The sequence below is a fragment of the Actinospica sp. genome (assembly GCF_035552695.1).
Lineage (GTDB): Bacteria > Actinomycetota > Actinomycetes > Streptomycetales > Catenulisporaceae > Actinospica.
The window spans coordinates 1-45,580 of sequence record NZ_DASZKT010000260.1 but is presented as its reverse complement, the minus strand read 5'-3'; the positions used below and the strand labels follow the sequence as shown (position 1 = coordinate 45,580).

The following is a 45,580-nucleotide window of genomic DNA, read 5'->3' as shown; positions in this document are numbered from 1 at the left end:
GACCCGGGCTTTCCACTGTCGGGCTGACAGGATTTGAACCTGCGACCCCCTGACCCCCAGTCAGGTGCGCTACCAAGCTGCGCTACAGCCCGCTACTGCTGTGGCCCGGTGGTTTGTGCTGCTTGGGCCAGGAAGAACCATACCGCATCCGCGCGGGGAATCTCACCTCGATACTGCGGTGCCGGACCGAGGCGGGGGACCGACGGGCGGCGTGCGGACGATCAAACCACCAGGCGGAGCGTGCGGCGGGCGGGGGTGACGGTGACGGTCTGGCCCCAGGCGAGCTGGATCCGGTCCGCCTCCATGCCGTCGCCGAAGATGACCAGGGATTCGCTGCGGACCAGGATCTTGAGCACCTGGTCGCCCTCCAGCACGCCCTCGGTCAGGTCGGCGCCGGTCGTCGGGGACGGCCAGGCCTCGCGGACGAACCAGCCTAGGCCGCGGGCTTCGGGGGTGGGGAGGGCGAGGGGGCTGTGGCGCTCCTTGGCGACCGAGAGCAGCCAGCCGGTGGCGCCGGTGCCGGTGCCCGCGAGCAGGCCGGACGAGGACTGGGCCTCGGTGCGGCCGTCGGGGAGGGTCAGCTCGTAGCGCGCCGATTGGTGGGTCGGGCTGCCGAGGTAGATCTCGTTGAGGGCTGTGAGAGTGAGGCCGGTGGCGGCGGAGTCGACGACGGCCTCGACCATCGTGCGCCGCTGCTCTGGCGCGCGGCCGTCGGCCACGGACTGGAGCAGGCGGGCGCAGTCCCCGGCGTGGTGGCGCGTCAGCACGCCGAGGCCGCTGCCGGGGTTCGGGTCGATGCCGATGACGGGCTGGCCGTCGAGGTATTTGGCGACGTTGGCGACCAGGCCGTCCTGGCCGACGACGACCACGAGGTCTTCCGGCTCGAACAGGAAGCGGTCCAGGTCCTCGCGTTCGACGGCACCGCGGCGCCACGCGCCGGGAATCACCGCGGAAACCGTCTGGAGCGCGTGTTCTGAGGCGTCGTAACGGGCGGACACCGCGTCCAGGGCGACCGAGGATTTCCGCAGCTTGGCCTGGAACTTCGCCTGTTCCCAGGTGCCCTGCTCACGCACGATCTGCTCGCGCTCGGTGCGCCGGTGGACGACGACGACCCGCGGGGCGAGCGTCACGACCCGGCCCCGGCGGAAGACCCCGACGCCCCGGAAGACCCGGAGGACAGCGAGGAGAGGGCGGCGGTCAGGACGTCCGGCGTGAGGTTGAGGGTGCCGATGGACGGGAGCGAGCCGGCGAGGGACTGGGCGGCGATGGCGAGCAGGATGCGCGGGTCCTGGCCCTCGTACACGTGCATGCGCGCCGCGGCGGCCGACGCCTCGGCCTCGCCGAGTTCACGCAGCTGCTCGGCCTGGGCCGAGGCCGCGATGCGCACCCGTTCCGCGTCGGCCAACGCCTTGATCTTCGCCGCCTCGGCCGCCTCCTGGACCTTGCGCCGCTCGTTCGCACCCTGCCGCGCGACGAGCTGCTCCTCGCGGGTGGCCAGCTCGATGCGGTTCTGCAGTTCGTTCTCCGCGATCGCGCGCTCGCGGTTGACCGCCTCGGCGCGCCGCTCGAAGCCGGCCCGGTCCGCCTGTTGCTGGATCAGTTCCCTGGCCGGGGCACGCAGCGCGCGCTCGACGTCCGCTTCCGGGCGGATCGCGACGACGCGGGTGTCCACGATCTCCAGGCCGGTCTCGCCGAGGCGCGGGTCGCCGGACAGTCCCTCGACGATCCGGGCACGTACGGCGGCGGGGCCTTCGGACAGCGCCTCGGCCAGCGGGAGCGAGGCGAGCAGGGATAGCGCGTGCTCCTGGGCGAGTTCGGTCAGCAGGCCGGCGACCTGGTCCAACGGCGTGCCCTGGGCGACTCCGGTCGTCGGGTCGAGGCCGAAGTCGAGCCGGCGCGCGGCCTTGAGCGGGTCGGCGAATCGGTAGGTGACGGAGCCCTGCACGGCCGCCTCCTGGAAGTCCGCGGTCCGGCCGCGGAAGACCAGCGGCAGTTCACGGTCGTCCGCCGGCACCTCCGACAGGACCGTGCCGAGCGGGCGGAACCAGAACGCCTGGCCGACGCCCTGGTGCGCGACCTTTCCGTGCTTCAGGTGCACGACGTGCCCGGTGCCGGTGCCCCGGTAGTGGCTGAAGAAAGGGCGGCGGGTGATGTGTGCCATGCGGGTCCTCCCCTGCGAAAACACGGCCCGAACCTCGGATATGAGCCCCCTGAGGCCGGGTGGTCGGCAGCGACGATACGGCACGCCAGCCCTTATCGTCAATCTGACGAGAATGTGGCGCGGGCAGCGGGGTCCGCGGACCGCCCGGACATCCGGGGTCCGTAGACTGACCGCCATGACCGCTTCCCGGATCACCGCCGTCGGGCACTACCAGCCCGCCGAGATTCTGACGAACGCCGACCTCGAAAAGCTGGTCGAGACGAACGACGAGTGGATCCGCTCCCGGGTGGGCATCGTGGAACGCCGCATCGCCCGCACCGAGACGGTCGCCGACTTGGCGATCCAGGCCGCGGCCAAGGCGCTGGCCGCCTCCGGGCGCACGTCGGAGGAGATCGACCTGGTGGTCGTCGCCACCACGACCGCGATCGACCGCTGCCCGAGCACCGCGGCCCGGGTCGCCGCCGCGCTCGGACTGACCGCTCCCGGCGCGCTGGACGTGAACACGGCCTGCTCCGGCTTCAGCTACGCGCTCGCCGTCGCGGACCACGCGGTGCGATCCGGGGCGAGTAAGGCGGCGCTGGTGGTGGCCTCGGAGAAGATGAGCGATGTCACCGACTGGACCGACCGGTCGACCTGCGTGCTGATCGGCGACGGCGCGGGCGCGGCCGTCATCGAGGCCTGCGAGGACGAGGCGGCGGGCGTCGGACCGGTGTTCTGGGGTTCCGTGCCGGAGAAGAGTCGCATCGTGCTGATCGAGGGCGACACGCCGCGGTTCAGCCAGGAGGGCCAGTCGGTCTACCGCTGGGTCACCGGCGAGGTCGCCGACCTGGCCCGCCGCGCGTGCGCGGCCGCCGGGGTCAAGCCGGAGGAGCTGGCCGGCTTCGTGCCGCACCAGGCGAACCTGCGGATGATCGAGCCGTTGGCCCGTCAGCTCGGCATGCAGGACAAGGTCGTGGCGCGGGACGTCATCGTGTCCGGCAACACCTCGGCCGCGAGCGTCGGGATCGCGCTGTCCAAGCTGGTGGAGAGCGGCGAACTGCGCAGCGGCGACCAGGTGCTGCTGTTCGGCTTCGGCGGCGGGATCGCGTACGCCGGCCAGGTCGTGCGCTGCCCCTGAGGCCTCTGACGGCACGCGACCGACCGGGAGTAGATTCGGCCACATGACCATCACCGCTCTCGGCGCGGACGTGCATCTGATCGACACCGCGATGTCCGGCTACTCGGGCATCACCGCCGCCTACGCGATCCTCGGCTCGAGGCCCTGCCTGGTCGAGACCGGCACGGCGACCAGCGCGAAGACCGTGGTCGACGCGCTCGGCTCGCTCGGTGTGGGCCCGCAGGACCTGGCCACGATCGTGGTCACGCACATCCATCTGGACCATGCCGGCGGCGTCGGCGACCTGGCCGCCGCGTTCCCCGGGGCGCGGATCGTGGTGCAGGAGACCGGGGCCCGGCACCTGGCCGACCCCTCGCGGCTGATGGCCAGCGCGCGGCGGGTGTTCGGCTCGTCGATGGACGAGATCTTCGGCGAACTGCTGCCCACGGACGCGGCGCGGATCGACGCGATCGGCGCGCTGGGCCGGGTGGACCTCGGCGGCGGCCGGCACCTGGAGGGCCATCACACGCCGGGCCACGCGCGGCACCACCTGGGCCTGGTCGATTCGGCCACCGGGGACCTGTACGTGGGCGACGCGGCGGGCCTGTACATCCCGCCGGACGACGCCGATCCGCTGACCGGCCTGGCCGCTGCGGATCCGGATCTGGCCGGCACGATGCTGCCGGGCACTCCCCCGCCGGACTTCGACCTCGGACTCGCCCTCGCCTCGCTGGCCCGGATGCGCGCGCTCGGCTCGACCCGGCTGCTGTTCTCGCACTACGGGCCGATCACCCGGGTCGACGACGCGCTGGAGCGGGCCGAGGAGGAGCTGCGCCTCTGGGTCGGCGTGGTCCGCGAGGCCCGATCCGAGCAGCTGGACCTCGATCACACGCTCGCCCTGGTCCGCGAGCGCACCAAGGACCGGTACGCCGCGCTGCTGGCCCGGCCCGAAGTCGCCGCGAAGTTCGAGGCGCTCTCCTCGTCGGCGGCGAACGTCATGGGCATCAGCCGATGGCTGGAGAGCCTCGACGCCGCTCCCCAGCAATAGAGACACGGAAAGTCAGGGATCGAATCATGCTGGTCGCCTTCTCCGTCACGCCGATCGGCGCGGGCGAGGACGTCGCCGCGCCCGTCGCGAAGGCCGTCAAGGTGGTGCGCGACTCGGGGCTGCCCAACCGCACCGACGCGATGTTCACCACGCTCGAGGGCGAGTGGGACGAGGTGATGGACGTGGTCAAGCGGGCGTGCGAGGCCGTGCAGGAGGACAGCGGCCGGGTCAGCCTGGTGCTCAAGGCGGACATCCGGCCCGGGGTGACGGACGCGCTGAACGCGAAGGTCGCGAAGGTGGAGGAGCTGCTCGCCGAGTGACTGCGGGTGACCGGAACCGCGGCCGCCGCCGCATCGTCCAACGGACGATGATTTCCACGGGAGGGGAAGACGATGCGGCGGAAGACAATCCTCAGAACACTGCTCGCGGCGGCGTTGCCCGCGGGGCTGCTCGCCGGATGCTCATCGGGCGACGGTTCCGCACCGGTGGCCTATGTGACGGCGAAGAATGCCGCCGACATCACCGTAAGCAGTGCGGCGTTGCAGCAGGCGGAGACGGGTTCGGAGTCCTTCGGCCTGGCCCTGCTGCGCCAACTGGGTGACGGCACGAGCGGCAACATGGTCTTCTCGCCGCAGACGCTGGTGGACCTGCTCGCGATGATCCTGCCGGGTGCGAAGGGGCAGACGGCTTCGCAGCTGTCCGACGCGCTCGGGACGGCGGGTCTGGACGCGCGGACCGCCGCGGGGGCGCTCGGCAAGATCGACGCGAGCGCGCGGGCCGACGGGAACCAGAACTCGAACACTCTCGACGAGTCCAGCGACGTGTGGACGGACAAGACCGTCAAGCTCGCGCAGAGCTACCTGGCCGCGCTGGACGGGGCGTTCGGCGCCGGCGTGCACCAGACGGACTTCCAGACGAACGCGGACGGCGCGACCCAGGCGATCGACGACCTGGTCGCGCAGGAGACGCACGGCTACATCACGAATCTGTTCAGCAAGGGCTCGCTGGACGCCTCGACGCGGGTCGTGCTGACCGACGCGGTCTACCTGGACGCCTCGTGGGCGGACAAGTTCGACCCGAATAAGACCATGGATAACGACTTCTACTCGGAGTCCGGCGCGGCACGGCCGGTCCCGATGATGAGCTCGCAGGCCGGCTACGACTACGCCTCAGGAAAGGGCTGGCAGCTGGTCGAACTGCCGTACGCGGGCGGCAAGCTGGCGATGGACGTCGTGCTCCCGGCCAAGGGGACGGGGAATCTCAAGGCGTTCAGGGACAGCCTGTCAGCGGCGCAGCTGAACTCGATGCTGAGCTCGATGACCAAGCAGCCGGTGCAGCTGAGCCTGCCGAAGTTCACCACGAACTTCTCGCCCGAGAACCTGATCCAGTCGCTGAGCGCGCTCGGCCTCGGCGACCTCTTCAAGGACGCGGACCTGACCGGCGTGACCTCGGACGGCGAGCAACTGGCCGTGTCACAGATCGTGGAGAGGGCGCACATCGCGGTGGCGGAGAACGGCACGATCGCGGCTGCGGCGGCAGGCGGGGCCATGGTCACCTCCGCCGAGGCGCCCAAGGGCGTCGTGTTCGACGCCGACCACCCGTTCCTCTACCTGATCCGCGACCTGTCCACCGGCCAGCTGCTCTTCGCCGGGCAGCAGACCTCAGGTTCCTGAGGCGCTGCCCACGCCTACGCCGCGGCCGGGGCGAAGATCCCGAACTGCGCGCCCTGCGGGTCCTTCAGCACGCTGATCCGCAGGTCGCCGCCGGGCACCGCCGAGGGCGCGGTCACCACGCCGGCGCCCTCGCCGGCCGCCCGCGCCGTGACCGCGTCCACGTCCTGGACCCGGAAGTACGGCTTCCAGTGCGCGGGCACGTCGGCCGCCGGGGCGGGCGCGTGGTTGAGGTCCGCCAGGCCGCCGAAGTGGGTGCCGCCGATACTCCACTCGGTGTAGAAGTCACTCAGATGGGTGGTCCAGCCGAAGACCGCGGGGTAGAAGGACAGCGCCTGCTTCGGGTCCCGGGTGGACAGTTCGATCCAGCCCAGCGCGTTCGGGTCGCCGATGATCTCCGCGCCGCTGAACTTCCAGGCCTGCCAGATCGAGAAGGTGGCGCCGTCCGGGTCGGCCAGCACTCCGTACCGGCCGAGGTCGAACACGTCGACCGGCGTCATCAGGGTCCTGCCGCCCTGCTCGGCCGCCTTCACCGCGGTCCGCTCGGCGTCCTCGACGGACAGGCACACGCTCCAGGCGACCGGCTGCGAGTCGTCGAACCGCGGGGAGACCGCGGCGACCGGGGAGCTGTCCAGCCGGAACATCGCGTAGCCGCCCGCCTCGGGGCGCAGGTCGGTCTCGGCGTGCCAGCCGAAGACCGCGCCGTAGAAGGCCTTGGCGGCCTCCGGGTCCGGCACGCTCAGCTCCGTCCAACACGGGGTGTGCAAGGCCACGGTCCGCTGCTGCTGCTGGTGCTGCATCTTCCGGCCCTTCCGGTCATCAGGGGGTTTTCTGCACCGTAATCCGGGTGGAAGGGCCGGGCCTCGTTGAACTACGCCGTCGGGTTGACCGGCAGCAGCCGCATCAGCGCCGCGGAGACCAGGCTGATGGCGCTGAGCAGCAGCAGCGTGACGCCGAACGCCGAGGTGAACGCCGGGGCCGTCGGGTGCGCGCCGAGCGTGTCGAAGAAGATGATCCCGGCCAGCGCGATCCCGGTGGCACCGCCGACCTGCTGCACGGTGGACAGCAGCCCGGAGGCGGAGGAGGCGTGCTTCGGGGCCACGCCCGCCAGCACGACCCCGAACATCGGCGCGTATGCCAGCCCCATCGCGGCGCCGATCACCGCCATCGCCGGAATCAGCCAGGCCACGCTGTGGCCCTCGCCGCGCACGTGCACCGTGAGGGCGGCCAGCGCGTATCCGGCGGCCTGGGCGACGCAGCCGACGATCATCAGCTTCCTGCCGTAGCGCGCGGCGAGCTGCCCGGAGCGCATCGACGTGGCCAGGTACGGAACGCCGACCGCGATGAACAGCAGGCCCGAGCCGAGCGCCGACATGCCGCGGCCCTGCTGCAGGTAGAGCGCGAGCACGAAGAAGAACGAGGCGACCGCGCTGTTGTAGACCAGTGCGATGGGCATCCCGGCGGCGAAGGAGCGCTGGGTGAACAGCACCGGATTCAAAACCGGTTCGCCGTCGCGGGCGATCAGCCGCCGCTGGTGCGCGTAGAACAGGGCGAGCAGGACCGGCGAGGCGGCCAGGCAGGCCCAGGTCCAGGCGGGCCAGCCGTCCTGTCGGCCCTCGACCAGCGGGAGCACGAGGGCGAGCACGGCGAACGTGAGCAGCGTGCTGCCGACCGGGTCGAGCCGGGTGCGCCCGGTGCGCGGCACGCTCGGCAGCGCGCGCACCGCGAGCAGCGCGGCGGCCAGGCCGATCGGCACGTTGATCCAGTAGATCGAGCGCCAGCCGAGGCCGAAGAGGTTCGCCTGGATCAGCGCACCGCCGATGAGCTGGCCGAACACGGCGCCGAGCCCGGCGGTCAGGCCGTAGCCGGTGAACGCGCGGGCCCGCCAGGCGCCGGAGAAGGCCGCGCCGATCATGCCGAGGATCTGCGGCATGAACAGGGCCGCGCCGAGTCCCTGGGCGACGCGCGAGCCGATCAGCACGCCGGCGCTCGGGGCGAGGCCGCAGGCCGCGGAGGCGGCGGCGAAGACGACCAGGCCGGCGATGAACATGGTCTTGCGGCCGAACAGGTCGCCGAGCCGTCCGCCGGTGACCAGGGCGGCCGCCAGGGCGAGGCCGTAGCCCGCGACGACCCATTGGATGCCCGCGGAAGAGACGTGCAGGTCACGCTGGGTGTCGGGAAGCGCCACATTGACGATGAAGAAGTCGAGCAGGGCCATGAAGACCCCGGTGAGCAGGATGATCAGAGTGAAGGGGCTGTTGTGGCGGGCGGCGGGCAGGGGGTCCGCGGGGGCCGTCCGGCGTCGGTCCGTGGTCGTCGTCATGCCGGCGAAGCTACGGATCTTCGAGGCGGCCGGAATCAGTCACGGATAGGTAATCGGGGTAGGTAATCCGGACAGGCATCCGGCGCTGTCGGCCTGCGCGGTTAGACTCGAAATCATGTTGAGCGGGCGGGAAGCTGAGCTGAGGACTCTTCGGGGGCTGCTATCGGGGGCGAGGACCGGGAGCGGCGGGTCGCTCGTGCTCAGCGGCCAGCCGGGGATCGGCAAGTCCACGCTGCTCGACGCGGCGGCCGCGCGCGAGTCCGACGGCTTTCTCGTCCTCCGCGCGACCGGCTACGAAGCCGAGTCGCAACTCCCGTACGCGGGCCTGCATCTGCTGCTGCACCCGGTGCTCGACCGGCTCGACGTGCTGCCCGCGCCGCAGCGGGCCGCGCTGTCCACGGCGTTCGGCCTGGCCGTGCGGGATTCCGCAGAGGGCGTCGACCAACTGCTGATCAGCCTGGCTCTGCTCACGCTGCTGTCCGAGCTGGCCGAGGCGGACCGGCCGGTGCTGTGCCTGGTGGACGACGCGCACTGGTTCGACAGCCCGTCGCTCAACGCCCTGATCTTCGCGGCGCGCCGGCTCGGTGCGGAGAAGGTCGCGATCATGCTGGCCACGCGCGAGGGCAGCGCTTTGCTGGAGCGTTCCGGTCTGCCGGGGCTCGAAGTCAAAGGTCTGCCGGACGACGCCGCGCGCGAGGTGCTCACGCTTCGCTCCGACCGACCCTCGGATTCCGCACGCGTCCGAATCCTCGCTCAGGCTCACGGAAATCCGCTCGCGCTGCTCGAACTCCCCGCCGGATCAGGCCTCGAATCCCTCGGTGACGAGCCGCTGCCCGAGCTGCCCGAGCGGCTGATCGAGGCCTTCCGCGCGCAGGTGGAACGGCTGCCGCGAGACAGCCGGCACTTCCTGAAGCTGGCCGCGGCGGCGGACGGTCCGGAGCTGGACGTGCTGCTGCGCGCGGCGCCGCTGTTCGGTCTGCCGGTCGAGGCGATGGGTGCGGCCGAACGCGCCGGGATCCTGCAGGTGAATCAGGGCACGTTCTCGTTTCGGCACCCGCTGCTGCGTCCGGCGCTGATCTCCGCGACATCCGCGCCGAGCAGGCTGAACGCGCACCGGGCGCTCGCCGGGGCGCTGACCGGGCCGGAGCAGGCCGATCGGCGGATCTGGCACGAGGCCGCGGCGGCGACCGAGCCGGACGAGCACCTGGCCGCGGAGCTGGAGCGCACCGCCGAACGCGCCGGGCGGCGCAGCGGCCGGCCTGCGGCGATCGGCGCGTACGAGCGTGCGGCGCGGCTGAGTCCGTCGCCCGAGGACCGGCTGCGCCGCTGGATCCTCGCGGCCGAGGCGGCGATCGATCACGGCGACTGCGAACGTGCCGAGCAGGGTCTGCGCAACGCCGACGCAGTGCGCACCGAGCTCGAGTCGGCCGACGCGCCGCAGAGCATTGACGCGCAACTGCGCGCGAGGCTGGTGATGGCGCAAGCGTCCGCACGGTTCGAGCTCGGCGACCTGCGCGAGTCGTACCGCATCGCGTATGCGGGAGCTGCGGAGCTCGGCCGGACCGGCGGCGCGCGCGAGGCGGGGATCCTGCTGTGCCGCACGGTCGACCTGGCCTGGTTCCTGGGAGACCGCGAGGTCGCCGCGTACAGCGACCTGTTCATGCAGTTGGACGGCGTTCCGCCGGAGGACATCGCGTACGCGGTCTGCGTATTCGCCGAGTCGGCCATCATGCTCTCGCTGCGCCGGGACCTCGGCTTCATGCCGCTCCAGTTGGACGACGTCGTCGCGAAGGCGCGCAGCGTGGGCTTCAACAACCCGGCCGGATACCTCACGCTCGGCGCGCTCGCGCCGATCCTGGCACAGGACGAGGCGGCGCTCGAACTGTTCGCGGCCATGCTCGCCGACTGCCGGGAGCACGGCCGGATGGCGTGGTGCAGCCCAGCGCTCGGCGCCCTGGCCCGCGTCCAGGCGCACCTGGGCCGGCTCGCCGAGGCTCGAGCGTCGGCAGAAGAGGCGCTCGCGATCGCCGAGGCGGCCGGTCAGCCGCAATGGGAGAGCCAGGTCAGCGGCGTGCTGGCGTATCTGGCGGCGTCGGCGGGCGAGGAGGAGCGCTGCCGCGAACACGCGCGCCGGGCGCTCACGGACCTCGCGCCGACGGTCATGTCCCTCGGCGAGTCCTGGGGACGCTGGGCGCTCGGCCTGCTGGACCTCGGCCTCGGCCGTCCGGCATCAGCCCTCGAACATCTCCGAACGTTGGAGAACGGCCCCGCCGTGCATCAGCTCGCTGCGACGCGCGCACTGCCCGACCTGCTCGAGGCCGCGCTCCGGGCCGGCGACCGCGACCTCGCCGAGCACGCGTTGGGCCGCCTGACGCGCTGGGCCGGCGAGGTGAAGCAGAACGCCGCGGACGCCCTCGTCCTGCGCGGCGAAGCCCTGCTCGCCCCCGACGACGAGTCCGCCGCACGCAGCTTCACCGCCGCGCTGCGCCTGTACGAGAAGTCCGATCGCCCCTTCGACCGCGCCCGCACGCAGCTCCTCTGGGGCGAGCGCCTGCGCCGCGAGCGCCGCCGCACCGAGGCCCGCGGCCCGCTCTCCGCGGCCCTCGACACCTTCGAACGACTCGGCGCGACTCCGTGGGCCGACCGCGCCCGCCAAGAGCTCGCCGCCAGCGGCGCCGCCGGCAACTCCGTCGTCACCCGCACCAACAGCCCCGCCCAGGCCGCCCTGGCCGTACTCACCTCGCAAGAGGCCCAGATCGTCCGCCTCGCCGCCCAAGGCCTCTCGAACCGCGACATCGCCGCGCAGCTCGTTCTCAGCCCCCGAACAGTCGGCCACCACCTCTACAAGGCCTACCCGAAGCTCGGCATCGTCTCCCGCGGCGAACTCCCCGCCCTCCTCGACCGCCGCTGACCGCGACGTCAAGCATCGGCCGTAAGCGGACGGAGAGCATGGGGGCGTTGACCGGCGGGCCGGCATTCGGCGCGCTCTTCGCGCTGGCCGCGGTGATCGGGGGCCGCGGATGCTTGTGGCCGCTCTGGCGGTGACCGTGATCGGCGGCGTGAGCGGTGGCATGGTCGGCCTGGTCGCCGCGGTTCTTCCAGGACTGGCAGTGGCGTCGGCGCGCGATCATCTTCGCGGCCGCCCGCGTATCGCGCGCGCTTGCGCGGCGGCCGTGAGTGGCCTCGAAATCGACACGGTGTTCGTGGTCGGACACGGCGGCCTGGGTGCGGCGGCCGCCACGGGCTGCGGTGTCGCGTTCCTCGTCTTCGCCTTCGGCCTGTTCGCCGCCGTCGGCGCGTACGGCCTGAACTTCGGCGGCCTGAGCACACAAGCCCAAGCGATCGAACGAACGAAGCCGACCCTAAGCGATCGAGCGGGGCTCGAGGCGGACGCTCGTCGCGGCGAGGACGGCCTTGGCGGTGGCGGCGTCGGGGGCGACCACGAAGGGGAGGGCGTTGCCTCCGGCGAGGCGGAAGGGCATGCCGTCGGAGGTCATCGAGAAGCCGCCGGCCTCGGCGTGCAGGAGCAGGCCGGCGGCGTGGTCCCAGACGTTCTCCCACACCATCAGGGCGCAGGTCCGCCTGCCGTCGGCCATGGTCACGTATTCGAGGCCGGCGCCGTCGCTGTAGCAGAGCCACGCACCGTGGGTGCTCAGGGCGCTGATGGCCTCGCGGGCGCTCTCGTTCCAGAACTTCGGGCGGGAGGTGGACACGTCCACGTCCATCAGGCCGCTGGCGGAGTCCGGGGCGGGGGCGACGCGAAGCGGCTCGCCGTCCAGGTACGCGCCGCCGCCCTTGACCGCGTGGGCCATCCGGTCGAAGCAGGGCTCGTAGATCCACGAGGCCTGGAGCTCTCCGCCGCGGGCCAGGGCCACGAGCACGGTGAAGCGGGCGTTGGCGTTGGCGTAGTTCTCGGTGCCGTCGATCGGGTCGATGATCCACACCGGGTCCGGGCCGTCCAGCGCGTCGAGCACGCCGGGGTCCTCGAAGACCGCCTCCTCGCCGACGACGCGCGAGCCGGGCAGCAGGTCCCGCAGCCGCGCGGTGAGCTCCCGCTCGGAGGCCCGGTCGGCGACCGTGACCAGGTCACCCGGGCCCTTCTCGACGATCTCGCCGTCCTCGAGCCGCCCGAACCGGGGCAGGATCTCGGTGGCACTGACCTCGCGGATGATCTCCGCGACCCGGGAAACCGCAGCGTCGTCGAGCATGGTGATCACTCTGCCACAGCCGCCGCGCGGCCGGAATGAATATCCGGTGCCATCCTCGCGCACTGTCGGTAGCCTGCGCTCATGGACTCCGCCTCGGTGCTCGCGCTCTTCGACCGGCAGATCCGCCGCGACCATCGCGGCGACGGGCCCGGCGACCTGGTCGAACGGGTGGGCGAGGTGGTACGGCTGGTCGGCTCGAGCGGCGCCGGCTGGTGCGGCGTGATCTGGTCCGCGCTGAACGCCGAGACCGCGGACGCCGCGATCGCCGAGCAGGTGCGCCGCTTCACGGACCTCGGGCGCGAGTTCGAGTGGAAGCTCTACAGCCATGACACACCGACCGACCTCGGCGATCGGCTGCTCAAGGCCGGGTTCACCCCCGAGCCGGCGGAGGCGCTGATGTTCGCGGAGATCGCGAGCCTGCCGACCGAGCCGGTGCTGCCGGACGGTGTACGGATCGAGCCGGTCACCGACGCGGCGGGGGTCGGGCTCATGGTCGAGGCGCACGACGCCGCGTTCGGCCGGCCCTCGCCGCGCATGGAGCAGCAGCTGCTGCGGCAGGTGGCCGAGGATCCCGAGTCACTGATCGCGCTGGTCGTGCTGGCCGGGGACCGGCCGGTGTGCGCGTCGCGGCTGGAGCTCCATCAGGGCACTGAGTTCGCGAGCCTGTGGGGCGGCGGCACGGTGCCGGAGTGGCGGGGCCGCGGAATCTACCGGGCGACGGTGGCGTACCGGGCGCGGATCGCGGCCCGGCGCGGGTACCGGTTCCTGCAGGTGGACGCGTCCGACGACAGCCGGCCGATCCTCGCCCGCCTCGGCTTCTCCGGGCTCAGCAGCACGACGCCGTACAACTACGTGCCCTGATACGCGCGGGCGGGCGCGGTGTCGGCGCCGGACGGTAGGGTGCGTCGCATGACCGAGACCCATCACCCGAGCCCGATGGACCTGCCGCACCACCAGATCCAGCACGAGGCTCACACCAACGCACGTCCGTCCGTCGAACACGACGGACACGCGCCCGGCCGGGTTCAGCACGAGCACGACCCGTACGCCGACTCGCCCGGACACTCCGGACCGTACGCCACCGTCGAGGTGGACCCGCACACGCTCGGCCCGGTGCACACCGAGTACGCGCCGAATCACGACGGCGACCCGGACCCCGGCGAGGTCGTGTGGACCTGGGTGCCCTACGAGGAGCACGACGGCCGCGGCAAGGACCGGCCGGTGCTGGTCGTGGCCCGGGACAAGGGCGGCGAGTTCCTGTTCGCGGTCAAGCTCACCAGCGTCTGGCACGCCGACGCGGACAACTGGGTGGACGTCGGCGCCGGCGCCTGGGACCGCGACGCGCGCGAGTCCTACGCGGTGGTCGACCGCGTGGTGCGCGTCCACGAGCACGGGATGCGGCGCGAGGCCTGCGCGATGCCGGCGCACGACTTCGACAAGGTGATCACGCACCTGCGCGACCGGTACCGCTGGAGCTGACCCCGGAGCCACCCGGTCGGCCACAACCCCTGAGCACCGTGGGATACGCTGGAGTTTTACGAAGCGAACGATCCGCGAGGGGATTCCGAGCGAGCGATGTACGTCCTGCACGCGCAGTTCAGCGAGTCCGGCTTTTGGGAGTTCTGGGCCGAGGACTCCGAACTCGCGCGGGGCCTCGCGGCGAACGGCGGCGTGCCGGGCGGGGGCGGCGAGGGTAAGACAGCCGGGGTCAAGGGCGCCAAGGGCAGGGCCGCGAAGCCCTCGGCGGGCGCGGCGCGCCACCCTTTCGCCGCGGATCCGGCCGAGCTCGCGAAGGTGCTCGCCGGAGCCGGCCCGGTGGTCGCCGAGGCCCTGTCCGAGGCCGATCCGCGCGGCTCGCTCCCCCTCGCGCTGCCCTCGGGCCCGCGCGCCCCGCTGCCCGGCGACCGGCTCGCCCGGCTCGAGGGCCCGCTGAGCGAGCCGGCCCCGCCGAACCGCGAGCTGCGCGCCTGGATCGTGCCCACCCTCGCGCTCGACCCGGCCGCCGGCGCCGGGCTGCTGCTCGCGCTCGGCGGCGGCGACCTGCTCACCGTGTACGACGAGGAGGGCACCGAGCGGGAGCTGCCGCTCGACCCCAGCGTGGCCTACGCGCACGCCGTCGCCGCGTTCGCCGACGCGCTGGTCAGCCGCGGCGAGATCCATCCGTGGCTGGCCTATCAGCCGGAGGAACGCGGCTACTTCGCCAGCTGGGTCCCGGCGTACGTGCTGGAGTCCGCCGCGCATCGCAGGTCGCTGATCTCGGCGATGCCCCCGGCGTTCCGCTGCCAGCTGCTCGGCGAGGAGCTGACCGGGCTGCCCGCCGAGGACGTGTTCGACAACGCGCTCGCCGCATTGGTCGACGCGTACGTGCTCGCCGCGTTCGCCGGGCCGCACGGCCTGCACGGCGAGCCGCTCGCCCCCGCCACCCGCGGCGGCCGGCCGAGCGCCGCGGAACTCTGGCTCAGGGCCCTGACCACGACGAAGGGCAACCGGCTCGACCCGGACCTGCTCGTGTCCGAAGAGGCCGACGAGCTGATCGACCTGCTCGAGGCCTGGACCACCGCCGCCATCGCCGAGGAAGGCCCGGTCCGCACCTGCTTCCGGCTGCGCGACCCCGGGCAGCAGGAGCACGACGTCGAGGACTGGTCGGTCGACCTGCTGCTCCAGTCGACTCAGGACCCTTCGTTGCTCGCCTCCGCCCCGGAGGTGTGGAAGCGCTCGGGCGCGGCGCGGCTGCTGCGGCAGTCGGGCGTGGACCCGCGGCAGGCGCTGCTCCAGGGACTCGGCCGCGCCGCACGCTACTTCCCGCAGCTCGGTGACGCGCTGCGGCAGCCGAGTCCGGACATCGTCCGGCTGAATTCCGAGCAGGCCCTGCACTTCCTGCGGCACACCGCGCCCGCGCTGCGCGAACGCGGCTTCGGTGTGCTGCTGCCGCCGTGGTGGGCCGGCAAGCGCGCCCGGATCTCGCTGAATCTGCACGCCGAGGCGTCCACTTCGCAGCCGGGCGCGGCGGAACCGGACAAGGACGCGAAGTTCGGGCTCCAGGAGCTGCTGAAGTACCAGTGGCAGGCTTCGATCGGCGCGATCGAACTCACCGACGGCGAGTTCATGGAGCTCGCCGCCGCCAAGACAGACCTCGTGAAACTGCGCGGCGAGTGGATCGAGGTGGACGCGGCCAGGCTCGCGGCCGCCGCGCAGGCACTCGGCAGCGCGCAGACCGGCACTATGACCGCCGCCGAGGTGCTGAACAAGGCGATGCACGGCCTGGACCAGCGCCGTCTCCCGCGCTCACTGCTCGACAACCCGCTCGAGGTCAAGGTCAGTTCGACCGGGTGGCTCGGCGATCTGCTCGCCGGCGCGGTCGAGCAGGAGTACGCCGTGGCCAAGGAGCCGCGCGGCCTGAAGGCGAAGCTGCGGCCGTATCAGAAGCGCGGCGTCGGCTGGCTGACGTTCATGGACGGGCTCGGTCTCGGCGCGATCCTCGCCGACGACATGGGGCTCGGCAAAACCGTCCAGGTGCTGACGCTGCTGGAGCAGGAGCGCGCCGATACCGGGCGTAAGCGCATTGATCCGACGCTGCTGATCTGCCCGATGTCGCTGGTGGCGAACTGGCAGCGCGAGGCCGAGCGGTTCACGCCGCGGCTGAAGCTCCACGTCCACCACGGCTCGGAACGCCTGGAGGGCAAGGAGTTCCAGCGCGAGGTCAAGGGCGTGAACCTGGTGATCACGACGTACGCGCTGGCCCTGCGCGACCGCGAGCAGCTCGGCGAGGTCGGCTGGCGGCGCATCGTGATCGACGAGGCGCAGGCGATCAAGAACGCGGCGACGAAGCAGGCCCGCGCGGTCCGCTCGCTCCCCGCCCCGCGCCGCATCGCGCTGACCGGCACTCCGGTGGAGAACCGGCTCGCCGACCTGTGGTCGATCATGGAGTTCGCCAACCCCGGCCTGCTGGGCTCCGCCGAGCAGTTCAAGGACCGCTTCGCGCGGCCCATCGAGCGCGGCAACGAGGGCGCCGACGCCGCGGCCGAGCGGCTGCGCCAGGCCACGTCCGCGTTCGTGCTGCGCCGCGTGAAGACGGACCCGAACATCATCAGCGACCTGCCGGACAAGGTCGAGATGCCGGTCGTGTGCAACCTGACCAGCGAGCAGGCGAGCCTCTACCAGGCCGAGGTGGACCGGATGCTCGCGGCCGTGCAGTCCGCGAAGAACGGCATCGGCAAGAAGGGCGTCGTGCTCGCCGGGCTCACCCGGCTCAAGCAGATCTGCAATCATCCGGCGCTGTTCCTGAAGGACGGGTCGCGGCTGCACGGCCGCAGCGGCAAGCTCGCGCGCGTGGAAGATCTCTGCGACGAGGTGCTCACCGCGGGCGAGCGGGCGCTGCTGTTCACGCAGTACGCCGAGTTCGGCGGCATGCTGCAGCGCCACCTGGCCGAGCGCTTCGGACGGCCGGTCGCGTTCCTGCACGGCGGCACCACGAAGACCGCGCGCGACGAGTTGGTGCGCCGGTTCGAGCAGCCGGACGGCCCGTCGCTGTTCGTGCTGTCCCTGAAGGCGGGCGGCGTCGGCCTCAACCTGACGACCGCCAACCACGTGCTGCACGTGGACCGCTGGTGGAACCCGGCGGTGGAGAACCAGGCGACCGACCGGGCGTTCCGGATCGGCCAGCGAAAGAACGTGCAGGTCAGGAAGCTGATGTGCGCGGGCACCCTGGAGGAGCGGATCGACCGGGTGATCGAGGAGAAGAAGGGCCTGGCCGAACGGATCGTCGGCTCCGGCGAGAGCTGGCTGACCGAACTCTCGGTGACGCAGCTGCGCGACCTCGTGCTGCTGTCCGGCGACCCGGTGGCGGAGTAGGTGACGGCAATGGCGACGCGGCAGTTCGGCGAACACTGGTGGTCCAAGCGGCTGATCACGGTGCTGGAGAGCTTCGGCTACGGCCCGCGGCTCGCGCGCGGCCGCGGCTACGCGCGCAGCGGCGCCGTGCAGGAGCTGGAGATCCGCCCCGGCGAGGTCTACGCGAGCGTGCAGGGCTCGCGGCGCCGGCCGTACAGCGTGACGATCGAGATCGACGTGCTGCGCCCCGAGCAGTGGGACCGGGTCGAGAAGCAGCTGGCCGGCCGGGTGGACCTGCTCTCCGCGCTGCTCGCCGGGCAGATGCCCGAGCACATCGAGGACGCGTTCCACGACACCGGCCTGACGCTCTTCCCCACCCGCCGCGAGTTCGTCGCGGATTGCACGTGCCCTGATATGGCCAATCCGTGCAAGCACATCGCGGCGACCTGCTACGTGCTCGCCGACCGGCTCGACGAGGACCCGTTCGAACTGCTTGCCTGGCGCGGCCGGCGCAAGGCCGAGCTGCTGCGCAGGATCGAGTCGCTCCGCGACGCGCAGGCCTGGGCGCAGGTGGACACCTCGCCCGAGTTGGAGGAGGCCCCGCTCGGCGAATGCCTGGACCGGTTCTGGGAGGGTGCCCAGCCGCTCCCCGAACTGCCGAAGCCGCAGCCGGACGAGCGTCCCGGCGCGATCCTCGACCGCTACGGCCCGCTCGGAGTCGGCGTCAACGGCGAGGATTCCCGCCAGGCGGCCGATCTCACGGACCTGCTGCGCCCCGCCTACGCCGCGCTCGCCCGGCGCTGAACTCAGTCAGTACCCTGTCGGCCGGTTGTCGGTCGCTCAGTCGGCCCGTCGCACGGCGCGTCGGGCGGGACCTGCGCTGCTCTAGAGTCGTCGTCGTGTCAGACGGAATACTGGATACGGTCGAGACGGCAGGCGACGCGGCTGCCGCCGATTCCGCCACCGGCGACGGCAAGCCCCGCATCGTGCGGCCGCGCGGTTGGGCCAAGACCGTCACCGACGTCCTCTCCCCCGCGCACTTCGTCATCGCGCTGCCGCCCGTCATCGGCTGGCACGCGACGCAGCCGAGCCTTACCGGCCTCGCCTGGGGCCTGTTCTGCGCGGGACTGGCCGGCGGCGTGCCCTACGGCTTCGTCATCCATGCCGTGCTGCGCCGCCGGGTGTCCGACATCCACATACGGACCCGCCAGGAGCGTTACGTCCCGATCCTGGTCGCGCTCGGCGCCATGGGGCTGTGCCTCGCGGCACTCGTCCTCGGCTCCGCTCCGCGCGCGCTGACCGCGCTGCTCGCTTCGCTGCTGGCCACGATCCTGGTCGGCGGCGTGATCACGCTCCGCTGGCAGATCTCCGGCCACGCCGCCGCCGCGGCGGGCTCGCTCGGCATCTGCGCGCTCTGCTTCGGTCCGTGGCTGCTCGTGCTCTCGCCCCTGGTCGTGCTGATCTGCGCGGCGCGCCTCGTGCTGCGCGATCACACCGCCGGGCAACTCGTCGCCGGAGTCGCCCTCGGTGGCGTGCTGTCTCCGCTGGTCATGATCGCCGTGCGGTAGCGATCCGCGGTAGCGACCCGGCGAGCGCTCAGGCGAGTGCCTTGGCCTGAATCAGCTCCGCGATCAGCGTCACGGCCTCGGCGCGTCCCGGAGACTCGACGGCGTCGCGCAGTTCGGACAGCTTGTCCACGACATCGTGGACATCGGTTTCCGGGTGCGCGGCGTCGTCGAGGTCGAGTACGACGACGCTCTCGTCCGCGTAGTGCACCTTGCCCTCCCGGAAGACGACGAGCGACTTGGTCGCGGCGGTCTTGGGCTTCGGCGTCGACTTGCGCTTCTTGCCGCCCTTACCGGCGCCGGACTCCGGCGCGGCGGCCGCGGCGGGCTCTGGTTCCACCTCCGGCTCGGGCTGAGGTTCCGGCTCGGCGCTGCGCGGCTGCGGGACCTCCTCGGCGGGCTGCTCCGGAGCCTCAACCGCCGACCCGACGTCCTGGCCGGCCACTGACTCGACGTCCCGACCGGCGATATCAGCGCTCTCCGCGTCCTCGGCCACCGTCGCACTCGCACTGTTGTTTTGCATCGCATCCATGCACGGCCCAACGACCGAGATCCAAGCCGGTCACGATCGTCATCCGCCGAGTCACGGGGCGCACAGCAGGACGCTCCGCCCGACGATGAGGAACCGTCGGGCGGAGCGTCCTTACTTCGCTACCGCTGCTGCTACTTGTGCTGCTACTTGCCGGGGCGGTCCGACGTCGAGTCCTGGATCACGACCCGCTCGACCTCCGCGCCCGAGCCGTTGCCCGGCTGCTCGACGACCTGGCCGAGGCCCTGCTTGACCGAGTCGAGGATCGTCAGGCCCTGGCTGACCAGCCCGGCCGCGATCTCGCCGAGGCCGTCCGCGCCGTTGAGCACGTTGATGTTCGCGCCCGCCAGGCCGCCCGCGGCCTCGCGGACGATCTGCGGGAGCTGGTCGATGATCATCCGGTCCAGCGCCACGCGCCCGTTGGACGCCGCGGCCTCGGCCTGGATCCGCATCCGGTCCGCCTCGGCCCTCGCCAGCACGGTGATCCGCTCGGCCTCGGCCTCGGCCGGCTTGACGACCTCCGCCTGCAGCTGCTGCTGACGCAGTTCGGCCGCCCGCTGGGCCAGCTCGGTCTGCGCCTGGAGCACCTGCTGCTGCGCGTTGGCCTGGGCGAGCGGACCCGCCTGGGCCGCCTCGGCCTGCGCCTTGTCGATCTGCGCCTTGTACTCGGCCTGGACGACGGCGGTCTGCCTGGCGTACTCGGCGCGCGACCGCTCGGAGTCCTGCTCGGCCATCGACGACGCGCGGGTCGCCTCGGCCTGCGCGATCTGCGCCTGCCGCCGGATCGCGGCCTTGTGCGGGGCGCTCATCGCGTCGATGTAGCCGCTGCCCATGTCGTCGATCGACTGGATCTGCAGCGAGTCCACCAGCAGGCCGATCTTCGCCATCTCGCCCTTGGAGGTGTCGAGCACCGCCTCGGCCAGCTTCTGCCGCTCGGTGATGATCTCCTCGACCGTCATCGAGCCGATGATCGAGCGCAGGTGGCCCGCGAAGATCCGGCCGGTCAGCACCGACATCTGGTTCTGGTCGGACAGGAAGCGCTGCCCGGCGTTGACGATGGACTCCGGGTCGTTGCCCACCTTGAACGCGATGATGGCCTTGACCTGCAGCGGAATGGCCTGCTTGGTCACGCAGGTCTCGGAGACCTCGGCCTCGGCCATCGCCAGGGTCAGGAACCTGACCTTGCGGAAGACCGGCAGCACGTAGGTCCCGTGCCCGGTCACCACCCGGAACGGCTGCCCGCCCTGGCGGCGTCCGCCCGAGACCAGCATCGCCTGGTCGGGGGCCGGAACCTTGTAGAACAGCATGGCTCTCCTACTTTCCACACACAGTCATGACGACCCGGTCCTACCGAGCACGTCCAACGGATCTTCGGGCCAGGGCACGACCTCCACGGTGCGCGGTCCGCGGGCGGTCACGGCCAGCACCTGGGTTCCGCGCGGCAGCGGCCGCTCGGACCAGGCGATATAAGCCTCCGTACCCCCGCGGATCTTGAGCAATGCCTCGCCGGGCCCCGCCGTCCCCCGCGTGCCGATCGTCAACACCCCGATGGAGCCTAGGGCGGACTCGTCCTGCACCGCCTGCCACACCCCTCACGTCGATCCGGGACACCATCCGGGCGTCCACGGTCTCCAACGTTACTCCTCCTGGTCAGTACGTGACAGGTGGGGCGACGCGGTTCGGCGCGCCCCCGCGCACCGCCGTCCGCCAGCGGATTTCCCCGGCTCGAGGCCGGTAGGCGACAATGCTGGAGCGCGCCCTTTACCGAGCCGCGCGGACCTTGAACGCAACGCCTGGAGACGACCCGGATGGCAGCGCCCGCCGAGATGGCCGAGACCGCGCGGCCGGAGGAATCCACCCGTTCGGCGGGTCAGCCGATCATACTTCTGGGCTCATTGAGCGCCCTGGCCGCGCTGTCGCTGGACATGTACGTTCCGGGCCTGCCGGCCATGGCGGCGGACCTGGACACCACCGCTTCGGCCACCCAGTTGACACTCACGGCCTGTCTCATCGGTCTCGCGCTCGGGCAGCTCCTCGTCGGCCCGCTCAGCGACGCCCGGGGGCGCCGCCGGCCGCTGCTGGTCGGCATGACGCTGTACACGGCCGCCTCAGTGCTCTGCGCGCTCGCGCCGTCGATCTGGCTGCTGATTCCGCTGCGCCTGCTGCAGGGTGCGGCGGGCGGCGCGGCCATGGTCATCGCGACGGCGGCGGTGCGCGACCGCGGCAAGAGCGGCACGGCCACGGCGCGGCTGTTCGCGACGCTGATGGTCGTCAACGGCATCGCGCCGATCGCCGCCCCGGTGCTCGGCGGACAGTTGCTGCACTGGACGACGTGGCGCGGCGTGTTCCTCGTGCTCGCCGGAATCGGCGCGGCGCTGCTGCTGGCCTCGGTCTTCCTGTTCGGCGAATCGCTGCCCGCCGAGCGTCGGAGCAGCGGCGGCGGACCGCGGGCGCTGCTCCCGGTGTATCGCAGGCTGCTGCGGGACCGCGTGTTCGTGGGCTGCCTGCTGGGCAACGGCCTCGCGCTCGGCGGCATGTTCGGCTACATATCCGGCTCCCCCTTCGTACTGCAGGACATCCACGGGTTGACGGCCCAGCAGTACAGCCTGGTCTTCGCCACGAACGGTGCGGGCATCGTGCTCGGCAGCCAGGCCAGCCGCCTGCTCGTCGGCCGCTTCAGCGCCCGCACACTGATGTTCGCCGGGCTCACCGGCGTGACCGCGGGCGGTTTCGGCGTGCTGCTGAGCACGCTCTCCGGGGCGGGACTACCCGTGCTGCTCCCGCTGTTGTTCCTCAACGTGGCCTGCCTCGGCCTGGTTCTGCCGAACGCCGGGGCGCTGGGCCTCGCGAAGCACGGCGACGCGGCCGGAGCGGCGGCGTCCCTGCTCGGTCCGACGCCGTACGTCCTGGGCGCGCTTGCCTCGCCGCTCGTAGGCTTGGGCGGAAGGCACGACGCGGTGCCGATGGGCGTGGTGATCGCGCTCTTCGACGCCCTCGCACTCGGCGCGTTCGCGATCCTGACCGGTGGTACCAGATCGGAGTAAAGGCATGGCGAAGGTAGTGCTGTTCGGAGCCAGCGGAATGATCGGTCAGCGCACGCTGACCGAGGCGCTCGGCCGGGGTCACGAGGTGACGGCCGTGGTCCGTGACCCGGCGAAGGTCACCGCGAAGGGCGAGAAGCTCACGGTGCACGCGGGCGATGTCACCGACCCGGCGACCGTCACCCGTGTGGCCGAAGACGCGGACACCGTCATCGCCGCCGTGTCGCAGCGAGGTCCCGGCCTGGACCAGACGGCCGCGTACCAGAAGGTCGGCGAGAGCCTGATCGAGGGACTGCGCGCGCTCGGCGAGGACGCCCCGCCCGTGGTGATCGTCGGCGGCGCCGGCAGCCTCGAGGTCGCCCCCGGTCAGCGCCTGGTCGACCAGCCCGAATTCCCGGACGCCCACAAGGGCGAGGCCCTCGCGCACGCCGAACTGCTCGGCTGGCTGCGCGGCGTGACCGACGTGAAGTGGGCCTACCTCAGCCCCGCCGCCGTCATCGCCCCCGGCGAGCGCACCGGCACGTTCCGCCTCGGCGACAACGGGCTCATCAGCGACGCCGAGGGCAAGAGCTTCATCTCGGCCGAGGATTTCGCCGTGGCCCTGGTCGACGAGGCCGAGTCCGGCGCCCACATCGGCGAGCGGTTCACGATCGGGTACTGATTCACTTCACTTCGCAGTTGCCTGACACGTGTGGGCGGCGTCCCGGTCCTCGGAACGCCGCCCGTGTCGATCAGTCGAAGTCGAGGTCGAACTGCTCCGACGCTGTGGCGATCGATGTCTGGCTGGCGATCAGTGGCGAGGCACCGCTGCTGGGCGTGGTGACGATGTCGTTGTTCGCGTGAGCACGGAGACTGACGCTCCCATTGCCGTTGGCGATGAGGTCGAACTCCTCCCAGGGACCGATCGCCGTCCGGTTCGCGATCAGCGGCGCAGCACCCGCGTTGTCCGCGGTCACGATGTCATTGTTCGCATGCGCACGCAGGCTCACGCTGCCATCCGAGTTGGGGATGAGGTCGAAGGTCTCCCACGGACCGATCGCCGTGCGGTTCGCGATCAGCGGCGCAGCGCCGGCGTTGTCCGCCGTGACGATGTCATTGTTCGCATGCGCACGGAAGCTGACCGGGACGGTGTCGGGGACGAGGTCGAACTCCTCCCACGGCCCGATCGCCGTCCGGTTGGCGATCAGCGGCGACGCACCCGCGTTGTCCGCGGTGACGATGTTCTGGTTGGTATACGAGCGGAAGCTGACGCTGCCGTCCGCGTTATGGATCAGCCCGAACACCTTCCAGTTGCCGACCCCGCCGCGGTTGGCGATCAGCGGCGACGCGCCGTCGCTCTCGGCGGTGACCCAGTCGCCGTCGTTGAGCGACTTCAGGTTGACCGTTCCGTCGGGGCCGGTGACCATTTCGAACTCGTCGGCCTTGCCGTTCGAGGCCGAGTCCGCGATCAGCGAGGTCGCGCTGTTCGCCGCGTCCACGTAGTTGCCGTTGGCGTGCGCCTTCAGGCTCACGACGGAGACGCTGGTCGAGAACGCGGTGGTGTTGTTGGTGTAGCCCGCCGCGACGACACTGGCCTGCACGGCGTTCTCGGTGGCGTCGGAGGGGAAGCCGGCCGTGACGGCGCCTTCGAAGAACTCACCCTTGCCCAGATCGCTGTTGTCGCCGCCGGTGCCCAGTTCGATGGACGGCTGCACCTGCATCGGGTTGTAGCCGTTGGGCAGCGCACCCGAGTAGGCCTGAGTCAGACCGCCCGACTGGCCGTTGCCGTACTTGAGGGTGAAGTCGGTGGTGCCGTTGTTCTTCTCCCACGCGGTCATGAACGAGCCGGTCTCGCTGGGGATGCTGGACGGGTTGGGGCCGGTGTCGCTGAAGTACATGCCGTTCTCGAGATCGCCGCCGACCCAGGGGCCCGGGCCGGAGCATCCCCCGGTCCAACATGCGGTTCCGTAGTAGATCGCGTTCATGGTCGAATTGCCGTCGTCGCTGTCATTGGTCTCGGCCGAGCCGAAGTCGAAACAGCAACTTCCGCTGGTGAGGTTGGACGAACTCAGCATGTAGATGCCCTCGGGCTGCGAGCCGGTGGGCACGTTCTCGGCGGCGTTGTCGCGGTATCCGGTGCCCACGTTGTCGACGGCCACGCCGTAGGCCGGTTGGCCGCCGACGGTCACGGGCAGCGCCATCGCGTTCGCCCCGATGTCCGAGCCGTTGGCCCCGGGCCCTCCGAGCCCGTTCGAGCAGCCGGAACAGGACTTGCCGGGCGAGATCGGCAGGTTGTTGCCGTTCGCGGTCTGGTCGTAGAGCCGGGTGATGGTGCAGGTCGTCCCGGAGCAGAACGAGACCTGCGGCGCGGAGTTGGCCACGCCGCCCGTGGACCCCAGTCCTATGTTCAGGGTGCTGTTGTCCGAAGCGCGCTGAATTTGGTACAGCGGCCCGTCATAGGAGGCGTACAGCGCGCGGGTTGTGCTGTACGCCGCCTCGCACGGCGTGCCGCCGGACGAGTAGATATCGCAGGGCAATGACGTCGCCGCAACTGCCGTCGTCGGCGCGGCGCCGAGGGCCAGCACCGCGATCGCCACCGCCATCAGACACGCGACCAACAGCCTCGTTCGCCGTCGGAGTGTGGGTAGTACGAGCACAATGCCTCCATCGAATCGGCCTCATTGCCTGTGACGCAGCACACATGTTCTGCCGACCCTAGATTTAAGTCAAGACCGGAGTGCGGGTTCCGGAACTGATTGACCGCCATTTCTGACTAGATCAGGCAGAACTATGGCCGGTGGCAGATCACGAATAGGGTGTGAGCATGCAGAACGTGACCCTGCGGAAGATGACGCCGGCGGAGTATCGCGCCGCGACCGAGCACCGTGAGGCCGAGTCGGTCCGCGTGCTCAGCAGGTTGATGCCCCAAGACCTGGCACAGGAGCGGGTCCGACGTGGCACGGCGAGGTACCTGCCTGACGGACCCGACACAGCGGGACATCACCTCGTGACGGCGCAGAACGAAGCGGGCGAGGCGGTGGGCAACGCGTGGATCGGCCCGGATCCCGCCCAGACTTCGGGTACGTCGAACGCCGCGTTGCTGTACGACATCAACGTCTTCGAGCCGTTCCGCCGCCGCGGGTACGGCTCCGCCATCCTCGCGGCCGCCGAGCAGCTCGTCGCCCGTGAAGGCAAGGCGGCGCTGGCCCTGAACGTCGTCGGGGACAACGAGGCGGCGATCGCGCTCTATCGCCGTAGCGGCTATACGGTGACGTCGATGTCCATGCATAAGAACATTTAGTCAGTCCGGAGCGGGTCCGGAGCAGGTCCGACGACATCTACCGTCGTCATCGCGGCGCAATCCATAATGTCCACCACAGCGAACGAAGGAGACGCCGGGGCCGGTGACGACCTCGGACGGGCCTGGACGGAGGTCGGCGTGCCACTGCTTTCACCGCGCTGCCCGGTCCCGCCGCGCGAGCAGGCGTGGATCGAGAAGATGCTGGCCTGGTGTGTCGAACGGGTGGGGGACCTGCCGCTGCGCAGCCGGGTGGTCGAGCCGACGACCGAGTTCTTCCCCGATCCCTACCTCGGCGCCGGCCCGGATGTACTGCGGGTCGTGGACCGGGTCAGGGTGCTGCTGGGGATCGACGCGGACCGGGTCGAGGTCGAGTTGGCCGTGAACGAGGCGTCCGGCGACCTGGATGCGATGTTGCTGCAGCCGGGTCGGCGCACGGTCGTCGCGGGCCACTACCAGCAGCGCGGTGAGCGGGGCTACATCCGCATCGATCCCCTTGAGGCCGGCGATCAGTCGCGGCTGGTCGCCGTCGCGGCGCACGAGTTCTGCCACGAACTCCTGCTCGGCCGGGGCGGTGTGCCCGGCGCCGACGGCAAGGACCATGAGCCGCTGACCGATCTGCTCACCGTCTTCACCGGCTTCGGTGTCTTCACCGCGAACGCGGCGTTCAGCTTCGAGTCCTCCCCCTCCGGGTGGCGGACCAGGAGGCTGGGATACATGAACGTGCCGATGTTCGGCTACGCACTGGCCTGCTGTTCGTGGCTGCGCGGCGAAGTGGAATCGCGCGAGCAGCCGCACTGGGCCAGGTTCCTGGACGCGAACCCGCGTGGCTACATGAAGCAGGGGAGCCGATATCTGGAGGCGCTCGGCCCCTCGCCCGCGCTGGCCGGTCTCAGGTCTCCGCGGAACGGGTAGTGTCCGGCCATACGCACTCGCGAATCCGAGAGCGACAACGGGCTCTCACGGGACGTCAACAACGTGATGCTCCTGGGCTACGCCTGGGAGCACCACCTCTGACCCCGATATCCGCCGCTACTTCTTCGCCCGGTTGCCGCGCTTCTCGCGCACGCGGACCGAGATCTCGATCGGGGTGCCGACGAAGCCGAACTCCTCGCGGAGCCGGCGCTCGATGAAGCGGCGGTAGCCGGCCTCGAGGAAGCCGGAGGCGAACAGCACGAAGCGCGGCGGCTTGGCCGAGGGCTGGGTGCCGAAGAGGACGCGCGGCTGCTTGCCGCTGCGGACCGGGTGCGGGTGCTCGGCGACGAGGGTGCCGAGGAAGGCGTTGAGCTTGCCCGTGGAGATGCGGGTCTCCCAGCCGTCGAGCGCCGCCTCGATGGCGGGGACGAGCTTGTCGACGTGCCGTCCGGTGCTTGCGGAGATGTTGACCCGGGGGGCCCACTGCACCTGGACGAGCTCCTGCTCGATCTCGCGCTCGAGGTAGTAGCGGCGCTCCTCGTCGAGCTTGTCCCACTTGTTGTAGGCGACGACGAGCGCGCGGCCGGACTCGGCGACCTTGGAGATGATCCGCAGGTCCTGCTCGGCGAGGGTCTCGCTGACGTCGATCAGCACCACCGCGACCTCGGCCTTCTCGATCGCGGCCGCGGTGCGCAGGGAGGCGTAGTAGTCGGCGCCGTACGTCTGGTTGACGCGGCGGCGGATGCCCGCGGTGTCGACGAAGCGCCAGGTCTTGCCGCCGAGCTGGATCAGCTCGTCCACCGGGTCGCGCGTGGTGCCGGCGGTCGCGTCCACGACCACGCGGTCCTCGCCGGCGAGGCGGTTGAGCAGCGAGGACTTGCCGACGTTGGGCTTGCCGACCAGCGCCACCCGGCGCGGGCCGCCGAGCGGGGTGCCGTACGTCTCGGCGGGCGGCTGCGCGGGCAGCGCCTGGAAGATCGCGTCGAGCAGGTCGCCGGCGCCGCGGCCGTGCATCGCCGAGACCGGGTGCGGCTCGCCGAGGCCGAGCGACCACAGCGTGGCGGCCTCGGCCTCGAGCTGCGGGTTGTCCACCTTGTTCGCGACCAGCACGACCGGCTTCTTGCCGCGGCGCAGCACGCGGACGAAGGCCTCGTCGGTGTCCGTCATGCCGACGGTCGCGTCCACCACGAACAGCACGGCGTCCGCCAGTTCGACGGCGATCTCCGCCTGCTCGGCGACGCGCTTGTCCAGGCCGTCGACGTCGACCTCCCAGCCGCCGGTGTCCATCACCATGAAGCGGCGGCCGGACCAGTTGGCCTCGTAGGACACCCGGTCGCGGGTGACGCCCGGCACGTCCTGCACGACCGCCTCGCGGCGGCCGAGGATCCGGTTGACCAGGGTGGACTTGCCCACGTTGGGGCGGCCGACGATGGCCAGCACGGGCAGCGGGCCGCCGTCGGGGCCGGATTCCGCGGCGCCCTCGACGGACAGGTCGATGGGCTCGGCGTTCCCGTACTCGTCGACGAACTCGCTCGGGTCGAAGGGGGCGTCGAGATCGAACTCGGCGTCGTCGTCGTACATGGGGAGGTCCTCACCGGCAGGAGTGTGTAACCCTCCTATTGTGCCGTAAAGCGAGGCCCACCCTTTACGGCTACGCGGAGGCCTTCGCGATGGCGACGATCCTGCCGATGACGTCGGCCAGGCTCAGGTGCGTCCCGTCCACCACGACGGCTCCGGCGGCGGCGTCCAGCGGGCGGGTGGTGAGCGCGTCCTCGGCATCACGTCGTGCCAGGTCAGCCTGGGTGCGGATGACGTCCTGCGCACCGTTCTCCGCCCCTCGCCGGGCGGCGCGCACGGCCTGATCCGCCGTCAGATAGATCTTGGTCTGCGCGTCCGGCCACACCACCTCGGCGATGTCCCGGCCCTCGGCCACGATGCCCGGCCCCTCGGCGAGCGCCGCGCGGATGTACTCGCGCTGCGACTCGATCAGCCGGGTGCGCACGGTCGGCACCCCGGCCACGCGGGAGACGGCGTCGGTCACCGCCTCGCCGCGGATCTCCCGTTCCACCCGGCGTCCGTCGACCGTCATCGTCGGCGCCTCCGGGTCGGTGCCGGAATCGAGGCGCGGCCACAGGCTCGCCGCGGCGATCGCCTCGGGGTCGTCGAGGTCCACGCCGTGCTCCAGCATCCACCAGGTCAGCGCGCGGTACTGGGCGCCGGTGTCGAGATAGCGCAGGCCCAGGTCGGCGGCCACGCCCCGGGAGGTGCTCGACTTCCCGGAGCCGGACGGTCCGTCGATCGCGACGACGATCCCCTGGCCCGACGGCCTGAACTGCGACACCGGCGCTCCCCACTCCTGGCTGTGAAACTCTGTCAATACGCTGTCATTACTCGGTCAGGCATTCGGTACCGCACGGTCAGTTCCGCGCAGTTGGCTCCGCACGGTCAGTTCTGCACGGTCCAGCCGCGCTCGGTCAGCTGCACGGCCAGACCCGACGCGGCCTCCGGCGCGACGTACAGGGTCACCAGGCCGACGTTCTGGCCGGGCGAGTGCTCCATCGCCAGGTCCTCGATGTTCACCCGCAGCGCGCCCACCGCCGCGAACAGCCGCGCGAGCTCGCCGGGCGCGTCGCCGATCACGACCGGGACCGTGGCGTACGCGGCACGCGGCGCGCCGTGCTTGCCCGGGATCCTGGCCTGGCCGGCGTTCCCGCGCCGCAGCCGGTCGACGAGCTCCCCGGTCGCCGCGTCGCCCGCGGGCCCGGCCGGCTCCTTCGCGAGCGCGCGCAGCGAGCCGATCACCGCCGCGAGGTCCCCGGCGTAGTCCTCGAGCACCTCGGCGACGGCGCCGGCGTTCGCGGTCAGGATCTCCCGCCACAGCGCCGGGTCCCCGGCCGCGATGCGGGTCACGTCGCGCACGCCTTGGCCGGCGATCCGCGCGGCCTCCTCGCTGGCGTGCTCGAGCCGGGCCGCCATCAGCGCGGAGACCAGGTGCGGGGCGTGCGAGATCAGGGCGACGGCGTGGTCGTGCTCGACCGGATCCATCACGACCGGCACGGCGCCGCACAGCGAGATCAGCTCGAGCGCGCGGTTCAGCACGTCGCGCCGGGTGTTCTGAGCGGGCGTCAGCACCCACGGCCGGCCCTCGAACAGATCGGGGCGCGCGGCCAGCGGGCCCGACTTCTCCCGGCCCGCCAGCGGATGGCCGCCGATGTACGCGGTCAGGTCCAGGCCGAGCGCGGCCGCCTCCGCCGCCGGGCCCGACTTCACCGAGCACACGTCGGTGTACGCGCGGGCCAGTCCGCGCGCCTGCGCCTCGCCGAGGGTGCGCGCGACGTGCGCCGGGGGCACGGCCAGGATCGCCAGGTCGACCGGCTCCCCCGGGCCCTCGGGCACGAGCACGGTCCCCGCGCCGAGCGAGGCCGCGGTGCGCGCCGCGTCCGGATCGCGGTCCTCGAGCAGCACGAGCACGCCGTGCCGGGACAACGCGAGGGCGACCGACGTGCCGATCAGGCCGGTGCCCAGGACGACTGCCGTCTTCATTGCGCGATATCCCTTCGCAGCGCCGCGGCCCCGCCCAGGTAGACGTGCCGCACCTCCTGCTTGGCGCGCATCGTCTCGACGTGCGCGAGGATGCGCACCACGCGGGGCATCGCGCCCGCCTTGGCGATCTCGGTGGCGCACAGCAGCGGGGTGTCGGCCAGGCCCAGCTCGCGCGCCGCCAGCGCGGGGAACTCGCTGGTCAGGTCGGGGGTCGCGGTGAAGACCATGGAGATGACGTCCTCGGGAGTCAGCGCGTTGGCCTCGAACAGGGCCGTGACCAGCTCGCTCGTCGCCTTCAGCACGAGTTCGCGCTCGTCCGCGTCCACCTGGACCGCACCGCGCACCGCGCGCACCGCCACCGCCGCACCTCCCTGCAGGATTGTTTGCGGATCAGCCTATCGGCGCCGCGGCTCACGCCGCCAACCGACGGAGCTGCGCGAAACGTCACCCGGACGAGACCGCGGGCGGGTCCACCGGCTGACGGACAGGCAGGCATTCGCTGATAAGCTGGTAGCCCGTGGACGACGAGGCCGTCCCCCCTGTTTCCGGCCAATCCTCACGACCCACGGGAGCCCCGCTTTGGCAGTGTCGAGCAGAACCAAGCACCTCTTCGTCACCGGCGGTGTCGCCTCCTCGCTGGGAAAGGGCCTGACGGCCTCCAGCCTCGGCGCGCTGCTCAAGGCCCGCGGCCTGCGGGTGACCATGCAGAAGCTGGACCCGTACCTCAACGTCGACCCCGGCACGATGAACCCGTTCCAGCACGGCGAGGTCTTCGTCACCGACGACGGCGCCGAGACGGACCTCGACATCGGCCACTACGAACGCTTCCTCGACACCGACCTGCACGGCTCGGCGAACGTGACCACCGGCCAGATCTACTCCTCGGTGATCGCCAAGGAGCGGCGCGGCGAGTACCTGGGTGACACGGTGCAGGTCATCCCGCACATCACCAACGAGATCAAGTCCCGGATCATGGCGATGGACGGCGCGGACGTCGACATCGTGATCACCGAGGTGGGCGGCACGGTCGGCGACATCGAGTCGCTGCCCTTCCTCGAGGCGGCCCGGCAGGTGCGGCACGAGATCGGCCGCGCCAACTGCTTCTTCCTGCACGTCTCGCTGGTGCCGTACATCGGCCCGTCCGGCGAGCTGAAGACCAAGCCGACGCAGCACTCGGTGGCCGCGCTGCGCTCCATCGGCATCCAGCCGGACGCGATCGTGTGCCGCGCGGACCGGCCGATCCCGGACTCGGTCAAGCGCAAGATCTCGCTGATGTGCGACGTGGACGAGGAGGCGGTGGCCACCGCGGCCGACGCCCCGTCCATCTACGACATCCCGAAGGTGCTGCACGCCGAGGGCCTGGACGCCTACGTGGTGCGCCGCCTCGACCTGCCGTTCCGCGACGTGGACTGGAAGGTCTGGGACGAGCTGCTGCGCCGGGTGCACAACCCGGAGCAGGAGGTCACGGTCGCGCTGGTGGGCAAGTACATCGACCTGCCGGACGCCTACCTCTCGGTCACCGAGGCGCTGCGCGCGGGCGGCTTCGCGAACCGCACCCGGGTGAACATCAGGTGGGTGCCCTCGGACGACTGCGACACCGACGAGGGCGCCCGGGAGGCGCTGGCGGGCGCCGACGCCGTCTGCATCCCGGGCGGCTTCGGCGTGCGCGGCATCGAGGGCAAGATCAACGCGGCGCGGTACGCGCGGGAGAACCTGATCCCGATCCTCGGCCTGTGCCTCGGGCTGCAGTGCATGGTGATCGAGAGCGCCCGGCACCTGGCCGGGATCGAGGGCGCCAACTCGGCCGAGTTCGACGAGAACACCGAGCACCCGGTGATCTCCACGATGGCCGACCAGGTGGACATCATCGCCGGCGGCGACCTCGGCGGCACGATGCGGCTGGGCCTGTACCCGGCGCTGCTCGCGGAGGGCTCGCTGGTGCGCGAGACGTACGGCGGCCTGGCCAAGATCGAGGAGCGGCACCGGCACCGCTACGAGGTGAACAACAAGTACCGCGAGCAGATCGCGAAGGGCGGCCTGGTCTTCTCCGGCACCTCGCCGGACGGGCGCCTGGTGGAGTTCATCGAGCTGCCGCGCGCGACGCACCCGTACTTCGTGGCCACCCAGGCTCACCCGGAGCTGCGTTCCCGGCCGACCCGGCCGCACCCGCTGTTCGCCGGGCTGATCGCGGCCGCGGTCGAGCGGCAGAATACCGATTCATGACGGAACCCGAATTCGAGATCGAGGACACGCCGGAGTCCTGGCCGGTGCTCAAGAGCCGGGTGCTGGCCGAGGGCGGGATCAGCGCGTACCACGAGGACCTGGTCCGGATGGTCGACGGCACCGAGGCGCGGCGGCAGTACACGACGCACCACGGCGCGGTCGGGGTGATCGTGCTGGACGAGGACGGCCGGATGCTGACGCTGCGTCAGTACCGGCACCCGGTGCGCCGGCTGCTCTGGGAGCTGCCGGCCGGCCTGCTTGACCAGCCCGGCGAGCCCCCGCTGGCGGCGGCCGAGCGGGAACTGTACGAGGAGGCGCACCTGCAGGCCGCCGAGTGGCGGGTGCTGGTGGACTACTTCAACTCCTCGGGCACCTCGGACGAGGCGACCCGGATCTTCGTGGCCCGCGGCATCTCCGAGGCCGACGGCGAGCAGTTCGCCCGCCAGGGCGAGGAGGCCGGGATCGTCGTGCGGTGGATCCCGCTCGCGGAGATGGTCGAGCGGGTGCTGGACGGCCGGGTCGGCACGTCCTCCATGGTGTCCGCGGTCTGCGCCCTCCAGGTGGCGCTCACCCGTCCGGGTGGTTGGGACTCGCTGCGGCCCGCGGACGCGCCCTGGCCCGCACGACCCTTCTAGATTCAACGGAGAAAGCCACCCCGCGCCTTGGCTATCAAGGCGCCGGGTGGTCTCTCCCTGGGAAGCAAGAGCCAAATGCCCGACACTGCGTCGGTGCTTCCTGGCAACACGGTGCACGCTGTAAGGCTTGTTCGCAACGTCAACGTCGAATTCCGGGACTACGCTCAGGGCAGATCCCTACCAGCTTCCCCCCTCTTGGACGGTTCGTCGTGAAGGTCGGAATTCCCCGAGAAGTCAAGAACCACGAGTACCGCGTGGCCATCACCCCGGCGGGCGTGCACGAGCTCGTCGAGCACGGGCACGAGGTGTACGTCGAGACGGACGCGGGCATCGGTTCCTCCATTCCGAACGAGGAATTCGCCGCGGCGGGGGCGACCCTGCTGCCGAGCGCGGACGAGGTGTGGGCCACCGGCGACCTGATCCTGAAGGTCAAGGAGCCGATCGCCTCCGAGTACCACCGGATGCGCGAGGACCAGACGCTGTTCACCTACCTGCACCTGGCCGCGTCCCGGGAGTGCACCGACGCGCTGCTCAAGGCGGGCACCACGGCGATCGCGTACGAGACGGTCCAGCTGCCGAACGGTGCGCTGCCGCTGCTCGCGCCGATGTCCGAGGTGGCCGGCCGGATCGCGCCGCAGGTGGGCGCGTACAACCTGATGAAGTTCTCGGGCGGGCGCGGCGTGCTGCCGGGCGGCGTGCCGGGCGTGGCCGCGGCCAAGTGCGTGGTCATCGGCGCCGGCGTGTCCGGCTGGCACGCGGCGACCATCGCGATCGGCATGGGCTTCGACGTGACCCTGCTCGACCGGGACATCAACAAGCTGCGCGAGGCCGACAAGGTCTTCGGCAACCGGGTCAAGACCATCGCCTCGAACAAGTACAACCTGGAGCGCGCCTGCCTGGAGGCCGACCTGGTGGTCGGCGCGGTGCTGATCCCGGGCGCCAAGGCGCCGAAGCTGGTGACCAACGAGCTCGTGTCCCGGATGAAGCAGGGCTCGGTGCTGGTGGACATCGCGATCGACCAGGGCGGCTGCTTCGAGGACTCGCGCCCGACCACGCACGCCGAGCCGACCTTCAAGGTGCACGAGTCGGTGTTCTACTGCGTGGCCAACATGCCGGGCGCGGTGGCCAACACCTCGACCTACGCGCTGACCAACGTCACCCTGCCGTACGCGGTGGAACTGGCGGACAAGGGCTGGCGCGACGCCTGCCGCACCGACCACGCGCTCGCCCTCGGCCTGAACACGCACCACGGCGAGCTGACCAACGCCCAGGTGGCCGAGGCCCACGGCCTCGAGCACCTGAAGCTGGACGAGTTGCTGGCTTAGCTTTCGCAGGCCCGCTGGCGCGACTGGCTGCGGTGAGTTCGGGTGAGGTTCCGAGGCAGTTGTACGGTCGGCTTTCTTAAGATGGACCTCATTGAAATGCCCAGGTGGCTGGGCCGCTGATGCACGCATGCCGGGCCGGCGGCTCCCACGGGCGCAAGTGAGACAGCCCGGTTCCGTGTGCGGCGGAGCCGGGCTGTCTCGTGCGAGGATCTAGCTGAGCTGCTCCCCCACCTGAAGGACGGACATCGTGCGTGACATCGCCGTGTTCAGCGGCAGTGCCCATCCCGAGCTGGCCGCTGAGGTCTGCGCGCACCTCGACGTGCCGTTGCATCCGATACGCGTGAGTCGCTTCTCCACCGACTGCCTGGAGGTGCAGCTGCAGGAGAGCTGCCGGGAGCGGGACGTGTTCCTGATCCAGCCGCTCGTCGCGCCGGTGCAGGAGAACCTGGTCGAGCTGCTGCTCATGGCGGACGCCGCGCGCGGAGCCTCGGCCGCGCGCACGACCGTCGTGATGCCGTACTTCGCGTATGCGCGCTCTGACAAGAAGGACGCGCCGCGCATCTCCATCGGCGCCCGGCTGGTCGCCGACCTGCTGGTCACGGCCGGGGCGAACCGCGTGCTCGCGATGGCCATGCACTCCCCGCAGGTGCACGGGTTCTTCAGCGTGCCGGTCGACCATCTGCACGCGCTGCGCGAGCTGGCCGCGTACTTCGGCCGGTACGACCTGGGCAACGCGGTGGTCGTCTCCCCCGACCTCGGCAACATCAAGGAGGCCGCGGCGTTCGGCCGGATGCTGGGGATCCCCGCGGCGGCCGGGGCGAAGGAGCGGTTCGCGGACGACCGGGTGGCGATCAGCTCGGTGATCGGCGACGTGGCCGGACGCGACGTGATCGTGCTCGACGACGAGATCGCCCGCGGCAGCACGGTTCTCGAACTGTTGGAGCGACTGCGCGAACTGAAGGTCAACTCAGTACGCGTCGCGTGCACGCACGGCCTGTTCGCCTCCGGCGCGCTCAAGCGGCTGAGCGACCAGCAGGACGTGGCGGAGATCGTCTGCACGAACACGGTGCCGGTCCCGGCCGGGGAGCGGACCGACAAGCTGACGGTGCTCTCCATCGCCCCGGCGCTGGCCGAGGCCATGCGCCGAATCCATAACGGAGAGTCCGTCAGCGAGCTTTTCCACGCCGCGAAATGACGGCGTGTCAGATCGGCGGCGTACGGAGCGGATAACGAAAAGCCCCGGATTCACTGGAATCCGGGGCTTTTCTGGGTGAGTCGATCAGTGGCTGAGCGGGTCACTGCCAGCTCGGCGGCTGCTGCTGACCCGGCTCGGGCTGCTGATCCTGCTGGGGGTCAGCTGGGTCACTGCCAGGTCGGCGGCTGCTGCTGACCCGGCTCAGGCTGCTGACCCTGCTGGGGCTCAGCGGATCACTGCCAGCTCGGCGGCTGCTGCTGACCCTGCTCAGGCTGCTGACCCTGCTGGAGCTCAGCCGGATCACTGCCAGCTCGGCGGCTGCTGCTGGCCCGGCTCGGGTTGCTGGCCCTGCTGGGGCTGCTGCTGCGGCTGGCCGCCGAACTGCGGGGGCTGGCCGTACTGCTGCTGGCCCTGCTGCGGGTATCCCTGCGGCTGAGGCTGCGGCTGCTGGCCGTAGTTCGGCTGCTGGGCGGGCTGCTGGCCGTACTGCGGCTGTTGCTGCTGCTGCGGATAGCCCTGCTGGGGCTGCTGCGGCTGGCCGTAGTCGTAGTTCTGCTGCGGCGCGGGCTGCCCGTACTGCGGCTGCTGCTGGCCCTGCTGGGGGTACCCCTGCTGCTGCTGAGGCTGCGGCTGGCCGTACTGCTGCTGCGGGTAGCCCTGCGGCTGCTGGCCGAACTGGTCCGGCTGACCGTACTGCTGCTGGCCGAACTGCTGCTGCGGGTAGCCGCCGAACTGACCGGGCTGCTGGTACCCGCCGAAGCCCCCCGCGGCGTCGGCGCCCTGACCGGCCATCAGCTGCGGCTGGCGGAGCGCCCAGACGCCGACGCCGACCACGGCGAGGCCGAGCAGCAGGCCCAGGTACGTGCCGAAGCTCGCGCCGGAGCTGACCCCGGTGGCGCCGCTCGGCGGCGACCAGTACGACATCCAGCGGATGATCACCAGCAGCGTGACGAGGCCGCCGACGCCCGCACCCACCTGGTAGAAGATCTTTCCGGGCAGCAGCTGCGGCGCGGCGAGCGCGCGGATGAGAGCGAGAGCGCCGAAGATCAGCAGGAGCAGCATGGGAATCCAGACCAGCGGTCCGGTGATGGTCCGCCCGACGTTGCCGTCCCCCACCGAGGCCGAGTTCCAGCCGTTGACCGTGAAGCTGACGCTGCCGTCCCCGCCCGACTCCGAGAAGCTCCACCAGGGCAGGAACGTCGAGATGATGGCGAGCAGACCGGCCGCCGCGAAGACCAGATCGGGTATCGCGATCTTACGCTGATTCACACTGGATCCCCTCCGTGAGCGATAAAGACGGCTTGAAGCATACGTTAAACGGCTTATCCGACGACGCAGTGGGCGTCGGCGTGTCGGCTCCGCGTGCCGAGGATGGTGACGCGACCTAGGCGACTTGTCGACAAATCAGCAACAGTCTCGGTGCATTAGCCCGCACGAGCGACCCTTCTTTGCTCTCATTGCCCCGGATTGTCTAGAGTCTGCCCAGGCCAGCCTGGGCAATACGCGGTCAGATTGACGAGTCGATAGGTCGACAATTGCACCCCGGGCGGTGGACACTAGGGCATGCGAGCGCAAGCGCACGCTGCGACGGACTGATTGAGTGGGGGGCTGGGAGGATGACCGGCAGGTGACTGATTCGACCATGGTGACGAGCGGTCAGGCCGAGGCCGGCCGGTGGGCCGGCGACGTCGAGATCGATGACCCGTACGGCATCGACGATGAACTGCGCTACGAGGACGGATTCGATCCGGATGCTGAAATAGAGCCGGACGCGGAGTACGCGGCCACCCTGGCCCCGGACCCGGCGACGCAGCGGCGCGAGCGGGTCGGCCCGACCGGCCGTCCGATGCCGCGCTTCCCGGCACCGCGGCCCGCGATGGAGCACGGCCCGGCGAAGATCATCGCCATGTGCAACCAGAAGGGCGGCGTGGGCAAGACCACCTCGACCATCAACCTGGGCGCGGCGCTGGCCGAGTACGGGCGCAAGGTGCTGCTGGTCGACTTCGACCCGCAGGGCGCGCTCTCGGTGGGCCTCGGGGTGAACCCGATGGAGCTGGACCGGACCGTCTACAACCTGCTCATGGAGCGGGGCGTGACGATCGAGGACATCCTGCTCAAGACGATCACCCCGGGCATGGACCTGCTGCCGAGCAACATCGACCTGTCGGCGGCCGAGGTCCAGCTGGTGACGGAGGTGGCGCGGGAGTCGGCGCTGTCCCGGGCCCTGAAGCCCGCGCTGAGCGAGTACGACTACGTCATCATCGACTGCCAGCCCTCGCTCGGCCTGCTCACCGTCAATGCCCTGACGGCGGCGAACAGCGTGATCGTGCCGCTGGAGTGCGAGTTCTTCGCGCTGCGCGGTGTGGCCCTGCTGACCGAGACGATCGAGAAGGTCCGGGAGCGGCTCAACCCCGATCTCGACCTCGACGGCATCCTGGCGACGATGTACGACGCGCGCACGGTGCACAGCCGGGAGGTGCTGGCGCGGGTGGTGCAGGCCTTCGGCGATCAGGTCTTCCACACCGTCATCGGGCGCACCGTCCGCTTCCCGGAGACCACGGTCGCCGGCGAGCCGATCACCTCCTACGCGTCGAGTTCGGTCGGCGCGGCCGCGTATCGCCAGCTGGCGAGGGAGGTGCTCGCGCGGTGCCCCGTCGCGTGAGGATGCCCGGGGCCGACGAGCTGTTCGGACGCGGCCCCGTGACGCTGGGCAACACGGCACGGCTGCGGGCCGTGCCGGATCCGGTCGAGGACGAGGACGACGTCGAGGAGCCGGACGCGCTGCGCGAGCCCCCCGCGCAGCGCGGCGCGCCGGGGGCTTCCCGGCTGCCGGTCGGCGGCGGCCAGCGGTCCGGCCGGGCCAGCGGCCGGGAGCGGCACGACGAGAAGATCACCGTCTACGTCTCGCCGGAGGAGCTGGTCGGCCTGGAACAGGCGCGGATCACGCTGCGCGCCGGGCACGGGCTGGCCGTGGACCGCGGCCGGATCGTGCGCGAGGCGGTGAACCTGGTGTTGGCCGACCTCAGCGAGCACGGCGAGGACTCCAGCCTCGTCCGGGTGCTGAGAACGGACTTCGCCGGCGACTACTAGCAGCTATCAGCATCGCGATCTTCCGGGCGTCGCGCGCCGAGGGTACGGCCCGCGCGTAATAGAGTTGATCGGGTGGAGCAGACGTTGGCCGAGGCCGTGGACCAGGACGCCGTGCAGGGGGCGGATACCGTGCCGCCCGAGCTCGGCGCGGGCCAGGGCGCCGAGGCTGACGTGGGCACTGCGGCTGACGCCGTCACAGACGCGGCGGCCGAGGAGTTCGACCCCAGCGTCTTCCGGGTCAAGCTCGCCGAGTTCGAGGGCCCGTTCGACCTGCTGCTCTCGCTGATCTCCAAGCACAAGCTGGACGTCACCACGCTCGCGCTCTCCCGGGTGACCGACGACTTCATCGCCTACATCCGGGGTCAGGGCCCTGATTGGGACCTGGACGCGGCCAGCGAGTTCCTGCTCATCGCGGCCACCCTGCTCGACCTGAAGGCGGCCCGGCTGCTGCCCGCCGCCGAGGTCGAGGACGAGGAGGACCTGGCGCTGCTGGAAGCGCGCGACCTGCTGTTCGCGCGGCTGCTGCAGTACCGGGCGTACAAGCAGGTGGCGGCCGTGCTCGCGGAGCGGTACGCGAAGGCCTCGCTGAGCCACCCCCGCTCCGTGCCGCTGGACGCCGAATTCCGGGACCTGCTGCCCGAACTCGTCCTCGCGCTCACCCCGGAGCAGTTCGCCAAGCTCGCGGTCAGGGCGATGACCCCGAAGATCCCGCCGACCGTCTCCATCGCGCACATCCACCAGATCCAGGTCTCGGTGCGCGAACAGGCGTCCCTGGTGGTGGAGAAGCTGCGCGTGCTGCGCATCGCCACATTCCAGCAGCTCGTCGAGGACGCCCCCGACACACTGCACGTGGTGGCCCGCTTCCTGGCGCTGCTCGAGCTCTTCCGCGAACGCGCGGTGGGCTTCGACCAGGACCAGTCCGAGGCGTACGCCGAGCTGACGGTCCGTTGGACCGGCGACGACGACGGCGATGTCGAGGTGGACGACGAGTTCGACGAGGGCGACGGCGTGCGCCCGCTCCCCGTCCCGGTCGACGGGGATGACAGGGACGACGGGAACAACGGGGCTGACGGGGATACCTCGGAAGAAAGCGATCAGGAGGACGACGAGACGTGACCGAGCAGCCGTTGGGCGGTGGCGCCGCGTTCTGGGCGGCGCGCGGAGTCCGGATCGAGCCGGAGGTCGCGGACGAGGATCTCGTCGAGGAGACCGCGGAGCCGCAAGCCGTCGAGGAGACGGAGGTCGTTGACGCGGCCGAGGAGCCGCAGGACGTCGAGGGATCCGCGGACGTCGAGGAAGTCGGGAACGGCGAGGACGGCGAGGACGGCGACGGAGCTAAGGAGGCTCCTGTCGTTCCGGGGGCTCGCGCGGCCGAAGAGGACTTCGAGGGGTCCGTGGAATCCGTGGTGGTTCCGGAGGCTCGCGCGGCTAAGGAGGCTGTCGAGGCGGTCCAGACCGTCGAGACCGAGCTGGAGCCTGCGGACGCGCCCAAGCCTAAGGCCGCCGAGGCCGAACCGGAGCCCGCAGAGGCGCCCGAACCCGAGGCCGTCAAGGCCGAACTGGAACCCGCGGACGCCCCCGAACCCGAGGCCGCCGAACCTCAGGCCGCCGAGACGGAACTGGAGCCCGCGGACGCGCCCGAGCCTGGGGCCGCCGAGACTGAGGCCGAGACCATCGAACCTGCGACCCCCGAGCCTGCCGCCCCCGAGACCGCGACCCGCGAGTCCGCGCCGCTGCCCGGCTTCCCGCAGCAGCGGACGGCCGACTCGTCGACTGGGGAACCGGCGTCGCACGAGGGACCGGAGTCGGGTGCGGAACCGGCATCGCCCGAGGAACCGGCATCGCCCGAGGAACCGGCGTCGCCCGAGGGACCGGAGTCGGCTGCGGAACCGGCGTCGGCTGCGGAACCGGCGTCGGCTGCGGAACATGGGTCGGGCGAGGAGCCTGGCTGGCAGCTGACCGGCGGAGAGCTCGCCGTGCCGCTGCCGCCGCTTAAGACGTGCATCGAGGCGGTCCTCATGGTCGTCGAGGAGCCGGTCAGCGTCGTTACCCTCGCGCAGGTGCTGGAGCGGCCCACCGCCGAGGTCGCCGAGGCGCTGACGGAGCTCGCGGAGGAATACACTGTCCTAGGGCGCGGCTTCGAGCTGCGCGAGGTGGGCCTCGGCGGCGACGGCGAACGCACCGGGTGGCGGGTCTACTCGCGGGCTGAGTGCGCGGCGGTGGTCGAGCGCTTCGTCCGGGACGGCCAGCAGGCCAAGCTCACCCAGGCTGCGCTGGAGACGCTCGCGGTCGTGGCGTACCGGCAGCCGGTGAGCCGGTCCAAGGTCTCCGCGATCCGCGGCGTGAACTGCGACGGAGTCATGCGCACACTGCTGGCGCGCGGCCTGGTCGAGGAGTACGGCAACGACCACGAGACCGGCGCGGTGCTCTACCAGACCACCGGGTTCTTCCTGGAGCGGATGGGCCTGAAGTCGCTGGACGAGCTGCCCGAACTGGCTCCGCTGCTACCGAGCGCGGCCGACGTGGACGTCGAGGACTTCGCCTGACCGGCCGGCGCCCCGCACTGTTTGACTGGACTTTTGGAGAGGCACGGAAATGGAACGGCGCAAGCCCGGGTTCGCTGACCCCAACGAGGAGGGCGTGCGCCTGCAGAAGGTGCTCGCGGCCGCGGGCATCGGCTCCCGCAGAGTGTGCGAGGAGATCATCGAGATGGGCCGGGTCACGGTCGACGGCAAGAAGGTGACCTCGCAGGGCATGCGGGTCAAGCCGGAGAGAGCCGTCATCCACGTGGACGGCCTGCGCATCTCCTCGGCCCCGGACTCCTTCTACGTGGCCTTCAACAAGCCGCAGGGCGTGCTGTCCGCGATGCACGACCCCGAGGGCCGGCAGACCGTCGGCGACTACGTGGCCGACCGCGGCCAGCGGCTGTTCCACGTCGGCCGGCTCGACGCCGAGACCGAGGGCCTGATCCTGCTGATGAACGACGGCGAGCTCGCCAACCGGCTCGCGCACCCGTCCTTCGGCGTGCAGAAGACGTACCTGGCCCGGGTCGAGGGCGTCATCCCGCGCGACCTCGGCAAGCGGCTGCGCGAGGGCGTGGAGCTGGAGGACGGCTTCGCCCGGGTCGACTCCTTCAAGATGGTCGACGCCGTCGGCAAGAACGCCCTCGTCGAGGTCGTCATCCACGAGGGCCGCAAGCACATCGTGCGCCGCCTGCTCGCCGAGGTCGGCTTCCCGGTCAACCGCCTCGTGCGCACCCACTTCGGCCCGATCGCCCTCGGCGACCAGCGCCCCGGCAAGGTCCGCAACCTGAACCAGCAGGAGATCGGCGCCCTGTACAAGGCCGTAGGCCTCTGAGATCAGGCCTCGAACTTTCTGTTGTAGTACACGTACTTTCGCCGCACGACGAAGCCGCTGCGCTCGTAGACGCCGAGCGCGCCGGTGGAGTTCTCCGCGTCCACGCCGAGGCTTTGGGTGGCGAAGTCCTCCTTGCGGGCCGCGCGGACCACGTGGGCGATCAGGGCGGAGGCCACGCCGCGGCCGCGGTGTTCGCGGCGGGTGCCGACGATGTTCAGATGCAGGTCGCGCCCGCCTGCGGCGGCGTCGTCGTCGTCGTCGGCGGGGACGTGGCTGCAGATCACGTAGCCGGCGATGGCGCCGTTCACGGGGTCGCGAAGCAGGAAGCTGAGATCGCGGCGGATCTTGTCCTGGGAGATCCAGGCCCGCCAGGCGTCGGCGGGCCACGGCGTGGCCCTGAAGTGCTCGCGGAAGATCTCGTTGTGCGCGAGCCGCAACTCCTCCGCGACGGACGGCGTGTAGGGCTCGACCTCGAGCCCCTCGGGTAGCTCGGTGTCAGGGTCGGGGGCGTCGGCGGGGCGGCTCATTTCGAAGGTCCAGCGGATCGGGGTGAACCCCTCGTGCGCGAACAGTTCGTGCGCGGCGGTGTTGGTTTCGGGCAAGCGCACGGACAGCTCGAGCGGCTTTCCGGGGAAGTAGTGCTCGTGGATACGCGGCGCGAGATCCTTCTGCCAGCGCACGAGTCGGGTGCCGATGCCGCGGCCGCGGTAGTCGGGGTGCACGCAGCCGTCCGACTGCATCCAGTGCGCGGGCTCCGCCGACCCCTGGCGCTGCACCCAGGCCATCGCGACGAGGCGGTCGCCGTCGAACACGCCCTGGAAGTCCTCGAAGCCCGCGCCGGAGCCGGAACCCGACTGAGAGCCGGAACTCGGCCTGGACGCGGAGAGCGGATGGTTCAGGTGGTAGCGGAACGCCGCCTCGTCGGCTCGGTGGCTGCTTCCGTCGGCGTCGGCCGTCGCGCCGGTGAGCGCGGCGTAGGCGGAGGCGTCGCCGTCAACGAGCGGGCGCTGCGTGAATTCGTTCATGTGAGCGAGCCTAAACCCGTCGATTGACAGCTGCGCACGCAATACCCCCGCGCCTATGCTGGCATCCGTATCCACACCGCCGACCGGCTAAGGAACAGTGCATGCCCATCGCAGAGATCACCCGCACCGAGTCCGCAGAACGGGCGCGACTGCTGCGGGTCGATACCTACCATGTCTCGCTCGACCTCACCCAGGGCGAGCAGACCTTCCGGTCCACCTCGGTGATCCGCTTCGCCGCGGCCGACGGCGCCGCGACGTACGCCGACCTCGTCGCGGATACGGTGCACGAGATCACCCTCAACGGCCGCGCGGTCGACCCCGCCGCGGCGTACGCGGACGGCCGGATCGCGCTGGACGGCCTGCGGGCGGAGAACAACGAGCTGCGGGTGGTCGCCTCCTGCGCCTACAGCACCGACGGCGGCGGCCTCGGCCGGTACGTGGACTCGGCCGACGGCAGGGTGTACACGTACTCGAACTGCGAGCCCTCGGACGCCCGGCGGATCTACGCGAACTTCGAGCAGCCCGACCTCAAGGCCGTCTTCCACCTCGAGGTCACCGCCTCCGCCGACTGGACCGTGCTGGCCAACACGCCGACGCCGGAACCGGAGCCGGTCGACGGGGCCGAAGGCGCGGCGCGCTGGACCTTCCCGGCCACCGAGCGGCTGTCCACGTACCTGATCTGCATCGCCGCGGGCGAGTACACGGTGGTGCGCGGCTCGCACACCACCCGGCGCGGCCAGGCGGTCCCGTTCGAGCTCGCCGCCCGCGCGTCGCTGGCCGAGCACCTCGAGCCGGCCGAGATGTTCGAGATCACCGGGCAGGGCCTGGACTTCTTCACCGAACTGTTCGACTGCGACTTCCCGTATCCGAAGTACGGCCAGATCTTCGTGCCCGAATTCCGGGCCGGGGCGATGGAGAACCCGGGCCTGGTCACCTTCAGCGAGCAGCTGATCTTCCGCTCGAAGGTCACCGACAACCGCTACGAGCTGCGGGCCATGGTCATCCTGCACGAGATGGCGCACATGTGGTTCGGCGACTACGTCACCATGAAGTGGTGGGGCGACCTGTGGCTCAACGAGTCCTTCGCCGAGTTCTCCGGCACCTTCGCCTCGGCCGAGGCCACCCGGTTCACGGACGCCTGGACGACGTTCATCAACAGCCGTAAGACCTGGGGCTACGCGCAGGACCAGCTGCCGTCCACGCACCCGATCTCGGCCGACGTGGAGACCCTCAGCGAGGCGATCGCGAACTTCGACGGGATCAGCTACGCCAAGGGCGCCTCGGTGCTCAAGGCCCTGGTCGCGTACGTCGGGCGGGAGAACTTCTTCGCCGGGCTGCGCGCGTACTTCGCCGAGAACGCGTGGGGCAACGCCACGCTCGGCGACCTGCTCGAGAAGCTGGAGCAGGCCTCCGGCCGGGACCTGTCGGACTGGTCGAAGGCCTGGCTGGAGACCGCGGGGCCCAACACGCTCGGCTCGGAGTTCGAGCTCGACGCGGACGGCCGGTACGCCTCGTTCGCGGTGCTGCAGGGCGCGCCGGAGCAGTACCCGCACCTGCGGCCGCACCACATCGCGATCGGCCTGTACAACCGGGTCGACGGCGCTCTCGTGCGCACGCACCGGGTGGAGCTGGACGTGACCGGCGCACGCACCGAGGTGCCCGAGTTCGTCGGCATCAAGCAGCCGGATCTGGTGCTGCTCAACGACGACGACCTGTCGTTCGCGCTGATCGAGTTCGACGGGCGGTCGCTGGCCACGCTGACGGAGTCGATCGGCGAGTTCGCCGAGTCGCTGCCGCGCGCGCTGTCCTGGTGCGCCGCGATGAACATGACGAGCCAGGCGCGGCTCTCGGTCCCGGCGTTCATCGAGATGCTGACGCGGGGCATGGCGCGCGAGGACTCGATCTCGGTGCTGCAGACGCTGCTGGCCACCGGGACCCGGACGATGCGCGGCCTGGCCGAGCCGACGTGGATCCCGACGGGCAAGGCGCAGCTGGCCGGGGCGGGCCTCGAGCTGCTGCGGGAGGCCGAGCCGGGCAGCGACCGCCAGCTGACCTGGGCTCAGCTCGTCGCGGGTCTGGCCACCACGCCGGAGCAGCTCGCGTACGCCAAGGGCCTGCTCGGCGGCGAGATCGAGCTACCCGGCCTGACCGTGGACACGGACCTGCGCTGGTCGCTGGTGCGGCGGCTGGCCTCGGTGGGCGAGATCGGCGACGCCGAGATCGACGCGGAGCTGGAGCGCGACGCCACCGACCAGGGCAGGAACCACGCCCTGGGAGCCCGCGCGGCCATCCCGGACGCCGCGCACAAGGCCGAGGCCTGGCGGCTGCTGACGGAGACCGAGCTCGGCCCCGAGGGGGTCATGAGCCTGTCCGACGGCTTCGGCATCGGCGAGCAGGCCGAACTGACCAGGGGCTACGTCGACGCGTACTTCGAGGTGCTGCCGAAGCTGTGGGCCGAGCGCCCCGAGCAGATGCGCAAGCTGCTCGTCGCGCAGCTGTTCCCGCACACGGCGGCCTCCGAGGA

The 45,580-nt window shown here is 71.1% G+C and carries 39 protein-coding genes and 1 tRNA gene; 24 read left to right on the top strand and 16 right to left on the bottom strand.

Annotated features, from left to right (window positions below):
- Positions 1-18: 18 nt before the first annotated feature.
- The 3 genes from VG296_RS29625 to VG296_RS29615 all read right to left on the bottom strand — a co-directional run bounded on the left by VG296_RS29625 (position 19) and on the right by VG296_RS29615 (position 2,161).
- Positions 19-92, bottom strand: a tRNA-Pro gene (locus VG296_RS29625).
- Between the two features lie 129 nt (positions 93-221).
- Entirely contained in the window at positions 222-1,130 is a 909-nt protein-coding gene (locus tag VG296_RS29620) for a hypothetical protein (protein WP_325571773.1), read from the bottom strand.
- Positions 1,127-2,161 carry an SPFH domain-containing protein gene (locus VG296_RS29615; protein WP_325571771.1) on the bottom strand — a complete coding sequence of 345 codons (1,035 nt, stop codon included), beginning with the start codon at positions 2,159-2,161 and terminating at the stop codon, positions 1,127-1,129. The genes VG296_RS29620 and VG296_RS29615 overlap by 4 nt, the downstream gene beginning before the upstream one ends.
- A gap of 175 nt (positions 2,162-2,336) precedes the next feature.
- On the opposite strand from VG296_RS29615, the gene VG296_RS29610 reads away from it, so the two are divergent.
- The 4 genes from VG296_RS29610 (at position 2,337) to VG296_RS29595 (ending at position 5,978) form a co-directional block, all read left to right on the top strand.
- Positions 2,337-3,278, top strand: coding sequence for a beta-ketoacyl-ACP synthase III (locus VG296_RS29610; RefSeq protein WP_325571769.1), 942 nt, complete (start codon positions 2,337-2,339; stop codon positions 3,276-3,278).
- A gap of 43 nt (positions 3,279-3,321) precedes the next feature.
- Entirely contained in the window at positions 3,322-4,305 is a 984-nt protein-coding gene (locus tag VG296_RS29605; RefSeq protein WP_325571767.1) for an MBL fold metallo-hydrolase, read from the top strand.
- A 26-nt stretch (positions 4,306-4,331) separates the two neighbouring features.
- Positions 4,332-4,625, top strand: a complete 294-nt coding sequence (locus VG296_RS29600; RefSeq protein ID WP_325571765.1) for an MTH1187 family thiamine-binding protein — start codon at positions 4,332-4,334, stop codon at positions 4,623-4,625.
- Positions 4,626-4,697: 72 nt separating this feature from the next.
- Positions 4,698-5,978: a serpin family protein gene (locus tag VG296_RS29595; protein ID WP_325571763.1), complete on the top strand. Its 1,281-nt coding sequence runs from the start codon at positions 4,698-4,700 to the stop codon at positions 5,976-5,978.
- A 14-nt stretch (positions 5,979-5,992) separates the two neighbouring features.
- Here the strand turns inward: VG296_RS29595 and VG296_RS29590 are convergent, their stop codons facing one another.
- Complete coding sequence (locus VG296_RS29590; RefSeq protein ID WP_325571761.1) at positions 5,993-6,775, bottom strand: VOC family protein; 783 nt, start codon at positions 6,773-6,775, stop codon at positions 5,993-5,995.
- 71 nt (positions 6,776-6,846) lie between these two features.
- Positions 6,847-8,298: an MFS transporter gene (locus VG296_RS29585; protein WP_325571759.1), complete on the bottom strand. Its 1,452-nt coding sequence runs from the start codon at positions 8,296-8,298 to the stop codon at positions 6,847-6,849.
- Between the two features lie 115 nt (positions 8,299-8,413).
- Between VG296_RS29585 and VG296_RS29580 the strand changes: the two genes are divergently transcribed.
- On the top strand, positions 8,414-11,209 hold the full coding sequence (locus tag VG296_RS29580; RefSeq protein WP_325571757.1) for a helix-turn-helix transcriptional regulator: 2,796 nt from the start codon (positions 8,414-8,416) through the stop codon (positions 11,207-11,209).
- Between the two features lie 451 nt (positions 11,210-11,660).
- Here VG296_RS29580 and VG296_RS29575 read toward each other — a convergent pair whose 3' ends face one another.
- The gene (locus tag VG296_RS29575; RefSeq protein WP_325571755.1) at positions 11,661-12,506 is read right to left on the bottom strand and encodes an inositol monophosphatase; all 846 of its coding nucleotides are present in this window, start codon (positions 12,504-12,506) and stop codon (positions 11,661-11,663) included.
- Between the two features lie 81 nt (positions 12,507-12,587).
- Here VG296_RS29575 and VG296_RS29570 point away from each other — a divergent pair, with 81 nt between their 5' ends.
- The 5 genes from VG296_RS29570 (at position 12,588) to VG296_RS29550 (ending at position 18,904) form a co-directional block, all read left to right on the top strand.
- Positions 12,588-13,367 (top strand): GNAT family N-acetyltransferase, encoded by a 780-nt coding sequence (locus VG296_RS29570; protein ID WP_325571754.1) that lies wholly within the window; start codon positions 12,588-12,590, stop codon positions 13,365-13,367.
- Between the two features lie 48 nt (positions 13,368-13,415).
- On the top strand, positions 13,416-13,985 hold the full coding sequence (locus tag VG296_RS29565) for a type II toxin-antitoxin system PemK/MazF family toxin (protein ID WP_325571752.1): 570 nt from the start codon (positions 13,416-13,418) through the stop codon (positions 13,983-13,985).
- Positions 13,986-14,081: 96 nt separating this feature from the next.
- Positions 14,082-17,357, top strand: a complete 3,276-nt coding sequence (locus tag VG296_RS29560; protein ID WP_325571750.1) for a DEAD/DEAH box helicase — start codon at positions 14,082-14,084, stop codon at positions 17,355-17,357.
- Positions 17,358-17,366: 9 nt separating this feature from the next.
- The gene (locus VG296_RS29555) at positions 17,367-18,140 is read left to right on the top strand and encodes an SWIM zinc finger family protein (protein WP_325571748.1); all 774 of its coding nucleotides are present in this window, start codon (positions 17,367-17,369) and stop codon (positions 18,138-18,140) included.
- A gap of 95 nt (positions 18,141-18,235) precedes the next feature.
- Positions 18,236-18,904 carry a hypothetical protein gene (locus VG296_RS29550; protein ID WP_325571746.1) on the top strand — a complete coding sequence of 223 codons (669 nt, stop codon included), beginning with the start codon at positions 18,236-18,238 and terminating at the stop codon, positions 18,902-18,904.
- Between the two features lie 28 nt (positions 18,905-18,932).
- Here VG296_RS29550 and VG296_RS29545 read toward each other — a convergent pair whose 3' ends face one another.
- The 3 genes from VG296_RS29545 to VG296_RS29535 form a co-directional block, all read right to left on the bottom strand.
- The gene (locus tag VG296_RS29545; RefSeq protein WP_325571745.1) at positions 18,933-19,433 is read right to left on the bottom strand and encodes a hypothetical protein; all 501 of its coding nucleotides are present in this window, start codon (positions 19,431-19,433) and stop codon (positions 18,933-18,935) included.
- Positions 19,434-19,576: 143 nt separating this feature from the next.
- Entirely contained in the window at positions 19,577-20,737 is a 1,161-nt protein-coding gene (locus VG296_RS29540; protein WP_325571743.1) for a flotillin family protein, read from the bottom strand.
- Between the two features lie 24 nt (positions 20,738-20,761).
- A complete protein-coding gene (locus VG296_RS29535) occupies positions 20,762-21,007 on the bottom strand; it encodes a hypothetical protein (RefSeq protein ID WP_325571741.1) in 246 nt (81 codons plus the stop codon).
- A gap of 231 nt (positions 21,008-21,238) precedes the next feature.
- Between VG296_RS29535 and VG296_RS29530 the strand changes: the two genes are divergently transcribed.
- Together VG296_RS29530 and VG296_RS29525 are read left to right on the top strand one after the other, a co-directional pair.
- A complete protein-coding gene (locus VG296_RS29530; protein ID WP_325571739.1) occupies positions 21,239-22,474 on the top strand; it encodes a multidrug effflux MFS transporter in 1,236 nt (411 codons plus the stop codon).
- 4 nt (positions 22,475-22,478) lie between these two features.
- A complete protein-coding gene (locus VG296_RS29525) occupies positions 22,479-23,132 on the top strand; it encodes an NAD(P)-dependent oxidoreductase (RefSeq protein ID WP_325571737.1) in 654 nt (217 codons plus the stop codon).
- Between the two features lie 70 nt (positions 23,133-23,202).
- Here the strand turns inward: VG296_RS29525 and VG296_RS29520 are convergent, their stop codons facing one another.
- Positions 23,203-25,053, bottom strand: a complete 1,851-nt coding sequence (locus tag VG296_RS29520) for an arabinofuranosidase catalytic domain-containing protein (protein ID WP_325571735.1) — start codon at positions 25,051-25,053, stop codon at positions 23,203-23,205.
- Between the two features lie 221 nt (positions 25,054-25,274).
- Between VG296_RS29520 and VG296_RS29515 the strand changes: the two genes are divergently transcribed.
- A complete protein-coding gene (locus VG296_RS29515) occupies positions 25,275-25,751 on the top strand; it encodes a GNAT family N-acetyltransferase (protein WP_325571733.1) in 477 nt (158 codons plus the stop codon).
- Positions 25,752-25,889: 138 nt separating this feature from the next.
- A complete protein-coding gene (locus VG296_RS29510) occupies positions 25,890-26,663 on the top strand; it encodes a hypothetical protein (protein ID WP_325571731.1) in 774 nt (257 codons plus the stop codon).
- A gap of 117 nt (positions 26,664-26,780) precedes the next feature.
- Here VG296_RS29510 and der read toward each other — a convergent pair whose 3' ends face one another.
- From der to aroH, 4 genes are all read right to left on the bottom strand, one after another.
- Complete coding sequence (gene der, locus VG296_RS29505) at positions 26,781-28,244, bottom strand: ribosome biogenesis GTPase Der (RefSeq protein ID WP_325571729.1); 1,464 nt, start codon at positions 28,242-28,244, stop codon at positions 26,781-26,783.
- A gap of 70 nt (positions 28,245-28,314) precedes the next feature.
- Complete coding sequence (cmk, locus tag VG296_RS29500) at positions 28,315-29,004, bottom strand: (d)CMP kinase (RefSeq protein ID WP_325571727.1); 690 nt, start codon at positions 29,002-29,004, stop codon at positions 28,315-28,317.
- A 104-nt stretch (positions 29,005-29,108) separates the two neighbouring features.
- Complete coding sequence (locus VG296_RS29495) at positions 29,109-30,206, bottom strand: prephenate dehydrogenase (protein WP_325571725.1); 1,098 nt, start codon at positions 30,204-30,206, stop codon at positions 29,109-29,111.
- Positions 30,203-30,565, bottom strand: coding sequence for a chorismate mutase (gene aroH / locus VG296_RS29490; RefSeq protein WP_325571722.1), 363 nt, complete (start codon positions 30,563-30,565; stop codon positions 30,203-30,205). The genes VG296_RS29495 and aroH overlap by 4 nt, the downstream gene beginning before the upstream one ends.
- Positions 30,566-30,791: 226 nt before the next feature.
- Here aroH and VG296_RS29485 point away from each other — a divergent pair, with 226 nt between their 5' ends.
- From VG296_RS29485 to VG296_RS29470, 4 genes are all read left to right on the top strand, one after another.
- Positions 30,792-32,429: a CTP synthase gene (locus tag VG296_RS29485; RefSeq protein WP_325571720.1), complete on the top strand. Its 1,638-nt coding sequence runs from the start codon at positions 30,792-30,794 to the stop codon at positions 32,427-32,429.
- The gene (locus VG296_RS29480) at positions 32,426-33,064 is read left to right on the top strand and encodes an NUDIX hydrolase (protein WP_325571718.1); all 639 of its coding nucleotides are present in this window, start codon (positions 32,426-32,428) and stop codon (positions 33,062-33,064) included. The genes VG296_RS29485 and VG296_RS29480 overlap by 4 nt, the downstream gene beginning before the upstream one ends.
- A gap of 209 nt (positions 33,065-33,273) precedes the next feature.
- On the top strand, positions 33,274-34,389 hold the full coding sequence (gene ald / locus VG296_RS29475; RefSeq protein ID WP_325571716.1) for an alanine dehydrogenase: 1,116 nt from the start codon (positions 33,274-33,276) through the stop codon (positions 34,387-34,389).
- A 247-nt stretch (positions 34,390-34,636) separates the two neighbouring features.
- Complete coding sequence (locus tag VG296_RS29470; protein WP_325571714.1) at positions 34,637-35,584, top strand: ribose-phosphate pyrophosphokinase; 948 nt, start codon at positions 34,637-34,639, stop codon at positions 35,582-35,584.
- A 300-nt stretch (positions 35,585-35,884) separates the two neighbouring features.
- On the opposite strand, the gene VG296_RS29465 is transcribed toward VG296_RS29470, so the two are convergent.
- Complete coding sequence (locus tag VG296_RS29465; protein WP_325571712.1) at positions 35,885-36,853, bottom strand: hypothetical protein; 969 nt, start codon at positions 36,851-36,853, stop codon at positions 35,885-35,887.
- A 373-nt stretch (positions 36,854-37,226) separates the two neighbouring features.
- On the opposite strand from VG296_RS29465, the gene VG296_RS29460 reads away from it, so the two are divergent.
- The 5 genes from VG296_RS29460 (at position 37,227) to VG296_RS29440 (ending at position 42,031) form a co-directional block, all read left to right on the top strand.
- On the top strand, positions 37,227-38,246 hold the full coding sequence (locus VG296_RS29460) for a ParA family protein (RefSeq protein WP_414641150.1): 1,020 nt from the start codon (positions 37,227-37,229) through the stop codon (positions 38,244-38,246).
- 2 nt (positions 38,247-38,248) lie between these two features.
- Entirely contained in the window at positions 38,249-38,674 is a 426-nt protein-coding gene (locus tag VG296_RS29455) for a cobyrinic acid a,c-diamide synthase (protein ID WP_325571775.1), read from the top strand.
- A gap of 72 nt (positions 38,675-38,746) precedes the next feature.
- Positions 38,747-39,790 carry a segregation and condensation protein A gene (locus tag VG296_RS29450; RefSeq protein WP_325571710.1) on the top strand — a complete coding sequence of 348 codons (1,044 nt, stop codon included), beginning with the start codon at positions 38,747-38,749 and terminating at the stop codon, positions 39,788-39,790.
- Positions 39,787-41,220: an SMC-Scp complex subunit ScpB gene (gene scpB, locus VG296_RS33325; RefSeq protein ID WP_325571708.1), complete on the top strand. Its 1,434-nt coding sequence runs from the start codon at positions 39,787-39,789 to the stop codon at positions 41,218-41,220. The genes VG296_RS29450 and scpB overlap by 4 nt, the downstream gene beginning before the upstream one ends.
- Before the next feature lie 49 nt (positions 41,221-41,269).
- Positions 41,270-42,031 carry a pseudouridine synthase gene (locus tag VG296_RS29440; protein ID WP_325571706.1) on the top strand — a complete coding sequence of 254 codons (762 nt, stop codon included), beginning with the start codon at positions 41,270-41,272 and terminating at the stop codon, positions 42,029-42,031.
- Between the two features lie 2 nt (positions 42,032-42,033).
- Here VG296_RS29440 and VG296_RS29435 read toward each other — a convergent pair whose 3' ends face one another.
- Positions 42,034-43,056 (bottom strand): GNAT family N-acetyltransferase, encoded by a 1,023-nt coding sequence (locus VG296_RS29435; protein ID WP_325571704.1) that lies wholly within the window; start codon positions 43,054-43,056, stop codon positions 42,034-42,036.
- A gap of 101 nt (positions 43,057-43,157) precedes the next feature.
- Between VG296_RS29435 and pepN the strand changes: the two genes are divergently transcribed.
- A partial coding sequence (gene pepN, locus VG296_RS29430; protein WP_325571702.1) for an aminopeptidase N occupies positions 43,158-45,580 on the top strand: 2,423 nt, incomplete at its 3' end.

Coding starts and splice junctions, on each gene's coding strand:
- VG296_RS29610 (WP_325571769.1), top strand. CDS start 2,337: ATGACCGCTTCCCGGATCACCGCCGTCGGGCACTACCAGCCCGCCGAG.
- VG296_RS29515 (WP_325571733.1), top strand. CDS start 25,275: ATGCAGAACGTGACCCTGCGGAAGATGACGCCGGCGGAGTATCGCGCC.
- VG296_RS29520 (WP_325571735.1), bottom strand. CDS start 25,053: ATGGCGGTGGCGATCGCGGTGCTGGCCCTCGGCGCCGCGCCGACGACG.
- der (WP_325571729.1), bottom strand. CDS start 28,244: ATGTACGACGACGACGCCGAGTTCGATCTCGACGCCCCCTTCGACCCG.
- VG296_RS29575 (WP_325571755.1), bottom strand. CDS start 12,506: ATGCTCGACGACGCTGCGGTTTCCCGGGTCGCGGAGATCATCCGCGAG.
- VG296_RS29435 (WP_325571704.1), bottom strand. CDS start 43,056: ATGAACGAATTCACGCAGCGCCCGCTCGTTGACGGCGACGCCTCCGCC.
- VG296_RS29570 (WP_325571754.1), top strand. CDS start 12,588: ATGGACTCCGCCTCGGTGCTCGCGCTCTTCGACCGGCAGATCCGCCGC.
- VG296_RS29580 (WP_325571757.1), top strand. CDS start 8,414: ATGTTGAGCGGGCGGGAAGCTGAGCTGAGGACTCTTCGGGGGCTGCTA.
- VG296_RS29560 (WP_325571750.1), top strand. CDS start 14,082: ATGTACGTCCTGCACGCGCAGTTCAGCGAGTCCGGCTTTTGGGAGTTC.
- VG296_RS29590 (WP_325571761.1), bottom strand. CDS start 6,775: ATGCAGCACCAGCAGCAGCAGCGGACCGTGGCCTTGCACACCCCGTGT.
- VG296_RS29530 (WP_325571739.1), top strand. CDS start 21,239: ATGGCAGCGCCCGCCGAGATGGCCGAGACCGCGCGGCCGGAGGAATCC.
- VG296_RS29600 (WP_325571765.1), top strand. CDS start 4,332: ATGCTGGTCGCCTTCTCCGTCACGCCGATCGGCGCGGGCGAGGACGTC.
- VG296_RS29460 (WP_414641150.1), top strand. CDS start 37,227: ATGGTGACGAGCGGTCAGGCCGAGGCCGGCCGGTGGGCCGGCGACGTC.
- VG296_RS29565 (WP_325571752.1), top strand. CDS start 13,416: ATGACCGAGACCCATCACCCGAGCCCGATGGACCTGCCGCACCACCAG.
- VG296_RS29525 (WP_325571737.1), top strand. CDS start 22,479: ATGGCGAAGGTAGTGCTGTTCGGAGCCAGCGGAATGATCGGTCAGCGC.
- VG296_RS29480 (WP_325571718.1), top strand. CDS start 32,426: ATGACGGAACCCGAATTCGAGATCGAGGACACGCCGGAGTCCTGGCCG.
- VG296_RS29615 (WP_325571771.1), bottom strand. CDS start 2,161: ATGGCACACATCACCCGCCGCCCTTTCTTCAGCCACTACCGGGGCACC.
- VG296_RS29455 (WP_325571775.1), top strand. CDS start 38,249: ATGCCCGGGGCCGACGAGCTGTTCGGACGCGGCCCCGTGACGCTGGGC.
- VG296_RS29595 (WP_325571763.1), top strand. CDS start 4,698: ATGCGGCGGAAGACAATCCTCAGAACACTGCTCGCGGCGGCGTTGCCC.
- VG296_RS29555 (WP_325571748.1), top strand. CDS start 17,367: ATGGCGACGCGGCAGTTCGGCGAACACTGGTGGTCCAAGCGGCTGATC.
- VG296_RS29495 (WP_325571725.1), bottom strand. CDS start 30,206: ATGAAGACGGCAGTCGTCCTGGGCACCGGCCTGATCGGCACGTCGGTC.
- VG296_RS29605 (WP_325571767.1), top strand. CDS start 3,322: ATGACCATCACCGCTCTCGGCGCGGACGTGCATCTGATCGACACCGCG.
- VG296_RS29545 (WP_325571745.1), bottom strand. CDS start 19,433: ATGGATGCGATGCAAAACAACAGTGCGAGTGCGACGGTGGCCGAGGAC.
- VG296_RS29440 (WP_325571706.1), top strand. CDS start 41,270: ATGGAACGGCGCAAGCCCGGGTTCGCTGACCCCAACGAGGAGGGCGTG.
- VG296_RS29585 (WP_325571759.1), bottom strand. CDS start 8,298: ATGACGACGACCACGGACCGACGCCGGACGGCCCCCGCGGACCCCCTG.
- VG296_RS29540 (WP_325571743.1), bottom strand. CDS start 20,737: ATGCTGTTCTACAAGGTTCCGGCCCCCGACCAGGCGATGCTGGTCTCG.